The organism is Mesorhizobium sp. M0119 (genome assembly GCF_040322615.1).
Lineage (GTDB): Bacteria > Pseudomonadota > Alphaproteobacteria > Rhizobiales > Rhizobiaceae > Mesorhizobium.
Genome location: NZ_JAMYTU010000011.1, coordinates 112,475 through 167,529, shown reverse-complemented (window position 1 = coordinate 167,529; position 55,055 = coordinate 112,475). Strand labels below are relative to the sequence as shown.

Below are 55,055 nucleotides of genomic sequence, written 5' to 3'. Positions count from 1 at the left end.
CGGAAGATCGCGATATTGCTGTTGGTGTATTCAGTGCCGCCGATCAGCACCGCGCGGTTCTTGTACTCAACGACGATCGCGTCCGAATCCGCTGCCGGATAGATGGCTGTCAGCTGCGAATCGAAGGATTCGAAACTGCCGAAGAGGCCTCTGAAGGCCGCCAGGATCGCGGCCTTGCCATCGATGCTGTTTCCAAATCCTGCCGGCGGGTAGAAGACAAGGATACGGCCATCTTCAGCCCAAAGGTCGCCCCATGCCTCAATGTCCTTTGCGGTGCATCAGATCAAAGAATTTACGCACGGTCTCGAGAATACGGGTTCGTTCGGAATCGAGGTCGGCCATCGGACGTCTCCTTGGCTGCTCGGCGATTGCCGTGTGATGCAGCCAAAGATACGCCCTCCTTTTCCCACCGATAAGATTGCATTATCCGAATGGACTATGCGATATCATGCATGAATGGACCGCGATCTGCTCAGCCACCTACCTATAATCGTTGCCGTCGCGCGGCGTGGCGGCTTCGCGTCGGCGGCCGCCGAGCTCGGCATGAGCCCGTCAGCGGTCAGCCATGCGGTGCGGCTGGTAGAGGAGCGAATCGGCCAGCCGTTGTTTGCCCGCACCACGCGCAGCGTCTCGCTGACCGAGGCTGGCACCGCGCTTGTCGCTGCGGCGGAGCCGGCGCTGGAAGACATTGCCGAACGGATCGAACGCATCCGCTCGGTCAAAGGCCGGGCAAGCGGACTGCTCAGGATCAACGCGCCGCGTTTGTCGCTGCCTCTGGCGCTGATGCCCATCCTGACGGCGATGGCGGAGCGTTACCCTGATGTGACGGTGGAGATCGTCACCGACGAACGTCTGAGCGATATCGTCGGCGAGGGTTTCGACGCCGGCATCCGGCTGGGCGAGATGATCGCCGAGGATATGGTGACGGTGCGACTGACTCAGCCGTTCCGGACGACCATTGTCGCCTCTCCGGCCTATGTCGGCCGCCACGGAAAGCCGCGAACAATTGCTGATCTCTCCACCCGCAACTGCATCGGATATCGGCTGTTGCGATCACGTGCGCTCTATCGCTGGGATCTGTCAGACCAGGGCAAGGATATCAGCGTCGAGACAGGCGGCAGCGTGGTCGTCAGCGATCCGCTGTCGGCAAGGGACATGGCGCTTGCCGGCATAGGCCTCGCCTATCTGTTCGAGCCGCTTGTCAAGCCCGACATCGAAGCAGGCCGGCTGGTCGAAGTCCTTGGCGAGGCATCGATCGAGGAACCGGGACTGTTCCTCTATTTCCCGCGCCGCGCCGCGATGGCCCCGAAGCTCCGCGCCTTCATCGACACCGCGCAAGAAATCGGCCGGGCATCCTCGCGGACACCCGGCCGAAAAAGCCTTTCGAGCGGATAGTTTACTTCTTGACCGCTGCCGCGACTTCCGCCGCAAAATCGGTCTCTTCCTTCTCGATGCCCTCACCGAGCGCGAAGCGCAGATAGGCAGCGATTTTGGCTGGCGCGCCGATCTCGCTTTCGGCATCCTTCAGCGCCTTCTCGACGGTGATGTCGGGGTTGAGCACGAAAGCCTGCTTGAGCAGCACGACCTCTTCGTAGAACTTGCGCAAACGGCCCTCGACCATCTTCTCGATGATCGCTTCCGGCTTGCCGGACTGGCGCGCCTGGTCGGCGAAGATCGCCTTCTCGCGCTCCACCGCGACCGGATCGAGCTCTTCGGTGGTCAAGGCCATCGGATTGGTGGCAGCGACATGCATGGCAACCTGGCGTGCGAAGGCGTTCGCGGCATGCGCGTTGCCTGTCGTCTCGATGGCCACCAGCACGCCGAGCTTGCCAAGGCCGTCGGCGACCGCATTGTGAACGTAGGTTGCGACAGCGCCGTGCTTGACGGTGAGCTTGGCCGAGCGGCGGAAGCCCAGATTCTCGCCGATGGTGCCGACGGCGTCCTTGATGGTCTCAGTGACCGACTTGCCCGAGCCCGGATAGGGAGCAGCGGCAACGGCCTCGGTCTTGCCGCCATAGGCGAGCGCAACCTTCGCGACATTGGCGACGATCTCCTGGAACGCAGCATTGCGCGCAACGAAATCCGTCTCGGAATTGACCTCGACGATCGCTGCCTCGCGGACGCCGGAATCGACACCGATCAGGCCTTCGGCAGCGGTACGGCCAGCCTTCTTGTCGGCCTTGGAAATGCCCTTCTTGCGCAGCCAGTCGATGGCTTCTTCCATGTTGCCGTTGGTCTCGTTCAACGCCGCCTTGCAGTCCATCATGCCCGCGCCGGTCAAGTCGCGGAGTTCTTTGACCTGTGCAGCCGAAATGCTCATTGTCGCCTCTTTGTCTAAATGCACTGACGCACCATCGATTTTCGATGATGCGCCTGGTGCCGGTAGCGCTTACCGCGCCAACATATTGGAAAGATGAAGGCCGCAGCCGGCCTTCGCTACTATGCTTCCGGGGTCTGGGCAGCCGGGCTCTCGGCGGCCGGGGTCTGATCGAGCGCCGGCTCGACTGGAGCCTCGACCGATGCGCCGATATCGACACCGAGCGCGCCCTGCTGACGGGCGATGCCGTCGATAGCTGCCTTGGCGATCAGATCGCAATAGAGCTGGATGGCGCGGGCCGCGTCGTCGTTGCCAGGGATCGGGAAGTCGATCTTGTCCGGGTCGCAGTTGGAATCGATGATGGCAACGACCGGGATGCCGAGACGCTTGGCCTCGAGAATGGCGATCGCTTCCTTGTTGGTGTCGATCACGAACATCAAATCGGGCGTCGAACCCATATCCTTGATGCCGCCCAGCGCCTTGTCGAGCTTCTCACGCTCGCGATCGAGGTTGAGGCGCTCCTTCTTGGTCAGGCCCTGAGCCTCGCCGGCCAGCATTTCGTCGAGCTTGCGCAGGCGCTGGATGGAATTCGAGATCGTCTTCCAGTTGGTCAGCATGCCGCCGAGCCAGCGCGAGTTGACATAGTACTGGGCCGAACGCTGCGCGGCATCGGCGACGATGTCGGAGGCCTGGCGCTTGGTGCCGACGAACAGCACGCGGCCGCCCTTGGCAACAGTGTCGGAAACCTGCTTCAGCGCCTGGTGCAGCAAGGGCACCGTCTGCGAGAGGTCGATGATGTGGATGTTGTTGCGGGCGCCGTAGATATAGGGCGCCATTTTCGGGTTCCAGCGGTGGGTCTGGTGGCCGAAGTGAATGCCAGCTTCCAATAGCTGGCGCATGCTGAAATCAGGCAGAGCCATTTCTTATTTCCTTTCCGGTTAGCCTCCACGGACACAGGCATTTTTGGACTTTGTCCTCGAACGCCACCGGAGGTTTCAGCCGGATTTCTCCCGGGCAGACACCAAAGTCCGTGTGTGGAATGAGCGCGCATATAGAGGGGAAGCGCGACAAACGCAAGCGGTGTGGCGTCTTGTGGTTCAGCGTGCGGCGATCAGCGCACCGGTGTCATCGTCGCATCTTGCCCTTCGGCACCCGCACACGCCGAAAAACAGCGACGATCTCCTCGCGGCTGCATTCTATGGCGCCTAACCGCACTGCGCGGTCGCGCTCGAACCCGGTTATGTCATAGTGCGGTGCCGATGTCTTCGGCGGCCCTTGGTAGGAGGAGCGCTTGATGCCGAGCTGCCCGGCAAAGCGATGCAGCTCGTCGGTATCGTCTGCCAGCAGATGACACCAGCGGTGGCCGACCCATTTCCAGATCGCCGCATCGACATAGACCGCCATGAGGCTTGCCGCACTCCTTCATCTTGCGCCGACCAACACGCCGCTAACGATGATAGAAGGGATTGGCATAGAAAATGAAGCCGCCGCCGGCCTCGAGTTGCGCCATGGTGTTGGTGATGGTCGCCTGCATGCGGTCGTGCAGTTCGGCGAGTGCCTCCTCGACGGTGCCTTGATAGGCGTGCAAGCCTAGCGGCTCCGGTACCCGGATATGGGCGCGGCGTGGGCCTGCCGGCTGCGGCACGAAACGGTTGATCGTATCGCGCAGCGTACCCTTGCAATAATCGTTGCGGATCCGCTTCAAATGTTCGGCGATCTCCTCCTGCGTGATGCGCGGATTGGCCGAAGCCCACGGCCCGACACGCTGCAGGCGCTGGATCGTATCTGCCAGCGTTCGGACCTGCTTTTGGCTTCCGGTGCCGTCCGTGTTTTCCCGCAGCCAGCGCCGCGACCGGCGCAAAAGCTCGGCATTGTCGAGCGTGCCGGCTTCGAGCGAAACAAGTTCAGCAAGGCGACGGAGGAGTTCGGTCAGCAGATCCTTCTGACGTGTGTCATATGAAGCCCGCTCATCGGGCCGCAGGCCATTTGCAGCCTCGTCGCGCGATAGTAGCGTCGCGTAGATATGATGGACGCGCTCCGGCAGCGTATCGGCGGCACGGCGTTCGATCTTCAGGCTGTGCTCGACATAGGCGCATTCCTTTGCCAGCGCTGCCTCGACATTCCCCGTGAAAGCGAGCTTCCAGATCACGGGCGCGATCCAAACCTTGAAATCCGGATCCGTCAGGCGACCGCGCTTCAGCGCCTCGAACCCCATCTCGACCGCGCCTGGCAGCAGCGGGGCAACGATGTTGGCATGCCAGCCGACACCGCCTTCGGGATGCAGGAGCACGCCGTGCCCTTTCAGCGCCCAGGCCACCGAATGTTCCTTGGCCGCCGCGCTATTGCCCGGGATTTGCGCGATCAGATTGTTGGCCAGCCAGAATTTCTGCATCAGCCGGCCAAGCCCATTGACGACGCCATGCGTGGCCCAGGATGCCGCCAGCGGGCTTACCCGCGACACGACCTCCTTGTCGATCATCCAGTCGGTAAAGAATTCGGGATGGTTGGGTGTGATGAACGTCGCCTTGCCCGCACCGCAACAAGCCTTCAGCCTTTGCCGGTCATCCTCCGGAAAATCGATGTGGCGGACATTGGCGACGCCGCGCAAACCGGCCAGACGGTTGAATGGCAACAGGTCGCGAAGCCCCGGAATGCCGTGCAGCATGACAATCCGGTTGACGAATGTCATGGCCTTGATCAGCGTCGCATTGGGCCGCGGCGCCACAAAAACGTCGATCCTGCTCAACCTGCTCCCCCCACGGCGCTTACCGTCGTAAGACGTTGATAGGCAATTGCGGCATGCTCAAGTCGATGCGACATGCCCCGCAAGATCAAGCGCTACTATCCCGGATAGCGCCGGCGGCTTGTCGTTGGTTCGAGCCTATTTCGACGGGCAGGTCTTTGGCTGATCGAACAGCGACAGATTGACCAGTTTGCCGGTCATCGAGAACTCGCCATAGTCCATGACGAGATCGCGCGTGATGCCGTTCTCGTGCAGCTTGAAGCTGATCCGGTATTCCGGCACCTCCTCGCCGCCCTTGTCGGCATCGTCGAAATAGGCGATGTCGACCGGCCAGTATTTGTCGGTGGCGAGCTTGGCCAGCGCCGGCGCTTCCGGATCGGTGTTGTCGGCATCGGCTTGCTTGCCGACGACGACGGTGGTGGTCACCACCTTGTTGGCGTCCTCAGAGCCGTCGAACAGGTTGGTTTCGTAGAACCGCTCGCCCTTTTCCGCCTTGCCGATCATTTCGACCATTTGCTGGGTCGGGAACTGGGTCGGCGCGAGTTCCAGGCTGCTCTTTTCGGGCTTGTCGATATCGACCTTGAGACCATTGGCCTCCTTCGTTGCGGTACCCTTGACCTCCTTGTCGAGGTTCTGGTCGACAAAGGATTTGTTCACGAAGGAGAAGGTCTTGCCCTCGGCATCCTCGAAGGTGGTCATCTGCTGGTCGGTCAGCCTAGTGTTGTCGTTGGTTACGATCTGGGTCACCAAACGGAACTTTACCGTATAGCCCTCGCAAGGCGAGCCGTTGAACTCGTAGACCATGCGGCCGGTGATGCCAGTAATGCCGGAGCGATCGGAGGCCTTGTCGAGTGAAATGTCGTAAACAGCACGATGCGCCTGCAGCGCAGGCACCGCAAAAGCGGGAGCCGCCCAGGAAGCCGCTGTCAGGAGGACGGCGTTGAATGCGAGGCGCGTTGCGCGCATGGGGTGCTCCGATCATCGCGGCTAATGGCAGGCCGCATGGAAAGATGGTCCAGCTTAAAAAAAGTCGTGGCGGAAGCGAGGCAAAAATAGCAATTTCGGCCCGGCCTGCGCGGCGCCTTCAAGCAATAGGGAAATAGCATGAGCGAAACAATCGAAAAGCGGCTAAGCGAACTCGGCGTGACGCTGCCGGCCGCCGCCGCGCCCGCCGCCAATTACGTGCCATATTGCAGGACCGGCAATCTGCTGTTCACCGCCGGGCAGTTGCCGCTCAAGGAGGGCAAGCTCCAGGCGAGCGGACTGCTTGGCCGCGATGTCGACACCGCGACTGGCAAGGAAGCCGCAAAATACTGTGCGATCAACATATTGGCGCAGGCCCAGGCGGCACTTGGCGATCTCAAGAAAATCCGTCGCTTGGTGAAGATCACCGTCTTCGTCGCCTCGGCACCGGATTTTGTCGAACAGCATCTGGTTGCCAACGGCGCCTCGGATTTTCTCGTCGCCGTGCTCGGCGATTGCGGCAAGCACGCCCGCTCTGCCGTCGGGACCGCTTCCCTGCCGCTTAATGCCGCAGTGGAAATCGAAGCGATCTTCGAAGTCGAATGACCGGGACTGCGACCATGACCGATCTTTCCTGGCTGACTGCCCGGCCCGTCGCCCATCGCGGCCTCCACGACATGAACAAGACGCGCTGGGAGAACACGCTTTCCGCTTTCGCCACGGCAGCCGAGCGCGGCTACGCGATCGAATGCGATGTGCACCTGTCATCCGACGGCGTCCCCGTCATCATCCACGATGGCGATCTGCGGCGGCTGACCGGCAAGGACGGCTTCGTTTGGCAGCGTACGGCTGCCGAGATCACGGCGCTGAAGGTCGGCGGCACCGCCGACCATTTGCCGACGCTGCAGCAGGCGCTTGATCTGGTCGACGGCCGTGTGCCGATGGTTGTCGAACTGAAAGGAGCTGCCGGGCACGACGAAGGCCTGGTCGAAAGCGTCGGCAAGATGCTCAAGCAATACAAGGGCAAGACCGCGATCATGTCGTTCGACCATTGGCTGATCCGCGAATTCGCGAAATATGCACCCGGCATACCCGGCGGGTTGACCGCCTACGGCAACGACAACCACCTGATCGAGGGGCATTTCGCAATGCTGGCGCATGACATCGCCTTCACCTCCTACGCCGCCGGCGACCTGCCGAACCGGTTCGTCTCCTTCGTGCGAGAGAGACTCGGCATGCCGGTGATCACCTGGACCGTGCATGACCAGCCTGCCGTCGATCTGACCTTCAAATATGCCGACCAGATGACGTTCGAAGGATTCGAGCCCGATCTTGTACGGCTTGCCTGAGCGGGCTTGTATGGGTCCGCAGCGAGCTTAAGTAAGCCTCATGGATCAAGGGGACGATTGCGAAAGACAAACGGCGAATGCGGAGCTGTCGATCCGCATCGCCGCGGGCATCGGCGCCTTTACCAGCGCTGAATGGGACAGCCTCGGCGGCACCACACGCGGCGATGCAGAAAACGGATACAACCCGCTTGTTTCATTCGCTTTTTTGAGCGCGCTGGAAGATTCCGGCTGCGCTGTTCGGCGCACCGGCTGGCAAGGCCATCACCTCAGGCTGGAAACCGCGCGAGGCAAGCTGCTCGGGGCGGTCCCCTGCTATCTGAAGTCGCACAGCCAGGGCGAATATGTCTTCGACCATGGCTGGTCGGACGCATTCGAACGCGCCGGCGGGCGCTACTATCCGAAGCTGCAATGCGCGGTGCCGTTCACGCCCGTCACCGGCCCTCGCCTGCTGGTCGGCAAGGGCGAGGACAGCCCCACCGTCAAGGCCGGTCTTGCGGCCGGCCTGAAGGCGGTGACGGATAAGCTCGGCGTGTCTTCCGCGCATGTTACTTTCTCGCCGGAGGACGACGTCCAGACATTGGCGGCGGCCGGCTTCCTGCATCGCACCGACCAGCAGTTTCACTTCTTCAACGAAGGCTTTTCGAGCTACGACGATTTTCTCGCAACGTTAGCCTCGCGCAAGCGCAAGGCAATGAAGAAAGAGCGGCGCGAGGCGCTCGCCGACGGCATCTCGATCGACTGGCTGACCGGCAAGGATCTGACCGAAAAGGCCTGGGACGACTTTTTCGCGTTCTATATGGATACCGGCAGCAGGAAATGGGGCCGGCCCTACCTCAACCGCGATTTCTTCTCGCTGATCGGCGAGCGCATGGCCGACGACATCCTGCTGGTTATGGCCAAACGCAACGGGCGCTACATTGCCGGTGCCATCAACTTCATCGGTTCCGACGCGCTCTACGGCCGCAATTGGGGCTGCATCGAGGACCACCCATTCCTGCATTTCGAGGTCTGCTACCATCAGGCGATCGATTTCGCCATCTCGCGCAAGCTGAAGGTGGTTGAAGCCGGTGCGCAGGGCGAGCACAAGCTGGCGCGCGGCTACCGGCCCGTGACGATGCATTCGGCGCACTACATCGCCCATCCAGGTCTGCGCAATGCAGTGGCCGACTACCTCCAACGCGAGCGGCGCGAAGTCGAGCGGATGAGCGAATATCTGGAAGAGCACACCCCGTTCCGCAAGGACCTGGCGGAGTAGGGTAGCGAGACCCAATCGCTCAGCCGCGCGGGCCGGCATGGCCGATGTCGATCGATCGTCTTGCCCGCCCGGAACAGCTTCGCTACACGAGACAGCGAGCCAAGAACCGGAGCGCGCGCCATGGCCGAAGCAACCTACGACAGCAGCAACATCTTCGCGAAAATCCTGCGCGGAGAAATCCCTTCGCACCGCGTCTACGAGGATGACGCGGTCATCGTCTTCATGGATGTGATGCCGCAAGGACAAGGTCACACGCTGGTGGTGCCGAAAGCGCCGTCGCGCAACCTGCTCGACGCGGATCCGGCGGTGCTTGGCCCGCTCTTCGCTCACGTCCAGAAAGTTGCGCGGGCCGTAAAGAAGGCCTTCGATGCTGATGGCGTCACGGTCTTGCAGTTCAACGAACCAGCTTCGGGCCAGACCGTCTTCCACCTTCATGTCCATGTCATTCCGCGCTTCGACGGCATTCCCTTGAAGCCGCACAGCGGACAGATGGAAAAGCCTGAAGTCCTAGCCGAGAACGCCGGCAAGATACGGATAGCGCTGGCAAGCTGAACCGGCGCAAACCGCTCCGGCGGGCGCCGGGTGCTTAACGGAAGGTGTCATAAAAAAAGCCCCGTTTCCGGGGCTTTTTTACTGGCTGGTTCGTCAGTTCTTGCGCGGCAGTTGCGGCACAAGGCTGCGCTTGCCGCCATCCTTGCCCTTCGGCTCCGGCTTCTGCGCCACCGCCTTTTTCGCGGCGGACTTCTTCGCCACCGCCTTCTTGGCTTTCGGCACGTCGTCCGGCTCTTCCTTCTTCGGCTTCACCGGCGCCTCGTCGGCGAGCGATTCGAGCTTCAGGCCGGTCTCGCCGGTTTCCTTCTTCTCGACGGTGACACGCACAGTGCCGCCCTTCTTGAGCTTGCCGAACAGCACCTCGTCGGCCAGCGGCTTCTTGATGTGCTCCTGGATGACACGGCCAAGCGGCCGGGCGCCCATGCGCTCGTCATAGCCCTTGTCGGCCAGCCATGCGATTGCATCCTGCGACAAGTCGAAGGTCACGCCACGCTCGGAAAGCTGCGCTTCCAGCTGCATGACGAACTTCTGCACCACCTGATGGATGACCGGCACCGGCAGCGAGCCGAACGGAATAATCGCATCGAGGCGGTTGCGGAACTCCGGCGTGAACAGCCGATTGATCGCTTCGACATCGTCGCCTTCGCGCTTGGTCGAACCGAAACCGATGGCCGCGCGCTGCGCATCGGATGCGCCCGCATTGGTGGTCATGATCAGGATGACATTGCGGAAGTCTATCTGCTTGCCGTTGTGGTCGGTCAGCTTGCCGTGATCCATGACCTGCAACAGGATGTTGAACAGGTCCGGATGCGCCTTCTCGACTTCGTCCAGCAACAGCACGCAATGCGGATGCTGGTCGACCCCGTCGGTCAGAAGCCCGCCCTGGTCGAAGCCGACATAGCCGGGAGGCGCGCCGATCAGCCGCGAAACGGTGTGGCGTTCCATATATTCCGACATGTCGAAGCGGATCAGTTCCACGCCGAGCGAGGCGGCGAGCTGCTTGGCCACTTCCGTCTTGCCGACGCCGGTCGGGCCCGAGAACAGGTACGAGCCGATCGGCTTTTCCGGTTCGCGCAGGCCGGCCCGCGCCAGCTTGATGGCCGAGGTCAGCGCTGTGATCGCGGTGTCCTGGCCGTAAACGACGCGCTTCAACTCGATGTCGAGGCCTTGCAGCACCTTCTCGTCGTCGGCGGAAACCGTCTTCGGCGGGATGCGCGCCATGGTGGCGATCGTCGCTTCGATCTCCTTGATGCCGATGGTCTTCTTGCGCTTGGCTTCCGGCACCAGCATCTGAGAGGCGCCGGTCTCGTCGATCACGTCGATCGCCTTGTCCGGCAGCTTGCGGTCGTTGATGTAACGCGCCGAGAGTTCGACCGAAGCCTTGATCGCCTCACTCGTGTAGCGGACCTTGTGGAACTCTTCGAAATAAGGCTTGAGGCCCTTCATGATCTCGATGGCGTCCTCGACCGTCGGCTCGTTGACGTCGATCTTCTGGAAGCGCCGCACCAGCGCGCGGTCCTTCTCGAAGAACTGACGGAACTCCTTGTAGGTGGTCGAGCCGATACAGCGGATGGCGCCGGACGACAGCGCCGGCTTCAACAGGTTCGACGCATCCATGGCGCCGCCGGAGGTGGCCCCTGCCCCGATCACGGTGTGGATTTCATCGATGAACAGCACGGCGCCGGGATAGTCTTCGAGCTCCTTGACGACCTGCTTCAGCCGCTCCTCGAAATCGCCGCGATAGCGGGTGCCGGCCAGCAGCGTGCCCATGTCGAGCGCGAAGATGGTGGCATTGTGCAGCACTTCGGGAACGTCGCCCTCGACGATGCGCTTGGCGAGGCCCTCGGCGATCGCCGTCTTGCCGACGCCGGGATCACCGACATAGAGCGGGTTGTTCTTGGAGCGGCGGCACAGCACCTGGATGGTCCGGTTGATCTCGCTCTCGCGACCGATCAGCGGATCGATCTTGCCGGCCTTGGCCTTGTTGTTCAGGTTGACGCAATAGGCAGTCAGCGCGTCCTGCTGCTGCTTCTTCTTGCCGCCTTCCTCTTGCGGCTCGGCCCCGCTCTGGCTGCCTTGCTCGTCGTCGGCGCCGCGCGGCGTCCGCGTCTCGGAAGCGCCGGGGCGCTTGGCGATGCCATGCGAGATGTAGTTGACCGCGTCGTAGCGGGTCATCTGCTGTTCCTGCAGGAAGTAAGCGGCGTGGCTCTCGCGCTCAGCGAAGATGGCGACGAGCACGTTGGCGCCGGACACCTCCTCGCGGCCTGACGACTGCACATGGATCACCGCGCGCTGGATGACGCGCTGGAAACCGGCAGTCGGCTTGGAATCTTCATCGTAGCCGGTGACGAGATTGTCGAGCTCGGTGTCGATATAGGTGAGGACCGTATGCTTCAACTCGTCGAGATCGACGTTGCAGGCACGCATGACGGCGGCCGCCTCGGTGTCGTCGATCAGGGCGAGCAGCAAATGTTCAAGGGTTGCATATTCATGGTGCCGCTCATTGGCGAGCGTCAGCGCTTGGTGAAGCGCCTTTTCCAGGCCTTGGGAGAAAGCCGGCATGTTACCTCACTTCTTCTCCATCACGCATTGCAGCGGATGCTGATTCTGTCGGGCGAAATCCATGACCTGGGACACTTTGGTCTCGGCCACCTCGAATGTATAGACCCCGCACTCGCCCACCCCATGATTGTGAACATGAAGCATTATGCGTGTGGCGGCTTCGCGGTCCTTCTGGAAAAAGCGCTCCAGCACGTGGACCACGAATTCCATGGGTGTGTAGTCGTCGTTAAGAATGAGGACCCGATACAGACTGGGCTTCTTGGTCTTGGTTTTTGTGCGCGTGATGACGGCCGTGCCGCGACCGGCCTCATTGCCGTTGCTGCCGTTCTGCATTCGCACCACGTAGCTCGTGGCAGTCAAACCTGTAGTCACGTAGTCCTGCCTCTTTCGAATCCTCATGCATGCTCGACATGTAGGTGTTCGATGGACGATTTTAAGCCCTTCTGTTTAGCTGACAATATGGCTAGGTGGCCAAACTTGACCGATTTTTCAAATCGTGAAGACCGCAGGCCCCGATTTCGAGCTGGCATGAAAAAACCCGGCCGCGCGTTTGCGACCGGGTCTGTCCTTGCGAGCCCAGGGCCGGCTCGGAACGTTCGTCGAATTTACTTCGCCTTGGCGACGATCGATTCGAACGGCTTGTAGGCTTCCTTGGCGAGTTCGGCATAGAGATCGCCAAGCTTGGTGGCCTCGGTGACGAAGCTCTCATAGGACTGCTTGGCATAGTCGGACTGGATCTCGATCGCCTTGTCCAGCGACTTGGCGGAAAAGAGCTTCTCGACAACGGCGCTACCGGCTTCGAAGCTTTTCTTGGTGTACTCGCCCGCCTCGGCGGCGATAGCCTGCGCACCCTTGGACAGCGAGGCGAAGCTCTTCAATCCGGTGTCGGCAAATTCCTTGCCGTATTTGCTGAAATCTTCATAGGTCTGGGTCATTTCACACATTCCCTTGAACGGTTGCCTTGGACGATAGACGCGCCTTGTCCGGGCCGCGTTGTGCAATGCGTGTAAACATATTGTGCAGTGCACAAAAAGTCAAGATTCCCGCGGCAATGCGCATCGTGAGCTGCCGGCAATCGCTAAGATTCGAATAAAGAGAAGCTCAATCCCGCAGAAAATGGTGAACGCGGCGGTTACCATAAACGGATTGGTAACGCTGCCCGCGTTAGCGTGGCCGAAGGTGAGGCAGGACCCTTTGCCGCCTCCAAGGCAACGGAAATTCAAAGGAACTATCAGTGCGTAAGGCGTTGTCGGGCTTCGTTTCCAAATCCGCGTCCTCCCTCCAAACGATCATGATCCTCGCTATGGCGATGAGCTTCGTCGTCGCGGACGCGGCTTCATCCATGGCGGCCAAGTCGGCGGCCATCGTCATCGATGCCAAGACCGGCAAGGTGCTTTATTCGTCGGACGCCGATGGCCGGCGCTATCCGGCGTCGCTTACCAAGATGATGACGCTCTATCTGACGTTCGAGGCATTGGCGAAGGGCAGGATCAGCAAGAATTCCCCGGTCGTGTTCTCGGCCAATGCCGCTGCCGAACCGCCGACGAAGCTCGGCGTCAAGCGGGGCGGCTCGGTCACGGTCGAGACCGCGATCCTGTCGATGGTGACCAAATCGGCAAACGATTCCGCAACGGCGCTTGGCGAGATGCTCGGCGGCAATGAAGCCAATTTCGCCCGCATGATGACCGCCAAGGCGCGGGCGCTGGGCATGAGGGGAACCGTTTTCCGCAACGCCAACGGCTTGCCTGATCCCGGCCAGTTCACGACCGCGCGCGACATGGCGATGCTCGGCATCGCCCTGAGAGAGCATTTTCCGCAATATTACGGCTATTTCTCGCAGCGCTCCTTTCTTTATGGGCGGCAGCGTATCAACGGCCACAATCGTCTGCTCGGACGCATCAAGGGCGTCGACGGCATCAAGACCGGTTACACCCGCGCCTCCGGTTACAATCTGGTCTCCTCGGTCTCGGATGGCGATCGGCGCATCGTAGCGGTGGTCATGGGCGGCAGGTCCGGCGGCAGCCGCGACAGCCAGATGGCCGGGTTGATCAATGCCTACATGCCGAAGGCGTCGTCGCGCGGCGGCGGCGTGCTGATTGCCAAGGCTGGTGGCGGCAATCCGATTTCAGCCTTGGCCAAGGTGCTTCTACCGAAGCATGACGCGCCGACACCGGACAGTAAGCCGGACGACGATGCCGTTGCCTCCCTTGTCGAGGAAAATGCGCCCGTCGTTGAAGAAACCACTCCGGTCGTTCAGGCCAAGAGGGTCAAGACGACGGCTGTGTCGACGGTGGACGACGTGGCGACAGCCCGGGTCGCCGCAGCCTATGCCGAACCGGCGGCAGAGGTCGATCCGGTCAGCACGGCGTCAGTGCCATCCGGCTGGGCAATACAGGTCGCCTCTTCGCCAAAACAGGCCGAAGCGAAGGCTTTCCTCGACAAGGCGACGAAGCAGGCGCCCTCCGTTCTGGCCGATGCCTCCGGTTTCACCGTCGCCTTCGACAAGGACGGTGTCACCTACTACCGCGCCCGGTTCGGTGGTTTCGGTTCGAAGACCGCTGCCTGGAAGGCCTGCAACGCTTTGAAAAAGAAGAAGATCGAGTGCTACGCCGTCCAGCAGTAAGCGGCGCGCGAAACGATATCTTTCCCGAAAGTTCTGCGTCGAAGGAGACTAGTTGTGATTGGAGAGCAAGACGTCCTTGGCTTCATTGATCCGCGCCGCCAGGAAAGACGTGCCACCGATATCGGGGTGCAGGCGCTGCATCAGGCGGCGGTGCGCCTTGCGGACATCCGCCGCGGCAGCCCCCGCTTCAAGACCAAGGATCTTGTAGGCCTCCTCCTTAGTCATGGCGCCAGAACCTGGCGCAACACCCAGCCCTTCGCCACCATTCGCATCAGCGTCTTTGCGCCAGATGGGAAATCTGCCGTCAAGATACGTCTCTAGCAATTGGCGGCTCTCCGGATCGCCGGAGAGTTCGCGATAGAGTTGCTGCAATTCGGCAAGCCCCATCGAGCCAAGCATCTTGCCTTCATGGCGCCCAGCCAGCACGAGGCCTTCGAGGCCACCGGTATCGTGATCGAGTTCCATCTCAAGCGCCGCTGTACGAACTGTCGAACGCTTGCCTGGTGCCAGTTTTGATGCCGGCCGATTCATGCGCATGGAGCCGTACCAGGCGAGCGCAGCCGACAGGATCAAGCCGCCGATACCCTCGCGCCCGACCAGCAGCACGGCTACGCCGATCAGCCCGAGCAGCACAGGTCCAAGCGTCCTCATGCCGCCTGCAAGCTTGGCCGGATCGGCGCGCAGGAAGACAGTGACCGTGCCGAGAAACACCAGAAGCAATGCTACAAAAGCGATAATTGCGCCCATCAGTTTCCGCCGCCCCGCATATGCTCGATCATCAGCCGGTCCTCCGGCCTGCCCCGGGCCTCCAGTGCTTTCAGCCCGCCGGTCGCAAACACGGCGACGGACGAAAGCAGGCCGGCCAAGGTTGCGGCAGCCCGCCGATCGAACCGGAACCAGGCCCCTTTCGACAGCCGAGCAATTTCCTTGAACGCCTTTTCCGCGGCGGCATCATGGCCCTCCTGAAAGACGAAGACAGGAACGCCGTGCAGACCGAGGCTGCCGGCCTTTTCGGCCAGATCATCTATGTTTTCTTCCATCGCGTCGCCGATATAGACCAGCGCGTTGACCTTGGCCGCCGCCGTCTGTTTCAGCGCATGGGCAAGCACCTTGCCGATTTGGGTATGGCCGCTGCGGCATTCGATCCGCGTCATCAGCTGTTTCAGAGCTTCGGTATCGGTGACGAATGCGGAGGAGCGGCACTCGCCAAGATCGCGAAAATAGACCAGCTGTACCTTGAGCGCCCCAGCCCTGCCGACGGCGTCGAACATCTCGGCCTGCAGCGCACAGGCGAGATCCCAGGTCGGCTGGCGGCTCATCGTCGCGTCGAGGGACAGAATCAGCCTGCCTGAACCGGTGGCGGATGCAGCGAGCGTTCTTGCCTGACGGAGAAACGCGTCGATCTCGCCGGTGCTCGATTGAGACTCGACCGGCGCAGGATTGGCCCTTGCAGGCACGGGCTGCTTCTTGTCGCTCATGACATTCAAGATGTGGCGTTGTTCCCCGGCTTGCAAGCCCAGATGAGGCGACCTGGAGGACCGGTGATGATGGCAACTGCGGACAAGCACTTCGGCTGGTGGTCTTGGCGTTGCGTTTCTTGGCGTCAGAGCAGGCCGAGATCGGCAAGCTCACGCCTGAGCTTCGGCGGCATCTCGATCAGCCCGGCTTTGCCTTTGCCGAGATCGGCCGGCGCGTCCGCCGGCTTCAGGTAGCGCCACCCCTGGAATGCACGGCGCGGTTGCCAGTCGGTTCGCACGACCTCAGGATCGAGGATCAGATGGCAACGGCCGATGCCCTCGTCATCGGTGAAGGGCCGGATTTCGGTGATCAGCTGGCGGCATTGGACATTACCCTTGATCACCCAGTAGAGCGAGCCGCCGTCGGTAATCTCGGCGCCGCGCGTCGGCACCATGCGGGTGGTGTGGTAGTGCTCGGCCGGTTCGCCAGCGCGGCGCCGCTCGTCGAGACGGAAGGCAATCCACTCTTCCAGATCCTCGACGCTGTCACAGCCGACGCAAAGCTTTATGAGATTGAGAGACATCGTTTAAGGTTTAGTCCAGCACGCGAACGCGTCAACAGCCTGATCGACTTCTCCACAATGGTGGTCCAGGCCCCAGATTGGCGCTCAGCACTCCACGACATTGACGGCCAATCCGCCAAGGCTGGTCTCCTTGTACTTTTCGTTCATGTCGAGGCCGGTCTGGCGCATCGTCTCGATCGCGGCATCGAGCGGCACGAAATGAACGCCGTCGCCCTTGATGGCCAGCGAAGCGGCGGTCACCGCCTTGACGGCGCCAAGCGCGTTGCGCTCGATGCACGGCACCTGCACCAGGCCGCCGACCGGATCGCAGGTCATGCCGAGATGATGTTCCAGCGCGATTTCGGCGGCGTTCTCGACCTGCTCGGGTGTGCCGCCCATAACGGCGCACAGTCCCGCCGCAGCCATTGCCGAAGCCGAACCGACCTCGCCCTGGCAGCCGACTTCGGCGCCCGAGATCGAAGCATTGGTTTTGATGATGCCGCCAACGGCGGCCGCCGTCAGCAGGAAATCGCGAATGCCGGGCTGGTCGGCTTCGGGATGGAAATGCAGCCAGTAACGCAGCACCGCGGGCAGAGTGCCGGCCGCCCCATTGGTTGGCGCGGTGACGACACGGCCGCCGGCGGCGTTCTCCTCATTGACCGCCATCGCATAGATCGACAGCCAGTCATTGGCGAGCAGCGGGTTGGGCCGGTTCTGCTGCCATTGCTCTTGCAGCTTGTCGTGCAGCATCCGGGCACGGCGGCGCACTTTCAGTCCGCCCGGCATGATGCCGTCTTGTGACAGGCCACGCTCGATGCAGCCCTTCATGGCGCTCCAGATGCCGTCGAGGCCGGCGTCGAGCTCCTCGCGCGACATCTGCGTCTCCTCGTTGACGCGCTTCATCTCGGCAATGGAAAGCCCGCTTTTCGCTGCCATTGAGAGCATTTCGACGGCGTTTTTGAACGGATACGGAACCTTCTTGCCCTCTGTTGTCGCCGAGCCTCTTGCCTTCAGCCGCTGCAGTTCTTCCTCGGACACTACGAAGCCGCCGCCGATCGAATAGTAGACGCGCCGCAGCAGCAACCGGTCGCCGGCATCATAGGCAGAGAAGGCCATGCCATTGGCGTGACCCGGCAGCGGCGTCTTGCGATCCAGCACAAGATCCGTTGCCGGGTCGAAACGATAGGACAGATGGCCAGGCGGCGAAATCCGGTTCTCGGCGGCGATGCGAGCGACGATGCCGTCCGCCTGGTCGGGATCCACCGTCTGCGGCGTCTGGCCGGCGAGGCCGAGCACCACGGCACGATCGGAGCCATGGCCGATGCCGGTATAGGCGAGCGAGCCATGCAGGCTGGCCGCGATCCGGTTGACCTTGGCGCCGGCCGGGCGCGGCCAGTCGTCTCCCGCAATCTCGTCGAGAAACCGCCGCGCAGCCGTCATTGGCCCCATCGTGTGCGAACTCGATGGGCCGATGCCGATCTTGAACAAGTCGAAAACCGAAAGGAACACGTGGGCGTTTTCTCCGGGGACCCTGTTGAGGTCTACATATAGGAATTCCCATGATGTTTTCCGCTGTTTTAAGGACCGCGGCGCTGCGCCTGCCGACCTTGTTTGCTCCGGCAGCGACATTCCAGCTTCGGCCATCGAAGCGTTACCGCCGCCTGTGGTAAAAGCAATGCATGAGCGATTCCTTTCATCTATCGACGGCCGACCTTGCGGCGCTGGGGTTCTTCCTTGCCGCGTGGGTGCTGCATACGCTCGCCGCCGACGGAATGCTGGTCAGCCGCATGTCGCTGACGAGGGCGATGAACGCGCAGCGCGAGGCCTGGATGCGGACCATGGCCGAACGCGAGATCCGCATCGTCGACACCGCCATCATGAGCGGCCTGCAACAGGGAACCGCCTTCTTTGCCTCCAGTTCGCTGATTGCCATCGGCGGCTGTTTTGCCCTGCTCGGCGCCTCCGATCAGGTTCTGACCGTGCTGAGCGACCTGCCGTTTGGCGCCACGTCCTCACGCGCGGCCTTCCAGACGAAGGTGTTCGGGCTGGTGCTGATCCTGGCCTTTTCCTTCTTCAAGTTCGGCTGGGCTTACCGGCTGTTCAATTATTGCTCGATCCTGATCGGCGCCGTGCCGATTCCGCATGGCGAGGCGTCGCGCAATCCGGTCACCGAAACGGCAGTCTGGCGTGCCGCGCGCATGAACATGCTGGCCGGGAAGCATTTCAATTCGGGCCTGCGCGGCGTGTTCTTCTCGATTGGTTATCTTGGCTGGTTCGTCGATCCCGCCGTTTTCGTGCTATCGACGCTGCTGCTGCTGGCGGTACTGGTGCGCCGCCAATTTTTCTCGGCGGCGCGGCAGGCGGTGCTCGGTCAGCCGCCCGGCCCGGGAAAAGGCCGATCGATGCGGCCCGACAGCCAATAGGCGATGAGCCCTATCCATTCGCGGATCGCAACAGTGCTGACCTCCAGCCAGTCGCCGGGATAGGGGAACGTGGTGATGCCTTCCCTACCGGAGGTGCGATAGTCGACTGGCCACGGAACGGTCGAAAAGCCGGCTTTGTCGAACAGCGCCTTGGCGCGTGGCATGTGGAAGGCCGAGGTCACCAGCAACCAGGTCTCGCCCGGTTTCGGCGTCACCAGTTCCTTGGTAAAGACAGCATTCTCGTAGGTGTTGCGGGATTTGTTCTCGAGGATCAGCCGATCGGCCGCCACGCCGAAAGCGGCGAAAAGACGCGGCGCGGTATCTGCATCGCCTTCGCCGCCGCGGAACGTTTCGATGCTGCCACCGGAGATAACGACTTTCGCTGTCGGAAACCGCCGCGCCAGCACGGCCGCCTCGACCATCCGGTCGCCGCTGGAGTTCATTTCATAGCCACCACGCACCAGATTGACGGCGCCATCCAGACTGCCGCCAAGCACCACGATACCGTCAACCTTTTCCGGCAGCGGCGGCCTGGGGAAGCGTTCCTCCAGCCGATTGAGCATCATGGGGCCGAGCGGGCTCCATGTCGAAACCGCCAGAATGAGGAAGGCAAGAGCGCTGCCGGCGGTCGCCAACCGTCGCCGGCCGAACATCGCCGCGACCAGCCCCGCCAGCAGCAGGAAGATCGTGAGATTCAACGGCTGGACGAAGAACCAGAGAATCTTGGAGACATAGAAGAACATCCCTCACCCCCTCAGATGAGAAACGATCCTACCACCATTTTTCCGGCTGAAATGTGCCGGCCGCCTGTTCGATGACGTGGGCGGTCTGGAACAGCGTTTCCTCGTCGAAGGGCCGGCCGATTAGCTGCAGGCCGAGCGGCAGCCCCTTGGCGTCGAGCCCAGCCGGAACCGCTATGCCGGGCAGGCCGGCCATGTTCACCGTCACCGTAAAGATGTCGTTGAGATACATTTTGACCGGGTCGGCTGCCATGTCCTCGTCGGCGATGCCAAAGGCGGCGGACGGCGTTGCCGGCGTCAGAATGACGTCGACGCCTGCGGCAAACACATTTTCGAAGTCGCGCTTGATCAAGGTTCGAACCTTCTGCGCCTGTAGATAGTAGGCATCGTAGTAGCCGGCGGAAAGCACATAGGTGCCGATCATGATGCGGCGCTTGACCTCGCGCCCGAAGCCGGCGGCGCGGGTCTTTTCATACATGTCGACAATGTCCTTGCCGGGCACGCGCAAGCCATAGCGGACGCCGTCGTAACGGGCGAGGTTGGACGAAGCTTCGGCCGGCGCCACAATGTAATAGGCCGGCAGCGCGTATTTCGTGTGCGGCAGCGAGATATCGACGATCTCGGCGCCGGCATCCCTCAGCCAGGCAATGCCTTTCTGCCACAGCGCCTCGATCTCCGCGGGCATGCCGTCGACACGGTATTCCTTGGGGATGCCGACCTTCATGCCCCTGATCGGGCGGCCGATCGCCGCCTCGTAATCCGGCACCGGCAGGTCGACGGAGGTCGTGTCCTTCGGGTCGACCGAAGCCATCGACTTCAGCAGGATCGCGGCGTCGCGGACGTCGCGCGCGATCGGCCCGGCCTGGTCGAGCGACGAGGCGAAGGCGACGATGCCCCAGCGCGAGCAGCGGCCATAGGTCGGCTTGATGCCGACCGTGCCGGTGAGGGCAGCGGGCTGGCGGATCGAGCCGCCGGTATCGGTGGCGGTGGCGCCGGCGCACAGGAAGGCCGAGACGGCTGATGCCGAGCCACCAGATGAACCGCCCGGCACCAATTGGGCATTGTCCAACGTGCGCGCGGTCCTGGTGCCGCCGGCCGAAACGAAGCCGCCCTCGCCCTGATGCGTTGTCGGCATCACCACCGTGTCGAAGCGCGAACGCCGCCACGGGTTGATGACGGGCCCGTAATACGAGGTCTCGTTGGACGAGCCCATGGCGAACTCGTCCATGTTGAGCTTGCCGAGCATGACGGCGCCATCCGCCCACAGATTGGCGGTGACCGTCGATTCGTAGCGCGGCTTGAAGCCGTCTAGCACATGGCTGCAGGCCTGGGTGTGGACGCCTTCGGTGCCGAACAGATCCTTGATGCCGAGCGGGATACCCTCGAGCGACCCGCCCTCGCCCTTGGCCAGTTTCGCGTCGGAGGCCTTGGCCATGTCGCGCGCCCTGTCGTCGGTGACCACGACATAGGCGTTGAGCGCCGGATTGGCTCGCTCGATCGCCGATAGATAAGCCTCGGTGATTTCGGTGGCAGTGATCTCCCTGGAGCGCAATTTGGCGCGGGCCTGCGAAATCGTCAGCTGGGTCAGGTCGCTCATCAGGCAAGGCTCTTTTCGTAAAACACCGACCACTCGGAATCGGGATAATTCAGCACCGGACGGCAGCGCGAAAAACCGGCGCGCTCGTAGACGGTCCAGGCGGCGGGATGACGGTCCCCCGTCTCCAGCACCAGACGCTTAAGCCCTTCTTGGCGCGCCAGCGCCTCGATTCGCTCGACAATCTTCGCGCCGATCTTGCGGCCGCGATGCGAAGGTCGCGTATACATGCGCTTGACCTCGCCGACGACAGTATCGTGGCGCTTCAGTGCGCCGCAACCGATGGCAAGACCGTTATCGCGGGCGATGAAGACGGTCGTGTCGCCGTCCGCCATCTGCTCGACCGTCAAATGGTAGCAATGCTCCGGCGGCGTCAGCTCCAGCAATGTGGCGTTGAGCTCCTCGACCAGCCCACGCACATCGTCCTGCAGCGGCGTCTCCGCGGCGATCTCGATTGCCATCGGCCAGCTACTCCACGACCTTCGGCACAAGGAAGAAATTCTCTTCGGTCGCCGGCGCGTTGGCGACGATGTCGGCTGCCTTGCCGCCGTCGGTGACGCCGTCCTGGCGCTTTTTCATTGCCATCGGCGTGACCGAGGTCATCGGCTCGACGCCGGAAACATCGACCTCGTTCAATTGCTCGACAAAGCCCAAAATGGCGTTCAATTCGCCGGTCATGCGCTCTGCATCCTCCTCGCTCACCGCAATACGGGCAAGATGCGCGACGCGCTTCACGGTTTTTATATCAACGGACATGTTTGTGCCTCGGGGAAAACCAGCGCTATAGCGGCGCGGCGCGTGCCGCGCAACATGCATCGTGCCAACAACTGCCCTATGGCATCGCGACGCCGTCGCAGAGGAAATAACTGCCGCCGTTGCCGCTCTGCTCGCCTTCGTCGGCGGCAGGCCGAACCGATACCAGGTCGATCTGCTTCGGGCTCATCTGTGTCAGTGAGAGAACATCGGGAAAGACGTAGCCCGGTTCCTGGCATATGGCGGTCACCGCCCAGCTTGGCGAGCGAGTCGCTTTGGTGATCTGCAGGAATTCACAATTATATTCGATGCTTTCTAAGCCATTTGCCGACAGCACGATATTGCAGCCCTCGATCACCGTCTGCAGCGTATCCTTTTTGGCCTGCGCGCAGAGTTCCTCCGATTGCAGATAGACGCCCTCGATGAAATTCTCCGCGGCCAGCGCCGGCGACGCGGCAACCAGCATGGAAATGCAAAGAGAATTTCTCAAGCGCATCGTATCGTTCCGGACCGGCTTTCTTTACAGCGTAATCGTCTCGCCGATCTTCGGCAACGCCACTTTCACACCAGATCCATCCAGCCCGGCCACGAATTTGTCGGCGGTCTGGTCGATCATCGGAAACGTGCCGAAGTGGGCGGGAACGACGGTCTCGAACTTGAAGAAACGCTGGCAGGCAAGGGCTGCCACCGCGCCACCCATGGTGAAGCGGTCGCCGATCGGCACGATGCCGATCTTCGGTTCATGCAATTCGTTGATCAGCGCCATGTCGGAAAAAATGTCAGTGTCGCCCATATGATAAAGCGTCTTGTCCTCGGGGAAGTGCAGGACGAGCCCGCCCGGATTGCCGAGATAGGTATTCTGGCCACCCTCGCCCGGAAAGGACGATGAATGCAGAGCCTGAACGAAGGTGGTGGTGAAGCCGCCGCAATCGACGGTGCCGCCGATATTGCCGGGGTTGATCTGCTTGTCACCGACGCCCTTGCCGACCAGGTACATGCAAATCTCGAAATTGGCGACCAGCATCGCGCCGCTCTTCTTGAGCACTTCGATGGCGCCGCTGATGTGGTCGCTGTGGCCATGGGTGAGCAACACGTGCGTGACCCCTTCGGCCGGCCCTTCCCAGCCGCCTGTCCATGACGGATTGCCGACCAGATAGGGGTCGATGAGGATTTTCGCGCCTTCGATTTCGATTCGGAATGCCGAATGTCCGTGCCAAGTCAGTTTCATCAATGCTTTCCTCGATTTTTGCTTCGGTAGAGGATAGAACGCCGACGGCGAAATTAAAGTGCCGCGCACGCTTTGCGCGTATAGGACGTGCGGCGTCGCGGTCAAAGGAAAAGCCGTTGGGCATCATCACCATAGAGGAGTTGCCGGCCCGGCTCGGCGGCGGCAAGACCCTGGCCGGTCTCGACCTCGGCGACAAAACGATCGGCGTGGCGGTTTCCGACCGCGGCTTGTCCTTCGCGCACCCGCGCCCTGTCATCATGCGCAGGAAATTCTCGCTCGATGCCGCGGTGCTGCTCGCACTGCTACAGAAGGAACATGCCGGCGCCGTGGTGATCGGCCTCCCCATCAACATGGACGGCTCGGAAGGCCCGCGCGCCCAAAAATCCCACGCTTTCGTCCGCAACATGGCTGGATTGACCGATCTGCCGTTCGTCTTTTGGGACGAACGACTCTCGACGGTGGCGGCCGAGCGGACGCTGATCGAGATGGATTTTTCCCGCAAGAAACGCGCCGGCAAGATCGATTCGGCGGCGGCCGCTTTTATCCTGCAGGGCGTTCTCGACCGCCTTCAGGCGCTCGGCGTCGATGCCTGGTCGAAATAGCGGTTGCGCATCGCCGTGATCCAGCTGCCGATCGCCTTGCGGCGGCGAAATGCCCAGAACGCCATCAGCAGCAGCCCGTCGAATACGCAAGCTTTCGCCACCATGCCCGGAATGAGCGCCGGATCGACGCCCAGCATCTGTCCATAGAGCTGGAAGACGAGATCGTGCAATTGGCGGCTCAGCATGACATAGCCGAAATTGATGTCGTTGAGCGACAGAAAGAACCAGCCCCAAAATAAGAGGAGCGGAGCCGCCCACAGCGCGAACAAGGTGCGCATTAGCGGTCATCCCTCGAATCCAGCCGGCCGGAAATGCGGGCAAGCGAGGAATTATGCGCCGCTGCCTTGGCCATGACATGCGCGGCCGCTCGGATTTCGCCGGTCCCTGGAACTGCCGCGGCAACGGCCGACCGCCGCTCGGCGAGCATCGCGACATAGGACGCCAGAAGTGCCGCCAATTGCACCGCGACAACCATGAACAGCCCATTAATGCCTTGCGCGGCTCCGCCGACGACTATCAGCGACAGCACGCCCAGGGCGGAGATGAAGGCGATCCGCACGACGCTGTCGGCGGGGTCCGGGTTGGTCGCGTCGCTGGTCAGTGCTTCAACAAAGGCCCAGCAGAACAGCACCGCGACGACAAGCAGTGCCACGGCGAGCGGCGCCACGACGACGGCGTTTTCGAGATCGGCAAATCGAGTGTTCTGGACGGGAACGCCGAGCACGCCAAGGGCCATCGCGACGCCTCGATTTCCGTCGATGCAGATGAACGCCAGCAGGGCGAAAACGGCCGCCCAATGCAATGCCAGAAAAGAGCTCAGAATATGCCGCATGACGCTCCTGCTTCGCAGGGCAAAGCTGCTCAAGCTGAACAATCCTTGCCTTAACCATAACACTGGGCTTTGCCACCGGTCGCCGCAATGGAAACCATTCGTTAAGGTTAACGGCCATCCACATGGGGCGAGAGAGCGGCAGCGAATTGGGCGACGGCACTTAGTTGATCGGCGGGTAGAGCGTATCGATGATCATGCGCGCATCATGGCGCGAATCGATCATGCCATAGGTATTGCGCCACTGGCCGGCGAGGCGCGTTTCGACGAAGGCGTCGGCGATCCGCCCTGCCCCCAGCCTGCGAAGCTCTGCCGCCGCCGCCGACAATGCCAATTGTTCTGTCAACAGCCGCGCCGAGCCCTCGTCGGTAGCCGCGACCTGCATTGCCGCCTTGAGCACGCCGACGGTGCCGCGTCCGCCTGCACCGAGATCGCGGTCGATGCCGGACAGCACGTCATCGAACAGGCCGGGTGCACGCCCCAGCACACGTAGCACGTCGAGCGCCATGACGTTGCCTGAACCTTCCCAGATCGCGTTGACCGGAGCTTCGCGATAGTAGCGGGCGAGCGGCCCCTCTTCGACATAGCCGTTGCCGCCGAGGCACTCCATTGCTTCATAGAGCAGCGGCGGCGCGATCTTGCAGACCCAGTATTTGACGACCGGCGTCATGGCGCGGGCGAAGGCCGCCTCGCCGCGGTCGCCGGCCGCCTCGTCGAAGGAGCGCGCCAGCCGGAACGACAGCGCGGTAGCGGCGGCAACGTCCAGCGCCATATCGGCCAGCACACGCTGCATCAGCGGCTGCTCGATCAGATTGGTTCCAAACACCTTGCGGTGGCGCGTGTGGTGGACAGCCTCGGCCAGTCCGGCCCGCATGATCGCCGACGAGGCGACGGCACAGTCGAGCCGCGTCAGGGTCACCATGTCCATGATCGTCTTCACGCCGGCGCCGGGCTCGCCGACCATCTCGCCGATGGCATTGACGAATTCCACCTCCGACGAGGCATTGGATCGATTGCCGAGCTTGTCCTTCAGCCGTTGAAAACGGAAGCCGTTGCCGGATCCGTCGCCGAGCAAGCGGGGCACGAGAAAGCACGACAGTCCCTCCGGCACCTGTCCGAGCACCAGGAAGGCATCCGACATCGGCGCCGACATGAACCATTTGTGGCCGGTCAGGCGATAAAACCCACTGCCGGCCCGCTCGGCCCTGGTGACGTTGGCACGGACATCGGTGCCGCCTTGCTTCTCGGTCATGCCCATGCCGAGTGTTAGCCCGGCCTTTTCGACCGGCGGCTTTTGGCTTTGATCGTATTTCCGCGTCGTCACCCGAGGCGCCCATTCGCGAAACAGCTTCGGGCTGGCCATCAGCGCTGCCAGCGAAGCGCTGGTCATGGTGATCGGGCAGAGATGCCCGGTCTCGAGCTCAGCCGTGAGATAAAAGCGCGCGGCACGCACCTGGTGGCGACGGCCGATCTCGGCATCGCCATTCTCCCAGACCGACGAATGCAGCCCGTTGGCAACAGAGCGGCGCATCAGCGCGTGATAGGCGGGATGGAACTCGACCTGGTCGATGCGCCGGCCCTGGCGATCATGGGTCCTGAGCTTCGGCGTCTCGACATTGGCAAGACGGGCCAACTCCTGCGCCTCATGGGTCAGAACGAAACGACCAAGCCCGTCGAGGTCCTTGCGGACCGGATCGGAAAAGCGCTCGGCAAGCTGGATCAGCAACGGATCGCCCCGCCAGGCGTTGCCGCCGGCCAGCGGCGGCGGCTGGTTGGTCACGTCGTCAGTCACGCTTCGTCCTTATCACCTGAAGGCTGCGAATCCAAAGCCAAGGCGGTTTATAGCCTATGGCCAGCGGGGCGCGACGAAAATACCGGGGAGAACCAATCCAATCCCAAGCCGGTGCTTGCAGCCGCGAGGCCTCCCCCCTATAGCAGCGACTTGAGATGACCGACGCATCGTCCCTGCCACTTTATCCCCACCGCCATCTTCTGGGCATCCGCGATCTTTCCCCCGCCGATATCGAGCTACTGCTCGACCGGGCGGACCGGGCCGTTGCCATCTCGCGGCAGTCGGACAAGAAGACATCGACGCTGCGCGGCCGCACTCAGATCAATCTCTTCTACGAAGCCTCGACCCGGACGCAATCGTCGTTCGAGCTGGCCGGCAAACGGCTCGGCGCCGACGTCATGAACATGTCCGTAGCGAGCTCTTCGGTGAAAAAGGGCGAAACGCTGATCGATACGGCGATGACGCTGAACGCCATGCGTCCCGACATATTGATCATCCGCCATCAATCGGCCGGTGCGGCAGCACTTCTTGCCCAAAAAGTCGGCTGCTCGGTGGTCAATGCCGGCGACGGCGCCCATGAGCACCCTACCCAGGCGCTGCTCGACGCACTGACCATCCGCCGCGCCAAGGGTCCGCTGTCAAAGCTGATCGTGGCGATCTGCGGCGACATCCTGCATTCGCGCGTGGCGCGCTCCAACATCATCCTGCTCAACGCGCTTGGTACCCAGGTCAGGGTCGTCGCCCCTTCGACGCTTTTGCCCGCCGGCATCGAGAAGATGGGCGTCATCGTCACCCGCTCGATGGCCGAGGGTCTGAAGGACGCCGACGTGGTGATGATGCTGCGCCTGCAGCGCGAACGCATGGAAGGCGCTTTCGTACCGTCAGTGCGCGAATATTTCCACTATTTCGGCCTCGACGCCGAGAAGCTGAAAGCAGCCAAGGACGGCGCGCTGGTCATGCATCCCGGCCCGATGAACCGCGGCGTCGAGATCGCCTCCGAGATCGCCGACGGCCCGCAAAGCGTCATCCAGGAACAGGTTGAGATGGGCGTCGCCGTACGTATGGCGGTGATGGAAGCACTGCTCGATCCCCGTCGAAACCACGAGGGCCGCGGCGCATGAGCATAGCGGTCTTCAGCCGAGCCCGCATCGTCGACCCGTCGCGCGGCATTGATGAGGTCGGTACCGTCATAGTCGAAGGCCGCAAAATCCTTGCGGCCGGCAAGGCGGCCTTGAACCAGGGCGCGCCCGAAGGCGCCACGATCATCGACTGCGCCGGCAAGACTATCATCCCCGGATTGATCGATGCGCGTGTCTTCATCGGCGAACCGGGCGGCGAACACCGCGAGACCATTGCTTCGGCGAGCATCGCTGCGGCGGCCGGCGGCGTCACCTCAGTCGTCATGATGCCCGATACCGACCCGGTGATCGACAATGTCGCATTGGTCGAGTTCGTGCTGCGCACCGCCAAGGACACTGCAATCGTCAACATCTTTCCGGCGGCAGCGATCACCAAGGGGCTGGAAGGCCGCGAGATGACCGAATTCGGCCTGCTGCGCGAGGCCGGCGCGGTCGCCTTCACCGACGGCCGCCATTCTATTGCCAGCGCGCTGGTGATGCGCCGCGCGCTGACCTATGCGCGCGATTTCGGCGGCGTCATCGCGCATGAAACCCAGGACGCCAATCTCGCCTCGGCCGGCGTCATGAACGAAGGCCTTTACGCAAGCTGGCTTGGCCTTGCCGGCATTCCGCGCGAAGCCGAATCGATTCCCCTGGACCGCGATCTCGCGTTGGCTCGGCTGACCGGCGGCGCCTATCACGCTGCCAAGATTTCGACGGCTATGGCGGCAAACGCGGTAGCACGCGCGAAAGCCGATGGCGCCAACGTCACATCAGGCGTGTCGATCCACAATTTGTCGCTCAACGAGAACGATGTCGGCGAGTACCGCACCTTCTTCCGGCTGACGCCGCCGCTGCGCGCTGAAGAAGATCGGCTGGCGATGATCGAAGCGATCAAGGACGGCACTATCGACCTCATCGTCTCCTCCCACGACCCGCAAGACGTCGACACCAAGCGCCTGCCCTTTGCCGATGCCGCGGCCGGCGCCATCGGGCTGGAAACGCTGCTGGGCGCAGCGCTGCGGCTCTATCACAATGGCGACGCGACGCTGCTCCGGCTGGTCGAGACACTGTCGACCGCGCCGGCAAGATTGTTCGGCCTGCCCGGCGGCACGCTGAAACCGGGGGCATCGGCCGATCTTGCGCTTGTCGATCTGGACGAGCCATGGGTCGTCAGCGAGAGCGGCATCCGCTCGCGCTCGAAAAACACCTGTTTCGAAGGCGCGCGGCTGCAAGGCAAGGTCTTGCAAACGATGGTGGCGGGCCGCAGAGTGTTTTCGGCGTAGGACGGAGCGGCCGTTACGTCTTCAAATCCGCTCGGCCAAGGAAAGTTCGGGGGAACAATGGTTTACAGTCCCGTCTTGGCATTGGTGTTCGGCTATCTTCTCGGCTCGATCCCGTTTGGCCTGCTGATCACCCGTGCAGCCGGCCTCGGCGACGTGCGCAACATCGGCTCCGGCAACATCGGCGCCACCAATGTGCTGCGCACCGGCAACAAGGGCTTGGCCGCAGCCACGCTGCTGCTCGATGCGCTGAAGGGCACCGCGGCGGTGTTGATCGCAGGCCGCTTTGCGCCCGAGCTCGGACTTTGGGCCGGCTTCGGCGCGTTTTTAGGCCATCTCTTTCCGGTCTGGCTCGGCTTCAAGGGCGGCAAGGGTGTCGCCACTTACCTTGGCGTGCTGATCGGCCTTGCCTGGCAGGTGGCACTGATCTTCGCCGTCGTCTGGCTGGCGGTGGCCTTCCTGTTCCGCTTCTCCTCGCTTGCGGCACTGACGGCAGCGGTGGTCGTGCCCGTGGCCCTGTATTTCCTGAGCACGCAGCAGATTGCCGGGCTTTTCGCGGCGATGAGCCTCATCGTCATCGTAAAGCACCGCGCCAACATTGCGCGGCTGCTTGCCGGCACCGAGGGTAAGATCGGGGCCAAGGAGTGAGCGAGCCCAATGCCGGGCCGCGCCTCAGCGACCGGCAGCGGCTGAGCTGGCTTCGTCTGATCCGTACGCCGAATGTCGGCCCGGCTTCCTTTCGCGACCTGATCAACCGGTTCGGTTCGGCCGAAGCAGCGTTATCGATGCTGCCGGAGCTGATGATTTCGGGTGGCGCCAAAAAAATCGCCCGCATCCCGTCCATTGCCGAGACCGAGGCGGAGCTGGAGACCGCCCGGCGGGCTGGCGCCCGCTTCGTCGGCATCGGCGAGGCGGATTATCCGCCGCTGATGAAAAGCATGGATCATCCGCCGCCGCTGCTCGCAGTCAGGGGCAATAGCGCGGTGTTCCGCTTGCCAGCGGTCGCCATCGTCGGCGCTCGCAACGCATCGCTGGCCGGCATCAAGATGGCGCGGATGCTGGCGGCAGATCTCGGCCGCGACGGCTATGGCATTGTCTCCGGCCTGGCGCGCGGCATCGATACGGCCGCGCACCAGGGCAGCCTTTCGACCGGCACGATCGGCGTGCTCGCTGGCGGCCTGGATTTGCCTTACCCGCCCGAAAATGCCGGCCTGTGCGATGAGATCGCCGAGCGCGGCGGCGCCATCATTTCCGAAATGCCGTTTGGCTGGCAGCCGCGCGCACAGGATTTTCCCCGCCGCAACCGGCTCGTCGCCGGTGCTGCATTGGGATTGGTGGTGGTCGAGGCCGCACAGCGCTCCGGCTCGCTGATCAGCGCCCGGCTTGCCGGCGAGATGGGCCGGCTGGTTTTCGCCGTTCCCGGTTCGCCGCTCGATCCGCGCGCCGCCGGCACCAATGGCCTGCTCAAGGACGGCGCCACTCTTGTCACCGAGGCCGCCGATATCACCAGTGCGATCGCGCCGCTGGTCGGCGCCTGGACGCCAAGGACATCGCCGCTCGAAGAGCCGCCCGACTTTTCGGCAACGCCCCCGCCGCGCGAGGACGACCGCGACCGCGTCGTCGAGGCGCTCGGCCCGACGCCGGTAGCAGTCGACGAGATCATCCGCCACACCGGCCTGCATCCCGCTCAAGTGTTCATGGTGCTGCTGGAGCTCGACCTCGCCGGACGGCTCGAACGCCATGCCGGCGGCAACGTCTCACTGATCTGACCGAGAGCTTGCGCATGTCCCGGCAAGCAATTCCGACGTGATCCCGATGGCCGATCCGAGCAATAAACCAAAGCAGACGCTGTTCACTCGTACGACGGCCCTCGTCTGGTCAGCGCTGAGCGTCATGCTGGCGCTGCAATGGTCCGCCGATCTCGGCATGCTGGGTTTTCCTGACGGCTACATAACGCCCTTCGCAAGAGCGACCAGCACGCTTCTGGGCATTCTGACGGCAGCCTGCATGGCCCAGGGTCTCTACTTTTTCCTGGCCGGCATGTTCGACAGCAAGGTAAGCGCCGTCGGTCTTTGCCTGCAAATCCTTGCCGCAGCGGTTCTCACCGTGGTGCCAGTGCTTATCGTGAAGGATTGTCCGCATTCACAGCTGTGCACCAGAGCCTATGAGGCGCTCACCGGCACGATGATGGACGATGGCGCGGGCGGCTAAGGCCACTGCATGCGTTCGGCACGAGGTTGTCACCCATGTCTTAGGTGCAAACTGTTACCCATGTCTCCGGCCGTACAATTTTATTGATGGTGAGCGCGATGGGATTCGAACCCATGACCTACTGATTAAAAGTCAGTTGCTCTACCGGCTGAGCTACGCGCTCCCGCGGGCTCAGAAAGGCCGCCCTCGAAATTGCGCGGAACATAGGGAGAGTGCCTCTGCCGGTCAACCGGAAAAAGACGGCTCCCAAACCGGACTTTCCTGCCGTGTCATGCATGCCGTGCGGTGCGCTTCGGCGTTGACGGAACTGCCTCCCTCTCGCGCAAGGCCGAAGCTCGCGCTTTGCGGGACAAGCGCAAGCAGCGAATCGAGAGAACCTTTGCAGATCAGCAACTTGGGATTTTTAGCGGAACAATTTGCGCAGCCTGCCCGTTTTCCCGCCACAAGGGACACGCCTTTCAAGGAGAAGACCATGAACAGGATTGTATCGGGCCTGCTGGCCACCGCCCTGTCAGCATCGTTCGCCGTTGCTGAGATCGTGCCAGTCAATGCTCAGCCCGTCTATGTACCGCTAGGCCAGAGCGTCTCGTCGGATGTCCAGACCGTCGACCACAGGATATGGAGAAAACGCAACTTCAACCGCGATTTCTCCCGTCGCGATTTCTCGCGTGACGACGGCATGTACTGGCGTGGCCATCGCGGCTATCGCTACTACCGTCCCGGCTACCGCCGCCACGGCGACTTCTGGTTCCCGCTGGCCGCGTTTGCTGCCGGAGCGCTGATTACGGGCGCGATTGTCAACCAGAATCGTGTCTATCGTGGCGATGCACACGTGCAGTGGTGCTATGATCGTTATCGGAGCTATCGCGCTTCTGACAACACTTACCAGCCCAACTACGGTCCGCGCCGGCAGTGCCGGTCGCCTTACTGAGTCCTAAAGCGCGTCGCGTTCGATCGGCCTCATGCGACGCGCTTGTCTTGTGACATTCATTGCGAAGAGGCGAGAATGAACCGCTGCACACTTTTGCGCGACATGCATTAGATTAGAGGCTGCAGGCCCGCGCCCGAAACGGCGCGGGTTTTTCATTAGTGTGAATCCGGGGACATCCCTGCTTATTGCATGCTTAGCGTCCTGCGCACAGCGTGGCGCCAACCTGCCAGCTTGGCGGCACGTGTCGAAGCATCCATGTCCGGCTTGAATCGGCGCTCGAGCGCCCAACTCCTGGCGAATTCCCGCGCCTTCGGCCAAACACCGGCCTTCGAGCCGGCCAGCCATGCCGCACCAAGCGCGGTCGTCTCGAGAATTGTCGGCCGGTCGACCGGCGCATCGAGAATGTCGGCCAGCCGCTGCATGGTCCAGTCCGACGCCACCATGCCGCCATCGACCCTGAGCACAGTCTTGGCCGAGGCACCCTTCCAGTCCTTGCGCATGGCGTCAAGCAGATCGCGCGTTTGGAACGCAACGGATTCCAGTGCCGCGCGGGCAAATTCCGCCGGCCCCGAATTGCGGGTCAGCCCGAAGATGGCGCCGCGCGCCTCGGCATCCCAGTGCGGTGCGCCGAGCCCGACGAAAGCCGGCACCAGATAGACGTTCTGTGTCGGATCGGCTTCCGCCGCCAATTTGCCGCTCTGCTCGGCCTTGCCGATCACCTTGATGCCGTCGCGCAGCCATTGTACGGCGGCGCCGGCGATAAAGATCGAGCCCTCCAGCGCATAGGTGGTCTTGCCGTTCAGCCTATAGGCGATGGTGGTCAAAAGCCGGTTTTTCGAACGCACTAGATCGCTGCCGGTGTTGAGCAGCGCGAAGCAACCGGTGCCGTAGGTGGATTTCATCATGCCTGGCTCGAAACAGGCCTGGCCGATCGCCGCCGCATGCTGGTCGCCGGCCACACCGAGGATTCTGATCTGTGCACCAAACAGGCTTTTGTCGGTGATTCCAAAATCATCGGCACAATCTTTCACCTGCGGCAGCATTCTTGCAGTTATGCCAAGAATGGCCAGCAGCTCGTCGTCCCAGGCGTTTTGTTCGATGTTGTAGACCAGTGTGCGCGAGGCGTTGGTGGCGTCAGTGGCGTGGACCTTGCCGCCAGTCAGGCGCCAAATCAGAAAACTGTCGATGGTGCCGGCCAGCAATTCGCCCTTCTCGGCGCGTTTTCTGGCGCCCTTCACCTTGTCCAGCATCCAGGCGATCTTGGTGCCGGAGAAATAGGGATCGAGCAGCAGGCCGGTCTTTTTCGTGAATTTCTTCTCCAGCCCCAACTTCTTCAGTTTCTGGCATAGCGGCGCGGTGCGGCGGTCCTGCCAGACAATCGCGTTGTGAATCGGCTTGCCGGTCTCTTTGTCCCAGATGACGACCGTTTCGCGCTGGTTGGTAATGCCGATCGCGGCGACGTCCGCCGCGTTGCGGTCGGCTGTCTTCAGCGCGGCCTTCACCGTTTCCACGACGCTTGCCCATATCTCCTCGGGATCGTGCTCGACCCAGCCGGAGGCCGGATAATATTGGGTGAATTCTTTTTGCCCGCTGCCGACGACCTTCATTTTGTCGTCGAACAGGATCGCCCGGCTCGATGTCGTTCCCTGGTCGATTGCAAGGATGTATCCGGTCATTCTCTCTCCCGTCGAAGCGAATTCAAAGGTGCTACGGTGTCTCGACGCCAGACGGCGCGGAGCCGTTCACGCAAACAGGGGAGACGGCAACATGCCGCCTCCCCTGAGCATGGCGATGCGGGCGCGGACGCCCGCATCAAACGGTCCTATTGCTGCCAGCTCTTCACCAGTTCGTCGTAGTTGATGGTGACCGGCTTTTCCTTCTCGTTCTCGATCTTGAGCTGAGGAGCGAGATTGCCCTTCTTGACCGCGTCGGCGTTCCAGTAGGCGAGGTCATGCTCTTCGGCCATCTTCGGGCCAATATCGCCCTGGACGCCCGACTTCTCGATGCGGCTCATCACCTTTTCCTGCTCGGCGCAGAGCGAGTCCATCGCTTCCTGCGGGCTCTTGGCGCCCGACGAAGCATCGCCGATCGCCTGCCACCAGAGCTGTGCCAGCTTCGGATAGTCCGGCACGTTGGTGCCGGTCGGCGACCACTGGACGCGCGCCGGCGAGCGGTAGAACTCGATCAAGCCGCCGAGCTTTGGCGCACGTTCGGTGAAGCTCTTGTCGTGGATCGTGCTCTCGCGGATGAAGGTCAGGCCGACATGGCTCTTCTTCACGTCGACCGTCTTCGAGGTGACGAACTGGGCGTAGAGCCAGGCGGCCTTGGCGCGGTCGGTCGGCGTCGACTTCATCAGCGTCCAGGAACCGACGTCCTGATAGCCGAGCTTCATGCCGTCCTTCCAGTAGACGCCATGTGGCGACGGCGCCATGCGCCACTTCGGCGTGCCGTCGTCGTTCAGCACCGCCTTGGCGCTGGCGTCGACCATGCTGGCGGTGAAGGCGGTGTACCAGAAGATCTGCTGGGCAACCGCGCCCTGCGCCGGAACTGGCCCCGATTCGGAGAAGGTCATGCCCTGGGCTTCCGCCGGTGCATAGGCCTTCAGCCAATCGAGATACTTCTGGATGGCGTAGACGGAAGCCGGACCATTGGTGTCACCGCCGCGCGCCGTGCAGGAACCGACCGGACGCGAATTCTCGTCGACCTTGATGCCCCATTCGTCGACGGGCAGACCGTTCGGAATGCCCTTGTCGCCATTGCCGGCCATCGACAGCCAGGCGTCGGTGAACCGCCAGCCGAGCGACGGGTCCTTCTTGCCATAGTCCATATGGCCGTAGACCTTCTTGCCGTCGATCTCACGCCCGGTGAAGAACGCTGCAATGTCCTCATAGGCCGACCAATTCACCGGCACGCCGAGGTCGTAACCGTATTTGGCCTTGAAGTCCGCCTTGTTCTTCTCGTCGTTGAACCAGTCGTAACGGAACCAGTAGAGGTTCGCGAACTGCTGGTCGGGAAGCTGGTAGAGTTTCTTGTCGGGCGCGGTGGTGAACGAGGTGCCGATGAAATCCTTCAGGTCGAGATTCGGGTTGGTGACATCCTTGCCGTCGCCTGCCATCCAGTCGGTCAGGTTGCGCACCTGCTGGTAGCGCCAGTGCGTGCCGATCAGATCGGAATCGTTGACCCAGCCGTCATAGAGGTTCTGGCCGGTCTGCATCTGGGTCTGGATCTTCTCGACAACGTCGCCTTCCTGGGTGACGTCGTGCGTAACCTTGATGCCGGTGATGGCCGTAAAGGCCGGCGCGAGCACCTGCGATTCATACTGATGCGTGGCGATGGTTTCGGAAACCACCTTGATATCCATGCCGGCGAAAGGTTTCGCGGCATCGATGAACCATTGCATTTCGGCTTCCTGGCCGGCGCGGTCGAGTGTCGACAGGTCGCCGATTTCCTTGTCCAGGAAGGCCTTGGCCTCGTCCATTCCGGCATAGGCATTGCTTGCCCCGAGCAACAGGACAAGCGCAGTTGTTGATGTCAAGAATTGCCGTCGCATGTATTTCCTCCACTGTTAAAGTTCAAAGTGCGATCTGGATCGGCGGCCGGCACGCCGCCGTTCCAACAGTTTCCCCCTCTATACGTAGCGGAACACGCCGACGGCGTAGACCACGGAGAGAGCGAGAGCCCACCACAGATTGGGTCCGACTAGACCCAGCCAAGCGAGATGGATAAAGGCGCTGCCAAGCAGCGACAGGAACAGGCGGTCGCCGCGCGTCGTTTCGAAGCGCAGCACGCCGACGCGCGGATTGCCGCCCGGCGAGACGTATTCCCACGCCGCCATGCCGCAAAGCAGCAGAAAGATGGTTCCAAAGAAGGCCGCGGTCGGCCACGTCCAGGCCATCCACGAAAAATCGAGGTTGGACGAGAGGTTAAATCCCCACAGGCGGATATTGGCCGGATCGCTGAAGCCTACCGTTATTGCCACGAAATCGATTTGAAATGCCACCCAGGCCACTACGACCAGGGCGAGAAACAGCACGGCCCACCACCAGGGGCTTCTGTCGACCTGCTCCATCATACCCTCCCCAGGGCAAAGCCCTTGGCGATGTAGTTGCGCACAAACCAGATGACGAGCGCGCCGGGAATCAGCGTCAGCACGCCGGCTGCGGCGAGCAGCCCCCAATCCATGCCGGCGGCCGAAACGGTGCGGGTCATGGTCGCGGCGATCGGCTTGGCGTCCGTGGTCGTCAGCGTGCGGGCGATCAGCAGCTCGACCCACGAGAACATGAAGCAGAAGAAGCACGCCACGCCGATGCCGCTCGCAATCAGCGGCATGAAGATCTTGATGAAGAAGCGCGGGAACGAATAGCCGTCGATATAGGCGGTCTCATCGATCTCCTTCGGCACGCCCGACATGAAGCCTTCGAGGATCCACACCGCCAGCGGCACGTTGAACAGGCAATGCGCCAGAGCCACGGCGATATGGGTGTCGATAAGGCCGAAGGCCGAATAAAGCTGGAAGAATGGCAGCGCGAACACCGCCGGCGGCGCCATGCGGTTGGTCAGCAGCCAGAAGAACAGATGTTTGTCGCCGAGGAAGCGATAGCGCGAAAAGGCGTAGGCAGCAGGCAGCGCTGCGGCCACCGAAATCACCATGTTCATAACCACATAGGTGATCGAGTTGATGTAGCCCGAATACCAGGACGCGTCGGTGAAGATGGTGCGGTAATTCGCTAATGTCGGTGCGTGCGGGTAGAGCGTCAGCGACGAGACGATCTCGCCATTGGTCTTGAAGCTCATATTGATGAGCCAGTAGATCGGCAAAAGCAGAACGATGATGTAGAGCGTCGGCACGATCCACCACCAACGCGACTCCTCGCCGCGACGGCGCATGAGCCGTGCGATCTCGTCCTGCCGCAGCGTGCTGGCCAATCCTTGCGAAGCTGTCGTCTCGCTCACTCTGTCGGCTCTTTCGTCAGCGCGGCTCATCTCAGCGCTCCGCGTCGTAATTGGTCATCACGGTGTAGAACACCCATGACAACAACAGGACGATAAGGAAGTAGACCAGCGACATCGCCGCCGCCGGGCCGAGGTCGAACTGGCCGAGCGCCGTCTTGACGAGATCGATCGAAAGAAAGGTCGTCGAGTTGCCGGGTCCGCCGCCGGTCACCACGAACGGTTCCGTGTAGATCATGAAGCTATCCATAAAGCGCAGCAGCACGGCAATCAGCAGCACGCGGTTCATCTTCGGCAGCTGGATGTAACGGAACACCGCCCAGCGCGAGGCGCCGTCGATCTTGGCCGCCTGATAAAAGGCATCCGGGATCGAGACCAGGCCGGCATAGCAGAGCAGAACGACGAGGCTGGTCCAATGCCAGACGTCCATGATGATGACCGTGACCCAGGCGTCATAAGGGTCTTGCACATAATTATAGTCGATGCCGAGCGCGTTGACGTAATAGCCGAGCAGGCCGATGTCGTTGCGCCCGAACACCTGCCAGATGGTGCCGACGACGTTCCACGGGATCAGCAGCGGCAACGCCATCAAAACAAGGCAAACAGGCACGCCCCAACCCTTCTTCGGCATATTGAGCGCAATGAAGATGCCGAGCGGCACTTCGATCGCCAGGATGATGAAGGAGAAGACAAGGTTGCGGATCATCGCCTGCCAGAAGCGGCTGGAGGAAAGCAGTTCCTCGAACCACTCGGTGCCGGCCCAGAAGAAGACGTTGTTGCCGAAAGTGTCCTGCACCGAATAATTGACAACCGTCATCAGCGGTATGACCGCCGAGAACGCCACCAGCAGCAGCACCGGCAGCACCAGGAACCAGGCTCTGTTGTTCCAGGTCTTTTCCACTTCAGGCTCCCATCTCGACGCGCCAGGAATTGGCATAGATGTTGATGCCGGCCGGGTCGAACCGCACCTTCGGATCAGCCGGAACTGTCTCGTCCTCGCCGATGATGGCGGCGATCTCGCGCCCTTCGAGATTGGCACGGACCACCTTGTGGCGGCCGACGTCCTCGATCTTGCTGACCCGGACGGCCATGCCCTGGCTGCCCAGGCGCACATATTCGGGACGGATGCCGAGCTCGATGGCGCCGCCGCCCGCCTTGGGCACGCCCGGCAGTTCGATCTGCTGCGAGCCCAGCTTCGCGGTCTTGCCGTCGATCGCCACCGGCATGACATTCATGCCGGGCGAGCCGATGAAATAGCCGACAAAGGTGTGGCGCGGGCGCTCGAACAGCTCCGCCGGTGTGCCGATCTGCACGATTTCGCCGTCATACATGACGACCACCCTGTCGGCGAAGGTCAACGCCTCGGTCTGGTCGTGCGTGACATAGACCATGGTGTAGCCGAAGCGGCGGTGAAGCTGCTTCAACTGCGAGCGCAGCACCCATTTCATATGCGGGTCGATGACGGTCAAAGGCTCGTCGAACAGGATGGCATTGACGTCGGAGCGCACCAGCCCGCGTCCGAGCGAGATTTTCTGCTTCTGGTCGGCGGTCAGTCCGCGCGCCTTTCGTTTGGCCATATCGGCCAGCCCGGTCATCTCCAGCGTCTCGCGCACCTTGCGGTCGACGTCGGCCTCCGGCACGCCGCGATTGCGCAGCGGGAACGCCAGATTGTCGTAGACGGTCATCGTGTCGTAGATCACCGGGAACTGGAAGACCTGGGCGATGTTGCGCTCTTGGGTCGACAGATTGGTCACGTCCCTTCCGTTGAACAGCAGCTGGCCGTGCGAGGGATGCAGCAATCCCGAAATGATGTTGAGCAGCGTAGTCTTGCCGCAGCCGGACGGGCCGAGCAGCGCATAAGCGCCGCCATCCTCGAACGTGTGGTGCACTTCCTTCAGGGCGAAATCGGCATCCGTGCGCGGGTTCTGCAGATAGGTGTGGCGGATATGATTGACATCGATGCGCGCCATCGCTTCCTCCTAAGCCGCCAGCTTCGGCGCGGCCACGGCGCGGCCGTGCTCGTCGAAGACCATGATGTGGCGAGGGTCGATGAACACCTCGACCTCCTCGTCCGGCTCGAAGTCGCGAATGCCGTGGGTCAGCATGACCCAGCGCGCATCGGCAAAATCGAGATGGATGAAGCTTTCCGATCCAGTGATCTCAGTGATCGTCACCTTTGCGCGCACCGGCACTGCGGCGGCGTTGGGCCGATCGAGGGAAAGATGATGAGGCTGGAAGCCGATCGTATAGATCGCATCGGCAATGCCGAAGAGTTCGGCCGGCACCGGCAATTTCACGCCGCCCTCGAGCAGGAAATCCAGGCCCTTCTTGGCAAGCACGATGGTGTTGAGCGGCGGATCGGCGAAGGTTCTCGCCGTCACCAGATCGACCGGCTTGCGGAACACTTCGATGGTCGGCCCGAACTGGGTGATGCTGCCTTCGGAAAGCGTCGCCGTGTTGCCGCCGAGCAGCAAGGCCTCGTGCGGCTCGGTCGTGGCATAAACGAAGATTGTGCCGGCGGCCGCGAAGACTTTCGGCAGTTCCGCGCGTAATTCTTCGCGCAGCTTGTAGTCGAGATTGGCGAGTGGCTCGGCGAGCAGCACGAGGCTGGCATTCTTGACGATCGCGCGGGCCAGCGCGGTGCGCTGCTGCTGGCCGCCCGACAGACTGAGAGGCGTCCGGTCGAGATAGGGCGTGAGTTTGAGAAGGGCGGCGGCATTGCGCACCTCCCTGTCGATCGTTGCCTGATCCGTGCCGGCCACCCGCAGCGGTGAGGCGATGTTTTCGTAGACCGTCATCGCCGGATAATTGATGAATTGCTGGTAGACCATGGCGACGTTGCGCTTTTGCACCGGCATGCCGGTGACATCCTTGCCATCGAACCAGACCGAGCCGGAGGTCGGCACGTCGAGGCCCGCCATCAGCCGCATCAGGCTGGTCTTGCCGGAGAGCGTCGGCCCGAGCAGGACGTTGAGCGAGCCGTGCTGAAGCGTCAGCGACACGTCGCGGATATGTTCCGCCGCACCCACCGTCTTCGTCACGTTTCTCAGTTCAAGCATGATGCCTCCTCCCAGGCTTTCTGCATCAGTCGGCGGCCCCTATTCGGCAGCCGCTACGTGCTGCCGGCTTATTCCGCGCATGAACTCGTCGAGCACTGCCGCCTGCTCACGGCTGAGACGCAGGCCGCGCTTGGTCCGGCGCCACAATACATCCTCGGCAGTCATCGCCCATTCGTTTTCGACGAGGTAACGTACCTCGGCTTCGTAGAGATCGGCGCCGAAGTTGCGGCCAAGATCGGCGTTCGATTTGGCGAGGCCCAGCAGCTTCCTTGCGCGAGTGCCGTAGAGCCGGGTCAACCGGCGGGCCAGCCGCGCGTCGAGGAACGGGTACGCCGTTTTCAGTTTCGCCACCTCGGCATCGAAGCCGGTGACGGGAAAGTCACCGCCGGGCAGCGGCGCGTTTGCCGTCCATGGTTTGCCGCGCTTGCCGAGAAAACCCTCGATCTTCTCGAGCATCGATTCCGACAATCGGCGGTAGGTCGTGATCTTGCCGCCAAAGGCGTTGACGATCGGGGCGGCACCCTCGCCTCCATCGGCCTTCAGCACATAGTCGCGGGTGGCTTCCTGCGCCTTTGAGGCGCCATCGTCGTAGAGCGGGCGCACCGCGGAATAGGTCCAGACGATATCCGACGGACTGACCGGCTGCGCGAAATATTCGCTTGCCGCAGCGCAGAGATAGTCGATCTCGGCATCACTGATCCTGACGTCGTGCGGATCGCCGGGGTAGTCCCGGTCGGTGGTGCCGATGAGCGTGAACTCGTCTTCGTAGGGGATGGCGAAAATTATGCGCCCGTCCTTGTTCTGAAAGAAATAGGCGCGTGGGTCGTCGAATTTCTTGCCAACGACGATGTGGCTGCCTTGCACGAGGCGGACATTGTGCACGTCGTTCAAGCCGACGGTGGCTGAAAGCACCTGATCGACCCACGGGCCGGCGGCATTGACCAGCAGCCGCGCCTTGACCTCCTCGGTATCGCCGGTCCGCACGTTTTCAAGCCTGACCGTCCAGAGATTGCCTTCGCGGCGTGCGCTGACGACCCTTGTACGGGTTCGAATGATAGCGCCGCGCTCAGTGGCGTCACGGGCGTTCAACACAACCAGCCGGGCATCGTTGACCCAACCGTCGGAATATTCGAACGCCTTTCGAAACAGCGGCTTCAGCGGCTTACCGGCCGGATCCTTGGCCATGTCCAGCGTTTTCGTCGGCGGCAGCAATTTGCGCCCGCCAATATGGTCGTAGAGGAAAAGCCCGAGCCGGATCAGCCAGGCCGGACGCAGCCCCTTGGCGTATGGCAGTACGAAGCGCATCGGCCAGATGATATGCGGCGCGTTCCTCCACAGGACCTCGCGTTCCATCAGCGCTTCGCGCACCAGGCGGAATTCGTAGAATTCGAGATAGCGCAAGCCGCCATGGATCAGTTTGGTCGAACCCGAAGAAGTTCCGCTGGCCAGATCGTTCATCTCGGCAAGAAAGACCGAAAAGCCACGCCCAACGGCATCGCGGGCAATGCCGCAGCCATTGATGCCGCCACCGATGACGAAAATGTCATGGATCGGTGATGCGCCCAAAGAAATCCTCCCTCGATTTCGCATTGCAGCATTTTTGAGTTTTGCGAAACCGTGGCGGGATTATTTCGAAATGATAACGAATGTCAAACGAAATATGGACGGCGGCAGATGCCGCAACGGCACCTCTAGGAGAGCGACGTTTCGATCAGCTGAACTTCTGCCTCCTGGCAGATCTTGCGCACCGACGGAATGTCGCAACGATCGGTGATAAAGGTGTTGACCTGCGACAGATGGCCAATGCGGACGGGCGCGGTGCGCTCGAATTTGGTCTGGTCCGACACCAGGATCACATGCCGGGCGTTGGCGATGATCGCCTGGGCCACTTTCACCTCGCGAAAATCGAAGTCGAGCAGTGCGCCGTCATGGTCGATGGCCGAGGCGCCGATCACCGCAAAATCGACTTTGAACTGCCTGATGAAATCGACCGCTGCCTCGCCGACCACACCGCCGTCGGAACCGCGCACGACACCGCCGGCGATCACCACCTCGATCGAAGGATATATGCGCATCCTGTTGGCAACATTGATGTTATTGGTGATGACCATCAGGCCGCTGTGATCGAGCAGCGACTTGCTGACCGCTTCCGTCGTTGTCCCGATATTGATGAACAGAGAGGCGTTGTCGGGGATCAGCCGGGCCGCTGCGCGGCCGATCGCCTCCTTCTCCTCGGCGGCGATCTTGCGCCGAGCCTCATATTCCATGTTCTCGATGCCGGACGGGAACAATGCCCCGCCATGAATGCGGGACAAAAGCCGCTGGTCGCAGAGATCGTTGAGATCCTTGCGGATCGTCTGCGGCGTCACGTTGAAATGCGTCGCCAACTCCTCGACCAGTACGCGGCCATGATCTTTGGCCATCTGGATGATTTCGGAATGACGCGGCGACAGATACATCTAGCAACCTCTCATTTTCGTTTTTCTCGTCTATAGCTGAAAACGAAAGCCATGAACAGGTATGAGCCGGCTAATGAAAATCGGGCGACTGCAGAGAGAAAAGCTCCGGCGCAATCTCGACGAGGCTATCAACTCAGGCCCCGCGCGATCTCAGTGATGACCTCGAAAGCAGTATCGACGTCCGCCGCAGTCGTTTCGAACTGCCCGACCTGAAAGCGGATCGCCACCTGCCCGTCCACCCGGGTCTGCGTCAGGTAAATGCGGCCGTCATCGTTGATCGCGTTGACCAGCCGCAAATTGTGCTCGTCAAGGTCGATTCCCGCAGCCGCGAGATGGCGGAATGAGAACAGCGACAGCATCGGTTCCGTGACGATCTCGAAATCCGGTTCCCGAGCCAGCCAGGCGGCGAGGCCCTCGCTCCAGGCGACATGGTTGCGGATCATGTTCCGCAGATTTTCCAAGCCATGCGCACGCAGCAGGAACCAAAGTTTCAGCGCGCGGAACCTTCGGCCGAGCGGCACCGACCATTCGGAGTAGTTGATGACCCCGTCGCGGCCATGCGTCTTGAGGAATTCGGGCTTGATCGCCAGCGTGCGCACGAGGTCTTCCGGCTGGCGGATGAATTGCATCGAGCAATCGAACTGTGCGCCCAGCCATTTGTGCGGGTTGAAGACGATGGAATCGGCATGTTCGACGCCGGCCCAGAAATGCCGGAACTCGGGGCAGATCATGGCGGAGCCGGCCCATGCGGCATCGACGTGCAGGTAGAGCCCGTGCCGCTTCGCCACCGCGGCAACAGCCGCGACATCGTCGGTGCCGCCGGTACTTGTGCCGCCGACGCTGGCAATAATGCCGGCCGGCAGCATGCCGTTTTCGCGGTCGGCGACGATCGCCGCTTCCAGAGCCGCCGTCTGCATGGCGCGAAAGCGTCCGGCGACCGGAATGCGCACGAGGTTCGCCTCGCCGACGCCCGACACCCAGATCGCCCGGTCGATGGAAGTATGGACTTGGTCGGAAGAATAGACCCGCACGATAGGCTGGCCTTGCAGGCCGTTCTTGTTTCCTTGCCAGTCGAGCGCGCACTCGCGCATGGTCAGCACGGCGGCAAGCGTCGCCGATGAAGCCGAATCCTGCATGACGCCGGAGAATCCCGCCGGCAGACCAAGCGCCTGCCGCATCCAGTCGACGACCCGCATCTCGAGCTCGGTCGCCGCCGGCGAGGTCTGCCAGAGCATGCATTGCGCAGCCATCGCGGAAACCAGATACTCGGCCACGACGGAGGCCGGTGCCGCGTTAGCCGGGAAATAGGCAAAGAAACGCGGATGCTGCCAGTGCGTCATGCCTGGCAGGATCTTTTGCTCGAAATCGGCGAAGATTGCCTGCATCGTTTCGCCGTCTTCCGGCGGCGCGGCATCGATGCTTTTGAAGATTTCGCCCGGCTCGACAAGCGGCCGCACCGGTCTTTCGCGAAGGCTGTTTCTGTAGTCGGCGCCCCATTCAGCCGCTCGCAGCGACCATTCGCGGAATTCGTTGCTATTCATCTTCGCCTCCGTAGCGCCTCATCGAGCCGCGATCAAAGAGCACGAAAAGCGAAGGTTTTCATTCGGGAAAATCAGGCAAGCTGGCAAAGGCGGTCTTCAGCGCGTTCGACCAGCTATCCGAGATCGTGCGATAATATTGGTCGTCCTGGGTTATTCGCTTTTTGAGGCCGACCTTGAAAGTGTCCTCTTCATAGAACAGCAGGTCGAGCGGCAGGCCGACCGACAGGTTCGACTTCAGCGTCGAGTCGAACGACACCAGCAGCAACTTCACCGTCTCGGCGAAACTCATCGTCCTTTCATAAGCGCGGATGATGATCGGCTTGCCGTATTTGGTCTCACCGATCTGGAAGAACGGCGTGTCGTCGGTCGATTCGATGAAATTGCCCTCCGGATAGATCATGAACAGGCGCGGGGCGCTGCCCTTGATCTGACCGCCGAGGATGAAGGAGGCGTTGAAGTAGGAATCCGCCTTTTCGCCCGCCGGCGACGAACTGGCGATGACCTCCTTGACGGTGTCTCCGACCAACCGGACTGTCTGGTACATGGAGGGCGTTTCGAGCAGCGTGGCACGGCGCTCCGCCACTGCCTTGGTGCGTTCGTCGAGCAGGCTGACTACGGCCTGCGTCGTCGCCAGATTGCCGGCCGACATCAAAACGATGACGCGCTCGCCCGGCTCTTCCCAGACATGCATCTTCCTGAAGGTCGAGATCGAATCCATACCGGCATTGGTGCGCGTGTCCGACATGAACACGAGCCCGTGATTGATTTTCAGGCCGACGCAATAGGTCATCGAATCTCTTTGGCAACAATCTTGCCGGGGATTACTGCTCCACGGTGACGGTGACCGCAAGCTGTTCTTCCGCCTGTCCCAGCCGAATTCCCGATACCGGGGTTGCGTCGCGATAATCGCGGCCGGTCGCTACCTTTACATAGCGTTCGTCGGGAGAAATGCCGTTGGCGACATCGAAGGCGACCCAGCCGAGGCCCGAGACATGCGCCTCGGCCCACGCGTGGCTTGCTGCCTGCTCGATCGCTGTATCCATCATCAGATAGCCGCTGACGTAGCGCGCCGGGAAATCCATGGCGCGCGCCGCGGCAACGAAGATGTGGCTGTGGTCCTGGCAAACGCCGGTCTTGAGCGCCAGGGCCTCTTCGGCCGGCGTCGTCGCGTTGGTGGTGTCTGGCGTATAAGCGACACGCTCACCGATCACCGCCATCAACCGGTGCAGCCTTTCGATGTCGGTACCCTTGCCGACCGAGGCAGCAAGTTCGCGAATGCCGCTGCCGATCGTCGTCAGCGGCGTTTCATGGCCGAACAGCCAGAGCGGCGCGAAACCTTGGTGCGGCCCGCAGACGCCGGCGGTGTCGCGCGTCACCACTTCGCCGGCTGCTTCGACGGTGATGAAGTCGCGCTCGCCCTCGACGCTCAACAGCCGGGTATCATTGCCGAAATGGTCGGTGAAGCGCACTTCCTCGCGTGCGCCTTCGATCTTCAGCGCCCAGGACAGTACCGTCTGGGTGCGCCCGTTCACCGGGAGCAGCCGCAAACGCTGCAACAGATAATGCACCGGCGCATCGTAGCGGTATTCCGTCCGGTGGGTGATCTTCAGCCGCATCGCACTCGTCCCTGGAGCATGAGCTTTTCCGAAAACCGGTCTCCGCTTTTTGGGGTCATGCTCAATAGAACCTGTAATCCTGCGCGATCTCGTCGCCGAGCCTCGTGTTGTCGCGGATGAAATTGGCCAGGAATTCATGCAGGCCGGCGTCGAAAATATCCTTGATCGAGCCGGCCGTCAGCATGGCCTGGGTCTTGGCAGCCGTCGCATGACAGGCGTGGCGCTCCCCATAGTCGTCACCCAGGAATTTGAGATGCTCCGTCAGGAAGCGGTAGCAAAAGGTCAGCGAGCGCGGCATGCGGACGTTGAGGATCAGATAATCGGCGATGTTGCTCGGCTTGTAGTCGGCGTCATAAACCCAGCGATAGGAACGGTGCGCCGACACCGAGCGCAGGATCGATTCCCACTGGTAGTTGTCGAGCGTCGAGCCGACCCAGGAGATCGACGGCAGCAGCACGTAGTATTTCACATCCAGGATGCGCGCGGTGTTGTCGGCGCGTTCGACATAAGTGCCGAGCTGCGAAAAATCGAAAATCTCGTTGCGCAGCATCGTGCCGTAGAACGAGCCGCGGATCAGCGCCGTCTCGCGTTTGATCGCGTCGAGCGCGTTGGGCAGGTCGCGCTCGTCGATCGGCTTGACCAGCATCCGCTTCAGCGACATCCAGGCTTCGTTGATGCTTTCCCAGGTTTCACGCGTCAGTGCGGTACGCACCATGCGGGCATTGTTACGGGCCGTTTCGATAGACGACATCGTGCTCGACGGGTTCGACGTATCGCGCAGCAGATAGTCGGCGACATTGGCGGCGGTGTAGTCGGAATATTTCTGCGTGAAGGCGGCGTCCGAACCGGCGCTGAGCAGCACCGAATTCCACTCCTCCGAAGCGTTCTGAGTACGAGTTAGCGCCATGCGCAAGCCGGCGTCCACCAGCCGCGCCATGTTTTCCGCCCGCTCGATATAGCGGTTCATCCAGTAGAGCCCGTTGGCGGTGCGGCCGAGAAGCATGTCAGGCGGTCCTGCGGTGAATAGTGAATGGAGAATAGCGAATAGTGACTGTCCAGATTCCAGGGCACGATGCCGCGTGCTTCACTTCAGGGTATTTCACCAACATCAACGACACATATCCTTATCTATTCACTATTCACTATTCACTATTCACTCTCTAATCATCCAACACCCACGTATCCTTCGTGCCGCCGCCTTGCGAGGAATTTACGACCAGTGAGCCTTCCTTGAGCGCTACTCTGGTCAGCCCGCCGGGCACGATCTGTATACGGTCGGAAACCAGCACATAGGGGCGCAGATCGACGTGGCGCGGTGCCAGCCCCTTGTCCGTCAGGATCGGGCAGGTCGACAGTGCCAGCGTCGGCTGGGCGATGTAGTTCGACGGTTTTGCCGCGAGCTTTTTGGAAAAATCCTCGCATTCCTTCTTGGTCGCCGCCGGACCGACCAGCATGCCGTAACCGCCGGACCCGTGGACTTCCTTGATCACCAATTCGTCGATGTGTTCGAGCACATATTTCAGGCTGTCGGGCTCCGAGCAGCGCCAGGTCGGGATGTTGCCGAGCATCGCCTTGCGGCCGGTGTAGAATTCGACGATCTCGGGCATGTAGGAATAGATCGCCTTGTCGTCGGCAATGCCCGTCCCCGGCGCATTGGCGATCGTGATATTGCCGGCGCGGTAGACGTCCATGATGCCCGGCACGCCAAGTGCTGAGTCGGGGCGGAAGGTCAGCGGATCGAGAAACGAATCGTCGACACGCCGGTAGAGCACATCGATCTGCTTATAGCCCTCGGTAGTGCGCATCGCGACATGGCCATCGACGACGCGCAGATCCTGTCCTTCGACAAGTTGCACCCCCATCTGGTCGGCAAGGAAGGCATGTTCGAAATAGGCTGAGTTGAAGCTGCCCGGCGTCAGCACGGCAATGGTCGGCGCGCCCTTGGTGCTTTGCGGCCGCACTGCCGCCAGCGACTGGCGCAAGAGCTGCGGATAATTCTCCACCGGCCGCACCTTGATCTGCTGGAACAGTTCGGGAAAGAGCTGCATCATCGTCTCGCGGTTCTCCAGCATGTAGGAGACGCCGGACGGCGTGCGCGCATTGTCCTCCAGCACGTAGAACTCGTTCTCGCTGATGCGTACGATGTCGACGCCGATGATGTGGGTATAGACGCCGGCCGGCGGCCGCACCCCGATCATCTCGGGCAGGAACGCCTCGTTCTTGGCGATCAACTCCTTCGGCACCCGGCCGGCGCGCAAGATCTCCTGGCGATGGTAGATGTCGTCGAGAAAGGCGTTCAGCGCCTGGACGCGCTGCTCGATGCCTTGCGTTAGCCGTCGCCATTCATTGCCCGAAATGATGCGCGGAACGATGTCGAAGGGTATCAGCCGCTCCGATGCTTCCTGCTCGCCGTAGACGGCGAAAGTGATGCCGGTCTTGCGAAAGACGCGTTCGGCGTCTTGCATCTTCTCGGTAAGCCTGGCCGGGTCCTGTTCCTTCAGCCAGCGATCGTAAGCCGAATACGGTTTTCTCAGCCCGGAAACTTCCGGAAGCATTTCGTCGAACACTGCCAATCGCATACTCCCCTGTGACGCCATTTCACTGGCCTCTCTGGAGAAAATCAAGCGCAATCGGTGATTTGGCGGGCGCCGGCGATCAGTATATCGCGGTTGCCTAAAATTAAGGCAGCACCAATAGGGCGTTGATCAGGCTTTGCCTCCTGTCCGGGCAATGCCGAACGAGGTCAAAAGGCGCGAAAGGTGACGACCGTGAACGTGTCCTTTATGCCCGGGAGAATCTGCACTTTCTCGTTGACGAAATGGCCGATGTCTTCCTCGTCGTCGACATAGAATTTAGCGAGCAGGTCGTAGTTTCCGGCTGTCGAGTAGATCTCCGAAGCGATCTCGGCATCGGCCAAAGCGCTGGCAACGTCATAGGCCTTGCCCAGATCGCACTTTATCTGCACGAAAAATGCCTTCATTGCCTGGTCCTGCCCAAGATCGCACACTCTAGGTATAATCGAGCGGCCCTTGTGGCAGACTGACGCCCGCCTTTCAAGCATCGGCCATCGCTCAGGCAGTTCTCGCCTCGGCAACGCTTTCTCGGTCTGGACACGGACTGCCGCGCCGAATGTTTGCGCTCGGCTGAAACCCTGAAGCACTGCAAAACGTATGGTATCATGTACCTTCGGACAGCGATTTCTCAGGGACAACGGAGACAGGCCATGCGCCGCGCGTTTTTCGCATTCGCAGTCGTTCCATTCATTTTCGCCTCCCCGGCCTTTGCCGGCGACGCCGAAGTCACGGCGGCGCAGACGGTCATCGATGGTCAATTGAAGGCCTTCATCGCCAATGATGGAGCGACGGCCTACAGCTTTGCCGCACCGAATGTGAAACGCATCTTTCCGACCGTCGATACCTTCATGAACATGGTGACCAACGGCTATCCGCCGGTGCGCCAACCGCAGACCTACTCCTTCGGCAAGGTTCGCGAGACGAGCCCGACCTCGATCGTCCAGCAGGTGCTGATCGTCGGCCCGGATGGCAAGGACTACGAGGCGGTCTACACGCTCGAATTACAGCCTGACGGCAGCTTTCGGATCACCGGCTGCAGCTTGCGCGCGTCCACGTCGCTCAGCACCTGAGGGGCGCTTGAGGAGGGGCAAAGCTGTCTCACTCCTGTCGCCGGTAGAGCGTCCAGCTCAGGCCTGAAAACCCCCAGTGTCTCGACGCGTCGGCCCGTTCATAGGCCAGAGCGCATGCGGCCGCCGGTTCGACATGTTCGGCTTGTTTGTCCACGTCCCCCTCGAGGATCAGCCAGGCGGGCCGTTCGGTGCACAACCTGTCGTCTGGAACCAGCAATGCCCGACGATCCATTCGCGCCGCAAAATAGTCGACGACCATGGCGGTGCGGAAATCACTGTTGCTGGCATAGGTGGCAGCGCCACTTCTGGTCATCTCGTCGACCATAGCAGCGTACGAGCCGCGTCCGTACTGATAGAACTGGAGCAGCGACGAAATGCTTCCACTCACCACGATCGCCAGCGCCCCCATCGCAAGTAGCCTGGCAGTCCCGCGCGCATCCAGGCCGCGGCCAATCATCTCGCCGGCCCAGAGCAGCAGCAATGTTCCGCTGATGATGAAATAGCGCGGGAACTCGAGGTTGGGCAGATGTGCCGCCGCCATGAGCAAAGGCAGTCCGATAATCCCGATGGCATAAAGGCTGGCCCGGCGACCGCGCCAGACACCGGCGGAGAGGCCGACAAGACCACAGGCGGCAACGATATAGGGCCCGTCGCCGAACCAGGGTGGCAGCCCGAACAGAGAGCGGATCATCCCGCCATAGCCCTGCGCGAAGGCGGCAATCGAGAACGGCGAAACACCACCGACACTGAAGCCGAACAGCCTGCCGCCGACAAACACGCAGACAGCCAGCGGCAGCACGGCAAGCAGGGCCGGCAGGAAGATCGACGCCAGGTCCGCAACGACACGGCCGGCCCGCGCCGTACGCTGCCAGGCGAGCCACGCGGTCCAGGTTGCGAGGACTGCCACCATTCCGATCATGGTGAGGTGGCATAGGAACCCGAAAAGGATCGCCGCTGCCAAGGCCATTCCAGACCACCGTTTATTGTCGAGCCGGCGCTCTAGAAAAACCACCGAAAGCAGCGTGAACAGCACAAGGCCGGCATAGCCGCGCGCCTCCGAGCCGTAATGGACCATTGGATAGCTCACGGCAAACAACAGGCTTGTGGCAATCATCGCCTGTCGTCCGCGCGATGCGGCGCTCGCTGCCGCCGCACCGATCGTGGCAACACCTAATGCTATCGACAGGCCTCGCTGGATCAGCGGCGAAGCGTCGGGGCCGATGAGATAGAGATAGACCGAGTTGAGGAAATGATTGTTGTCGTGATTGACGCGCCAGAATATCTGATCGATCGAGGTCAGCGGCTCGATCAGTGCAAAGCTCCAGATCTCGTCCAGCCAAAGGTCGCCGCGCGCGCCAAGCAAGCGCAAGACCAGACCGGTCACGGCGATCACCAGAGCGGCAAGCAACGACCCCGCCGTCCATTGCTGGACCGCCACGGAAGACGAAGGCGAAGCGATGCCATTCGTCCGCACCGTCGTGCCAGGAACTGAAACTTGCCCCGAGACGAACAGGTTCTTGATCCTCGCCCAACGTTGTCCGGCAATGCTTATTAGGCAGACGTTTCAAAACAGTTCATGGCAGGTGCAGCTCCTCGTTGGAGCCGGATTCCTGGCGAGCATGCCTACCGGACGGCGAGGTCACCGTTTGCCCATTGCTGCGTGATGATCTCGGCTTGTTCGGCGAACCTGCCAGCCTCGATCGCTTCACGAATGTCGCGCATCAACTGCTGGTAATAGGACAGATTGTTCCAGGTCAGGAGCATCGCCCCAAGCGCCTCTTGCGAGCGCACCAGATGGTGCAAATAGGCCCGCGAATAGTCGCGTGCGGCCGGGCAGTCGCTTTCCTCATCGAGCGGACGCGGATCGTCGGCATGGCGGGCGTTGCGTAGATTGACCTTGCCGCGCCGTGTGTAGGCAAGGCCATGGCGCCCTGCCCGCGTCGGCATCACGCAGTCGAACATGTCGATGCCGCGCGCCACCGACTTCAAGATATCGTCCGGCGTGCCGACACCCATCAGGTAGCGCGGCCGGTCAGCCGGCAGCTCCGGGCAAGTGATGTCGAGCATCTCCAGCATCACCGCTTGCGGCTCGCCGACAGCCAGCCCGCCGATCGCATAGCCCTTCAGCTCCATTGCCTTCAGCGCCTGCGCCGAGCGCAGCCGCAGATCCGGCACGTCGCCGCCTTGCACAATGCCGAACATCGCCTTGCCGGGCTGCTCGCCGAATGCCGCCTTGCAGCGCTCGGCCCAGCGCAGCGACAGTTCCATGGCGCGCTCGATCTCTTTTTCCTTGGCCGGCAGCGCCGTGCACTCGTCGAGCTGCATCTGGATGTCTGAATCGAGCAGCCCCTGGATCTCGATGGAACGCTCCGGCGACATCTCGTAGGCGCCGCCGTCGATATGCGAACGGAAGGTCACGCCATTCTCGGTCAGTTTCCGCAGCTTCGACAGCGACATCACTTGGAAGCCGCCGCTGTCGGTGAGGATCGGATACGGCCAGCAGGCGAATTCATGCAAGCCGCCGAGCCGAGCCACGCGCTCGGCGCCGGGTCTCAGCATCAGGTGATAGGTATTGCCAAGGATGATGTCCGAGCCGACGCCGCGCACCTGATCCATATACATGGCCTTCACCGTGCCGCCGGTGCCGACCGGCATGAAGGCAGGCGTGCGGATTTCGCCGCGCGGCATGGTGATTACACCACGCCGCGCCCTGCCGTCGGTCGCCAGCACCGTGAAGGTGAATGCGTTAGTCATTGAATTCCCTAGCCATCGAACTCCTTGTCGAATACCGGCGCGTCCGGAGCCTGCTTATCGAGCGACTGGCGGTAGCGGATGCAGCCGCGCATGAATTTCGGCCACGGCGGCACGGCAATCGCCGGCTCGGTCTCTTCGGGCAAAAGCGACCACAGGTCGGGATGATGCCAGCACAGATCGTGGCCGGTGGCGTCGCGGTGTTGGCGGATGCCGGCGCGCAGTTTCCTGACCTCGGCGATCAAGGCTTCGCGGTCGAAGGTTTCAAGGTCATCGTCCATCGGTATCCTTCCTGAACAGAAGACTTGCGTCTCCATAGGAATAAAACCTGTAGCGGTTCTCGATCGCATGCGCATAGGCCGCGCGCATCGTCTGCAAACCGCAGAAGGCCGAAACCAGCATGAACAGCGTCGAACGCGGCAGATGGAAATTGGTCATCAGCATGTCTGCGGTCTTGAAGCGATAGCCGGGCGTGATGAAGATGTCGGTCGGGCCTGACCATGCTGCCAGCCTGCCGTCCTCGCCAGCCGCGCTCTCCAACAAGCGCAGCGATGTCGTGCCGACAGCGATAATGCGCCCTCCTTTTGCTTTCGCCGCATTCAGCGCCTCGGCGGTTTCCGGGCTGACCGAACCGGTTTCGGCGTGCATCTTGTGGTCGGCGGTGTCGTCCGCCTTCACCGGCAAAAACGTGCCGGCGCCGACATGCAGCGTGACGAAACGGCGCTCTATGCCCTTGGCGTCGAGCGTCGCAAACAGCTCCGGCGTGAAATGCAGCCCTGCCGTCGGCGCGGCGACGGCACCCTCCTCCCTAGCATAAATGGTCTGATAATCACTGCGGTCGCGTTCGTCGTCGTCGCGCCTGGAGGCGATGTAGGGCGGCAGCGGGATGTGGCCGACGGCATGCAGCGCCTCGTCGAGGAACGGACCTGACAGGTCGAAGCCGAGCAGCACCTCGCCGCCTTCCCCCTTCTCGATCACGGTCGCATCGAGTTGGCCGAGAAAGCAGGAATTGGCGTCATGACCGAAATGGATGCGATCGCCGGCGGCGACGCGCTTGCCCGGACGCATGAAGGCGAGCCAGCGGTCGGGCGCCGTCCGCATATGCAGCGTGGCTTCGACCTGCGCCGCCGCCTCGCCGCGCCGCCTGATGCCCTTCAGCTGCGCCGGAATGACCTTGGTGTCGTTGAAGACCAGCACATCACCGGCCTTGAGCAGGGACGGCAGGTCGCGCACCGTCCGGTCCTCGAGCCCCTCACCCGGCCTGACCACCAGCATTCTGGCGCTGTCGCGCGGTTCGGCTGGGCGAAGCGCGATGCGCTCTTCCGGCAGATCGAAGTCGAAAAGATCGACGCGCAAGAAATCCCCGCCTCAAGGTTCCGGGCAGGTCACCGCCCAGGCGCCGACACCGTCTATGCTCAGCGTGCCGCCCATCGCGAAACTGGACTGCTCGCTGGCTTTGACCAGCCGCAATTTGGCGACGATCGAGCTGAGGCCCTCATCAGTGAGATCGATCAGCATACGCTCGTCGTCTTCGAATGCCTGTCCGACGATCACTTTCGTTGAACCCGGCTGACCGTCCGTCGTCCATGTCTTACCGCCGGCATCCAGCCACGCGCGCGCCACCGCAATGACGGCTGTGTGTCCCATCAAAACGTCGATCGATGCCGCGCCGCCGTCGGCGCTGCAAACGATCGATTCCGTCGCCAGCGCCGGAGTGGCCGCCGCGACGAGCACAAATGCGATGGCCGCGACAGCCCGGCTGGTCATTTCACGTCGGCCGCGACCTTGAGCGACACGATCTTGTCGGGGTCCTGCACCGGTTCGCCGCGCTTGATCTTGTCGACATTGTCCATGCCTTCGATGACCTGGCCCCATACCGTGTACTGGCGGTTGAGGAAGGCGGCATCGTCGAAGCAGATGAAGAACTGCGAATTGGCCGAGTTCGGGTTCTGCGAGCGCGCCATCGAGCAGGTGCCGCGGCCGTGGTTGGCGTTGGAGAACTCGGCCTTCAAGTCGGGCTTGTCGGAACCGCCCGTACCGGCGCGGGTCGGTGCGAAAGACGGCTTGTTGGAGTTGCCGAACTTGACGTCGCCGGTCTGCGCCATGAAGCCGTCGATGACGCGGTGGAAGACCACACCGTCATAGGCGCCTTCGCGCGCCAGCTCCTTGATGCGGCCGACATGGCCGGGCGCCAGGTCTGGAAACAATTCGATGACGACCTTGCCCTTGGTCGTGTCCATGATGAGCGCGTTCTCGCGGTCCTTGATCTCGGCCATGTCAGAAATATCCTTTTGAAACTTGGGTTTATTTGCCGTCGGCGGCGATGCGCACCTTGATCATGCGATCGGGGTCGGTCACCGTCCCGTTCTGCGCCTCTTCGCCTTTCTTGATGTGGTCCACCAGCTCCATGCCGCTGACGACATTGCCAACGATGGTGTACTGGCCATCGAGCGGCGGTGCCGGCGCGAACATGATGAAGAATTGCGAATTGGCGGAATTCGGATCGTCGGAGCGGGCCATGCCGACCACGCCGCGCTGGTAGTGCTCGGTGCTGGAGAATTCGGCCGGCAGGTCAGGAAGATCGGAGCCGCCGGTGCCGACCGCGTCGGCATTGAAGCCGCTCTTCATGTTGCCGAACTTGACGTCGCCGGTCTGTGCCATGAAGCCGTCGATGACGCGGTGGAAGGCGACGTTGTCGTAGGCGCCCTGGCGCACCAGCTTTTTGATCTGCGCGACATGCTTCGGCGCAAGGTCGGGCCTCAGCGCGATGGTCACGTCGCCGTCCTTCAGCGTTACGATCATGGTGTTTTCCGGATCGGCGGCAAACGCCGACACGGATGCGGTCACAAGACCGGCAAGCACGGCAAGCAAGAAGGCAAGCTTTTTCAGCTGCATGGGATCTTTCTCCGAATATCTTCGTTCATGCAAGTCGTTACCCAAAGCCGGGTTCCACTTTTGGGCGACATGCATTTATTTCGCGAATTTGGCGGTGAGCGCGCCGGCCACGGCCGCCGGCACGAAGGGGCGGATGTCGCCTCCCATCGAAGCTATCTGGCGCACAAGTGTGGCGGTAATGGTGCGCACCGAGGGGCTGGCGGGCAGGAAAACCGTCTGCAGCTCCGGTGCCATGGTCTCGTTCATGCCGGCC

60 protein-coding genes and 1 tRNA gene (2 of these 61 running past the window's edge) are annotated in these 55,055 nt (G+C 61.9%); 15 read left to right on the top strand and 46 right to left on the bottom strand.

Annotated features, from left to right (window positions below):
- Positions 1-263, bottom strand: the 5' portion of a protein-coding gene (locus NKJ40_RS13765) for a nuclear transport factor 2 family protein (RefSeq protein WP_352466481.1). 88 nt of this gene lie to the left of the window's left edge; 263 of the gene's 351 nt are visible here — the first part of the coding sequence; its start codon is at positions 261-263; its stop codon lies off the left edge, out of view.
- A gap of 193 nt (positions 264-456) precedes the next feature.
- On the opposite strand from NKJ40_RS13765, the gene NKJ40_RS13760 reads away from it, so the two are divergent.
- On the top strand, positions 457-1,395 hold the full coding sequence (locus NKJ40_RS13760; protein ID WP_352466475.1) for a LysR family transcriptional regulator: 939 nt from the start codon (positions 457-459) through the stop codon (positions 1,393-1,395).
- A gap of 1 nt (position 1,396) precedes the next feature.
- On the opposite strand, the gene tsf is transcribed toward NKJ40_RS13760, so the two are convergent.
- From tsf to NKJ40_RS13735, 5 genes are all read right to left on the bottom strand, one after another.
- Positions 1,397-2,320, bottom strand: a complete 924-nt coding sequence (tsf, locus tag NKJ40_RS13755) for a translation elongation factor Ts (protein WP_352466474.1) — start codon at positions 2,318-2,320, stop codon at positions 1,397-1,399.
- Between the two features lie 119 nt (positions 2,321-2,439).
- Positions 2,440-3,237: a 30S ribosomal protein S2 gene (rpsB, locus tag NKJ40_RS13750; RefSeq protein ID WP_031211288.1), complete on the bottom strand. Its 798-nt coding sequence runs from the start codon at positions 3,235-3,237 to the stop codon at positions 2,440-2,442.
- 205 nt (positions 3,238-3,442) lie between these two features.
- Positions 3,443-3,721: a DUF4031 domain-containing protein gene (locus tag NKJ40_RS13745; RefSeq protein ID WP_292653505.1), complete on the bottom strand. Its 279-nt coding sequence runs from the start codon at positions 3,719-3,721 to the stop codon at positions 3,443-3,445.
- Between the two features lie 43 nt (positions 3,722-3,764).
- Positions 3,765-5,063 carry a lysophospholipid acyltransferase family protein gene (locus tag NKJ40_RS13740; protein WP_352466473.1) on the bottom strand — a complete coding sequence of 433 codons (1,299 nt, stop codon included), beginning with the start codon at positions 5,061-5,063 and terminating at the stop codon, positions 3,765-3,767.
- 135 nt (positions 5,064-5,198) lie between these two features.
- Positions 5,199-6,026 carry a cell envelope integrity EipB family protein gene (locus NKJ40_RS13735; protein ID WP_292653503.1) on the bottom strand — a complete coding sequence of 276 codons (828 nt, stop codon included), beginning with the start codon at positions 6,024-6,026 and terminating at the stop codon, positions 5,199-5,201.
- A 138-nt stretch (positions 6,027-6,164) separates the two neighbouring features.
- Here NKJ40_RS13735 and NKJ40_RS13730 point away from each other — a divergent pair, with 138 nt between their 5' ends.
- The 4 genes from NKJ40_RS13730 to NKJ40_RS13715 all read left to right on the top strand — a co-directional run bounded on the left by NKJ40_RS13730 (position 6,165) and on the right by NKJ40_RS13715 (position 9,179).
- Positions 6,165-6,629, top strand: a complete 465-nt coding sequence (locus NKJ40_RS13730) for a RidA family protein (protein ID WP_352466472.1) — start codon at positions 6,165-6,167, stop codon at positions 6,627-6,629.
- A gap of 14 nt (positions 6,630-6,643) precedes the next feature.
- Positions 6,644-7,372, top strand: a complete 729-nt coding sequence (locus NKJ40_RS13725; protein ID WP_352466471.1) for a glycerophosphodiester phosphodiesterase — start codon at positions 6,644-6,646, stop codon at positions 7,370-7,372.
- Between the two features lie 40 nt (positions 7,373-7,412).
- Entirely contained in the window at positions 7,413-8,627 is a 1,215-nt protein-coding gene (locus NKJ40_RS13720) for a GNAT family N-acetyltransferase (RefSeq protein ID WP_352466470.1), read from the top strand.
- Positions 8,628-8,747: 120 nt separating this feature from the next.
- Positions 8,748-9,179, top strand: a complete 432-nt coding sequence (locus NKJ40_RS13715) for an HIT family protein (RefSeq protein ID WP_352466469.1) — start codon at positions 8,748-8,750, stop codon at positions 9,177-9,179.
- A 93-nt stretch (positions 9,180-9,272) separates the two neighbouring features.
- Here the strand turns inward: NKJ40_RS13715 and clpA are convergent, their stop codons facing one another.
- The 3 genes from clpA to NKJ40_RS13700 all read right to left on the bottom strand — a co-directional run bounded on the left by clpA (position 9,273) and on the right by NKJ40_RS13700 (position 12,676).
- A complete protein-coding gene (gene clpA, locus NKJ40_RS13710) occupies positions 9,273-11,741 on the bottom strand; it encodes an ATP-dependent Clp protease ATP-binding subunit ClpA (RefSeq protein WP_352466468.1) in 2,469 nt (822 codons plus the stop codon).
- A gap of 6 nt (positions 11,742-11,747) precedes the next feature.
- Positions 11,748-12,074, bottom strand: a complete 327-nt coding sequence (clpS, locus tag NKJ40_RS13705; protein ID WP_023717744.1) for an ATP-dependent Clp protease adapter ClpS — start codon at positions 12,072-12,074, stop codon at positions 11,748-11,750.
- 272 nt (positions 12,075-12,346) lie between these two features.
- Complete coding sequence (locus NKJ40_RS13700) at positions 12,347-12,676, bottom strand: phasin family protein (protein WP_352466467.1); 330 nt, start codon at positions 12,674-12,676, stop codon at positions 12,347-12,349.
- 299 nt (positions 12,677-12,975) lie between these two features.
- On the opposite strand from NKJ40_RS13700, the gene NKJ40_RS13695 reads away from it, so the two are divergent.
- A complete protein-coding gene (locus tag NKJ40_RS13695; protein WP_352466466.1) occupies positions 12,976-14,364 on the top strand; it encodes an SPOR domain-containing protein in 1,389 nt (462 codons plus the stop codon).
- Between the two features lie 48 nt (positions 14,365-14,412).
- Here the strand turns inward: NKJ40_RS13695 and NKJ40_RS13690 are convergent, their stop codons facing one another.
- From NKJ40_RS13690 to NKJ40_RS13675, 4 genes are all read right to left on the bottom strand, one after another.
- Entirely contained in the window at positions 14,413-15,111 is a 699-nt protein-coding gene (locus NKJ40_RS13690) for a DnaJ domain-containing protein (protein WP_352466465.1), read from the bottom strand.
- Complete coding sequence (locus tag NKJ40_RS13685) at positions 15,111-15,842, bottom strand: vWA domain-containing protein (protein ID WP_352466464.1); 732 nt, start codon at positions 15,840-15,842, stop codon at positions 15,111-15,113. The genes NKJ40_RS13690 and NKJ40_RS13685 overlap by 1 nt, the downstream gene beginning before the upstream one ends.
- Positions 15,843-15,967: 125 nt before the next feature.
- Positions 15,968-16,405 (bottom strand): DUF1489 family protein, encoded by a 438-nt coding sequence (locus NKJ40_RS13680; protein WP_352466463.1) that lies wholly within the window; start codon positions 16,403-16,405, stop codon positions 15,968-15,970.
- An 84-nt stretch (positions 16,406-16,489) separates the two neighbouring features.
- Positions 16,490-17,893 carry an L-serine ammonia-lyase gene (locus NKJ40_RS13675; protein WP_352466462.1) on the bottom strand — a complete coding sequence of 468 codons (1,404 nt, stop codon included), beginning with the start codon at positions 17,891-17,893 and terminating at the stop codon, positions 16,490-16,492.
- Positions 17,894-18,063: 170 nt separating this feature from the next.
- On the opposite strand from NKJ40_RS13675, the gene NKJ40_RS13670 reads away from it, so the two are divergent.
- Positions 18,064-18,807 carry a DUF599 domain-containing protein gene (locus NKJ40_RS13670; RefSeq protein WP_352466461.1) on the top strand — a complete coding sequence of 248 codons (744 nt, stop codon included), beginning with the start codon at positions 18,064-18,066 and terminating at the stop codon, positions 18,805-18,807.
- Here the strand turns inward: NKJ40_RS13670 and NKJ40_RS13665 are convergent.
- From NKJ40_RS13665 to NKJ40_RS13640, 6 genes are all read right to left on the bottom strand, one after another.
- Complete coding sequence (locus NKJ40_RS13665) at positions 18,756-19,550, bottom strand: YdcF family protein (protein WP_352466460.1); 795 nt, start codon at positions 19,548-19,550, stop codon at positions 18,756-18,758. The genes NKJ40_RS13670 and NKJ40_RS13665 overlap by 52 nt on opposite strands.
- A gap of 28 nt (positions 19,551-19,578) precedes the next feature.
- Positions 19,579-21,144, bottom strand: a complete 1,566-nt coding sequence (locus NKJ40_RS13660) for an amidase (RefSeq protein ID WP_352466459.1) — start codon at positions 21,142-21,144, stop codon at positions 19,579-19,581.
- Entirely contained in the window at positions 21,144-21,602 is a 459-nt protein-coding gene (locus NKJ40_RS13655) for a GNAT family N-acetyltransferase (RefSeq protein WP_352466458.1), read from the bottom strand. The genes NKJ40_RS13660 and NKJ40_RS13655 overlap by 1 nt, the downstream gene beginning before the upstream one ends.
- Before the next feature lie 7 nt (positions 21,603-21,609).
- Positions 21,610-21,897 carry an Asp-tRNA(Asn)/Glu-tRNA(Gln) amidotransferase subunit GatC gene (gatC, locus tag NKJ40_RS13650; RefSeq protein WP_292653488.1) on the bottom strand — a complete coding sequence of 96 codons (288 nt, stop codon included), beginning with the start codon at positions 21,895-21,897 and terminating at the stop codon, positions 21,610-21,612.
- Positions 21,898-21,973: 76 nt separating this feature from the next.
- Positions 21,974-22,390 (bottom strand): hypothetical protein, encoded by a 417-nt coding sequence (locus NKJ40_RS13645; protein WP_352466457.1) that lies wholly within the window; start codon positions 22,388-22,390, stop codon positions 21,974-21,976.
- Between the two features lie 24 nt (positions 22,391-22,414).
- On the bottom strand, positions 22,415-23,122 hold the full coding sequence (locus tag NKJ40_RS13640) for a metal-dependent hydrolase (RefSeq protein ID WP_352466456.1): 708 nt from the start codon (positions 23,120-23,122) through the stop codon (positions 22,415-22,417).
- 116 nt (positions 23,123-23,238) lie between these two features.
- On the opposite strand from NKJ40_RS13640, the gene ruvX reads away from it, so the two are divergent.
- Complete coding sequence (gene ruvX, locus NKJ40_RS13635; RefSeq protein WP_352466455.1) at positions 23,239-23,724, top strand: Holliday junction resolvase RuvX; 486 nt, start codon at positions 23,239-23,241, stop codon at positions 23,722-23,724.
- Here the strand turns inward: ruvX and NKJ40_RS13630 are convergent.
- The 3 genes from NKJ40_RS13630 to NKJ40_RS13620 form a co-directional block, all read right to left on the bottom strand.
- Complete coding sequence (locus NKJ40_RS13630; protein ID WP_352466454.1) at positions 23,691-24,002, bottom strand: DUF6105 family protein; 312 nt, start codon at positions 24,000-24,002, stop codon at positions 23,691-23,693. The genes ruvX and NKJ40_RS13630 overlap by 34 nt on opposite strands.
- Positions 24,002-24,556, bottom strand: a complete 555-nt coding sequence (locus NKJ40_RS13625) for a hypothetical protein (protein ID WP_352466453.1) — start codon at positions 24,554-24,556, stop codon at positions 24,002-24,004. The genes NKJ40_RS13630 and NKJ40_RS13625 overlap by 1 nt, the downstream gene beginning before the upstream one ends.
- Before the next feature lie 160 nt (positions 24,557-24,716).
- The gene (locus tag NKJ40_RS13620; RefSeq protein WP_292653482.1) at positions 24,717-26,345 is read right to left on the bottom strand and encodes a DNA alkylation response protein; all 1,629 of its coding nucleotides are present in this window, start codon (positions 26,343-26,345) and stop codon (positions 24,717-24,719) included.
- A 155-nt stretch (positions 26,346-26,500) separates the two neighbouring features.
- Here NKJ40_RS13620 and NKJ40_RS13615 point away from each other — a divergent pair, with 155 nt between their 5' ends.
- The 5 genes from NKJ40_RS13615 to NKJ40_RS13595 are packed head-to-tail and all read left to right on the top strand — an operon-like array spanning position 26,501 to position 30,957.
- Entirely contained in the window at positions 26,501-27,466 is a 966-nt protein-coding gene (locus NKJ40_RS13615; protein WP_352466452.1) for an aspartate carbamoyltransferase catalytic subunit, read from the top strand.
- The gene (locus tag NKJ40_RS13610) at positions 27,463-28,749 is read left to right on the top strand and encodes a dihydroorotase (protein WP_352466451.1); all 1,287 of its coding nucleotides are present in this window, start codon (positions 27,463-27,465) and stop codon (positions 28,747-28,749) included. Before NKJ40_RS13615 ends, NKJ40_RS13610 begins: the two co-directional genes overlap by 4 nt.
- Before the next feature lie 57 nt (positions 28,750-28,806).
- Positions 28,807-29,394: a glycerol-3-phosphate 1-O-acyltransferase PlsY gene (plsY, locus tag NKJ40_RS13605; RefSeq protein ID WP_352466450.1), complete on the top strand. Its 588-nt coding sequence runs from the start codon at positions 28,807-28,809 to the stop codon at positions 29,392-29,394.
- On the top strand, positions 29,391-30,515 hold the full coding sequence (gene dprA / locus NKJ40_RS13600; RefSeq protein WP_352466449.1) for a DNA-processing protein DprA: 1,125 nt from the start codon (positions 29,391-29,393) through the stop codon (positions 30,513-30,515). The genes plsY and dprA overlap by 4 nt, the downstream gene beginning before the upstream one ends.
- Before the next feature lie 46 nt (positions 30,516-30,561).
- A complete protein-coding gene (locus tag NKJ40_RS13595; RefSeq protein WP_352466448.1) occupies positions 30,562-30,957 on the top strand; it encodes a hypothetical protein in 396 nt (131 codons plus the stop codon).
- An 87-nt stretch (positions 30,958-31,044) separates the two neighbouring features.
- On the opposite strand, the gene NKJ40_RS13590 is transcribed toward NKJ40_RS13595, so the two are convergent.
- Positions 31,045-31,120: transfer RNA gene (locus NKJ40_RS13590), tRNA-Lys, on the bottom strand.
- Positions 31,121-31,336: 216 nt separating this feature from the next.
- Here NKJ40_RS13590 and NKJ40_RS13585 point away from each other — a divergent pair.
- On the top strand, positions 31,337-31,888 hold the full coding sequence (locus NKJ40_RS13585) for a BA14K family protein (protein WP_352466447.1): 552 nt from the start codon (positions 31,337-31,339) through the stop codon (positions 31,886-31,888).
- A 182-nt stretch (positions 31,889-32,070) separates the two neighbouring features.
- On the opposite strand, the gene glpK is transcribed toward NKJ40_RS13585, so the two are convergent.
- The 15 genes from glpK to NKJ40_RS13510 form a co-directional block, all read right to left on the bottom strand.
- Positions 32,071-33,564 carry a glycerol kinase GlpK gene (glpK, locus tag NKJ40_RS13580; protein WP_352466446.1) on the bottom strand — a complete coding sequence of 498 codons (1,494 nt, stop codon included), beginning with the start codon at positions 33,562-33,564 and terminating at the stop codon, positions 32,071-32,073.
- A gap of 146 nt (positions 33,565-33,710) precedes the next feature.
- Entirely contained in the window at positions 33,711-35,438 is a 1,728-nt protein-coding gene (locus tag NKJ40_RS13575; RefSeq protein ID WP_352466445.1) for an ABC transporter substrate-binding protein, read from the bottom strand.
- Positions 35,439-35,516: 78 nt separating this feature from the next.
- Entirely contained in the window at positions 35,517-35,783 is a 267-nt protein-coding gene (locus tag NKJ40_RS13570) for a DUF2160 domain-containing protein (protein WP_031211283.1), read from the bottom strand.
- A 173-nt stretch (positions 35,784-35,956) separates the two neighbouring features.
- The gene (locus NKJ40_RS13565) at positions 35,957-36,871 is read right to left on the bottom strand and encodes a carbohydrate ABC transporter permease (protein ID WP_023717772.1); all 915 of its coding nucleotides are present in this window, start codon (positions 36,869-36,871) and stop codon (positions 35,957-35,959) included.
- A gap of 1 nt (position 36,872) precedes the next feature.
- A complete protein-coding gene (locus NKJ40_RS13560; RefSeq protein ID WP_023674893.1) occupies positions 36,873-37,739 on the bottom strand; it encodes a carbohydrate ABC transporter permease in 867 nt (288 codons plus the stop codon).
- Position 37,740: 1 nt separating this feature from the next.
- Entirely contained in the window at positions 37,741-38,808 is a 1,068-nt protein-coding gene (locus NKJ40_RS13555; RefSeq protein WP_352466444.1) for an ABC transporter ATP-binding protein, read from the bottom strand.
- Between the two features lie 9 nt (positions 38,809-38,817).
- The gene (locus NKJ40_RS13550; protein WP_352466443.1) at positions 38,818-39,897 is read right to left on the bottom strand and encodes an ABC transporter ATP-binding protein; all 1,080 of its coding nucleotides are present in this window, start codon (positions 39,895-39,897) and stop codon (positions 38,818-38,820) included.
- Between the two features lie 39 nt (positions 39,898-39,936).
- Positions 39,937-41,463, bottom strand: a complete 1,527-nt coding sequence (gene glpD / locus NKJ40_RS13545; protein WP_352466442.1) for a glycerol-3-phosphate dehydrogenase — start codon at positions 41,461-41,463, stop codon at positions 39,937-39,939.
- A gap of 125 nt (positions 41,464-41,588) precedes the next feature.
- Positions 41,589-42,356: a DeoR/GlpR family DNA-binding transcription regulator gene (locus NKJ40_RS13540; RefSeq protein ID WP_023674889.1), complete on the bottom strand. Its 768-nt coding sequence runs from the start codon at positions 42,354-42,356 to the stop codon at positions 41,589-41,591.
- 128 nt (positions 42,357-42,484) lie between these two features.
- Positions 42,485-43,897 carry a pyridoxal phosphate-dependent decarboxylase family protein gene (locus NKJ40_RS13535; RefSeq protein ID WP_352466441.1) on the bottom strand — a complete coding sequence of 471 codons (1,413 nt, stop codon included), beginning with the start codon at positions 43,895-43,897 and terminating at the stop codon, positions 42,485-42,487.
- Between the two features lie 58 nt (positions 43,898-43,955).
- Positions 43,956-44,687 carry a proteasome-type protease gene (locus NKJ40_RS13530; RefSeq protein ID WP_352466440.1) on the bottom strand — a complete coding sequence of 244 codons (732 nt, stop codon included), beginning with the start codon at positions 44,685-44,687 and terminating at the stop codon, positions 43,956-43,958.
- 31 nt (positions 44,688-44,718) lie between these two features.
- A complete protein-coding gene (locus NKJ40_RS13525) occupies positions 44,719-45,513 on the bottom strand; it encodes a transglutaminase family protein (protein WP_352466439.1) in 795 nt (264 codons plus the stop codon).
- A gap of 61 nt (positions 45,514-45,574) precedes the next feature.
- A complete protein-coding gene (locus tag NKJ40_RS13520) occupies positions 45,575-46,516 on the bottom strand; it encodes an alpha-E domain-containing protein (protein ID WP_352466438.1) in 942 nt (313 codons plus the stop codon).
- Between the two features lie 157 nt (positions 46,517-46,673).
- Positions 46,674-48,086, bottom strand: coding sequence for a circularly permuted type 2 ATP-grasp protein (locus NKJ40_RS13515; protein WP_352466437.1), 1,413 nt, complete (start codon positions 48,084-48,086; stop codon positions 46,674-46,676).
- A gap of 170 nt (positions 48,087-48,256) precedes the next feature.
- Positions 48,257-48,493, bottom strand: a complete 237-nt coding sequence (locus NKJ40_RS13510; RefSeq protein WP_023674883.1) for an Lrp/AsnC ligand binding domain-containing protein — start codon at positions 48,491-48,493, stop codon at positions 48,257-48,259.
- Between the two features lie 243 nt (positions 48,494-48,736).
- On the opposite strand from NKJ40_RS13510, the gene NKJ40_RS13505 reads away from it, so the two are divergent.
- Positions 48,737-49,156, top strand: a complete 420-nt coding sequence (locus NKJ40_RS13505) for a DUF4864 domain-containing protein (RefSeq protein WP_352466436.1) — start codon at positions 48,737-48,739, stop codon at positions 49,154-49,156.
- Between the two features lie 28 nt (positions 49,157-49,184).
- Here NKJ40_RS13505 and NKJ40_RS13500 read toward each other — a convergent pair whose 3' ends face one another.
- The 8 genes from NKJ40_RS13500 to coaD form a co-directional block, all read right to left on the bottom strand.
- Complete coding sequence (locus tag NKJ40_RS13500) at positions 49,185-50,564, bottom strand: glycosyltransferase family protein (RefSeq protein WP_352466435.1); 1,380 nt, start codon at positions 50,562-50,564, stop codon at positions 49,185-49,187.
- A gap of 215 nt (positions 50,565-50,779) precedes the next feature.
- Positions 50,780-51,910: a tRNA guanosine(34) transglycosylase Tgt gene (gene tgt, locus NKJ40_RS13495; RefSeq protein WP_292653462.1), complete on the bottom strand. Its 1,131-nt coding sequence runs from the start codon at positions 51,908-51,910 to the stop codon at positions 50,780-50,782.
- Between the two features lie 8 nt (positions 51,911-51,918).
- Positions 51,919-52,188, bottom strand: a complete 270-nt coding sequence (locus NKJ40_RS13490) for a hypothetical protein (RefSeq protein ID WP_352466434.1) — start codon at positions 52,186-52,188, stop codon at positions 51,919-51,921.
- A complete protein-coding gene (queA, locus tag NKJ40_RS13485; RefSeq protein WP_352466433.1) occupies positions 52,178-53,263 on the bottom strand; it encodes a tRNA preQ1(34) S-adenosylmethionine ribosyltransferase-isomerase QueA in 1,086 nt (361 codons plus the stop codon). Before queA ends, NKJ40_RS13490 begins: the two co-directional genes overlap by 11 nt.
- Positions 53,264-53,275: 12 nt before the next feature.
- The gene (locus tag NKJ40_RS13480) at positions 53,276-53,674 is read right to left on the bottom strand and encodes a hypothetical protein (protein ID WP_352466432.1); all 399 of its coding nucleotides are present in this window, start codon (positions 53,672-53,674) and stop codon (positions 53,276-53,278) included.
- Positions 53,671-54,183 carry a peptidylprolyl isomerase gene (locus tag NKJ40_RS13475; protein WP_023717788.1) on the bottom strand — a complete coding sequence of 171 codons (513 nt, stop codon included), beginning with the start codon at positions 54,181-54,183 and terminating at the stop codon, positions 53,671-53,673. Before NKJ40_RS13475 ends, NKJ40_RS13480 begins: the two co-directional genes overlap by 4 nt.
- 28 nt (positions 54,184-54,211) lie before the next feature.
- Positions 54,212-54,802, bottom strand: a complete 591-nt coding sequence (locus NKJ40_RS13470) for a peptidylprolyl isomerase (protein WP_292653458.1) — start codon at positions 54,800-54,802, stop codon at positions 54,212-54,214.
- A gap of 75 nt (positions 54,803-54,877) precedes the next feature.
- Positions 54,878-55,055, bottom strand: the final stretch of a protein-coding gene (gene coaD / locus NKJ40_RS13465; protein WP_292653457.1) for a pantetheine-phosphate adenylyltransferase. Its footprint extends 323 nt past the window's final position; the window shows 178 of its 501 coding nt (coding positions 324-501); its start codon lies off the right edge, out of view — the gene reads right to left on this strand; its stop codon occupies positions 54,878-54,880.

Excerpts from the sequence above, each read along its gene's own strand:
- NKJ40_RS13760 (WP_352466475.1), top strand. The coding sequence starts at position 457 with ATGGACCGCGATCTGCTCAGCCACCTACCTATAATCGTTGCCGTCGCG.
- tsf (WP_352466474.1), bottom strand. The coding sequence starts at position 2,320 with ATGAGCATTTCGGCTGCACAGGTCAAAGAACTCCGCGACTTGACCGGC.
- rpsB (WP_031211288.1), bottom strand. The coding sequence starts at position 3,237 with ATGGCTCTGCCTGATTTCAGCATGCGCCAGCTATTGGAAGCTGGCATT.
- NKJ40_RS13745 (WP_292653505.1), bottom strand. The coding sequence starts at position 3,721 with ATGGCGGTCTATGTCGATGCGGCGATCTGGAAATGGGTCGGCCACCGC.
- NKJ40_RS13735 (WP_292653503.1), bottom strand. The coding sequence starts at position 6,026 with ATGCGCGCAACGCGCCTCGCATTCAACGCCGTCCTCCTGACAGCGGCT.
- NKJ40_RS13730 (WP_352466472.1), top strand. The coding sequence starts at position 6,165 with ATGAGCGAAACAATCGAAAAGCGGCTAAGCGAACTCGGCGTGACGCTG.
- NKJ40_RS13725 (WP_352466471.1), top strand. The coding sequence starts at position 6,644 with ATGACCGATCTTTCCTGGCTGACTGCCCGGCCCGTCGCCCATCGCGGC.
- NKJ40_RS13720 (WP_352466470.1), top strand. The coding sequence starts at position 7,413 with ATGGATCAAGGGGACGATTGCGAAAGACAAACGGCGAATGCGGAGCTG.
- NKJ40_RS13715 (WP_352466469.1), top strand. The coding sequence starts at position 8,748 with ATGGCCGAAGCAACCTACGACAGCAGCAACATCTTCGCGAAAATCCTG.
- clpA (WP_352466468.1), bottom strand. The coding sequence starts at position 11,741 with ATGCCGGCTTTCTCCCAAGGCCTGGAAAAGGCGCTTCACCAAGCGCTG.
- clpS (WP_023717744.1), bottom strand. The coding sequence starts at position 12,074 with ATGCAGAACGGCAGCAACGGCAATGAGGCCGGTCGCGGCACGGCCGTC.
- NKJ40_RS13700 (WP_352466467.1), bottom strand. The coding sequence starts at position 12,676 with ATGACCCAGACCTATGAAGATTTCAGCAAATACGGCAAGGAATTTGCC.
- NKJ40_RS13690 (WP_352466465.1), bottom strand. The coding sequence starts at position 15,111 with ATGGGCGCAATTATCGCTTTTGTAGCATTGCTTCTGGTGTTTCTCGGC.
- NKJ40_RS13685 (WP_352466464.1), bottom strand. The coding sequence starts at position 15,842 with ATGAGCGACAAGAAGCAGCCCGTGCCTGCAAGGGCCAATCCTGCGCCG.
- NKJ40_RS13680 (WP_352466463.1), bottom strand. The coding sequence starts at position 16,405 with ATGTCTCTCAATCTCATAAAGCTTTGCGTCGGCTGTGACAGCGTCGAG.
- NKJ40_RS13670 (WP_352466461.1), top strand. The coding sequence starts at position 18,064 with ATGAGCGATTCCTTTCATCTATCGACGGCCGACCTTGCGGCGCTGGGG.
- NKJ40_RS13665 (WP_352466460.1), bottom strand. The coding sequence starts at position 19,550 with ATGTTCTTCTATGTCTCCAAGATTCTCTGGTTCTTCGTCCAGCCGTTG.
- NKJ40_RS13660 (WP_352466459.1), bottom strand. The coding sequence starts at position 21,144 with ATGAGCGACCTGACCCAGCTGACGATTTCGCAGGCCCGCGCCAAATTG.
- NKJ40_RS13655 (WP_352466458.1), bottom strand. The coding sequence starts at position 21,602 with ATGGCAATCGAGATCGCCGCGGAGACGCCGCTGCAGGACGATGTGCGT.
- gatC (WP_292653488.1), bottom strand. The coding sequence starts at position 21,897 with ATGTCCGTTGATATAAAAACCGTGAAGCGCGTCGCGCATCTTGCCCGT.
- NKJ40_RS13645 (WP_352466457.1), bottom strand. The coding sequence starts at position 22,390 with ATGCGCTTGAGAAATTCTCTTTGCATTTCCATGCTGGTTGCCGCGTCG.
- NKJ40_RS13640 (WP_352466456.1), bottom strand. The coding sequence starts at position 23,122 with ATGAAACTGACTTGGCACGGACATTCGGCATTCCGAATCGAAATCGAA.
- NKJ40_RS13630 (WP_352466454.1), bottom strand. The coding sequence starts at position 24,002 with ATGCGCACCTTGTTCGCGCTGTGGGCGGCTCCGCTCCTCTTATTTTGG.
- NKJ40_RS13625 (WP_352466453.1), bottom strand. The coding sequence starts at position 24,556 with ATGCGGCATATTCTGAGCTCTTTTCTGGCATTGCATTGGGCGGCCGTT.
- NKJ40_RS13615 (WP_352466452.1), top strand. The coding sequence starts at position 26,501 with ATGACCGACGCATCGTCCCTGCCACTTTATCCCCACCGCCATCTTCTG.
- NKJ40_RS13610 (WP_352466451.1), top strand. The coding sequence starts at position 27,463 with ATGAGCATAGCGGTCTTCAGCCGAGCCCGCATCGTCGACCCGTCGCGC.
- plsY (WP_352466450.1), top strand. The coding sequence starts at position 28,807 with ATGGTTTACAGTCCCGTCTTGGCATTGGTGTTCGGCTATCTTCTCGGC.
- NKJ40_RS13595 (WP_352466448.1), top strand. The coding sequence starts at position 30,562 with ATGGCCGATCCGAGCAATAAACCAAAGCAGACGCTGTTCACTCGTACG.
- glpK (WP_352466446.1), bottom strand. The coding sequence starts at position 33,564 with ATGACCGGATACATCCTTGCAATCGACCAGGGAACGACATCGAGCCGG.
- NKJ40_RS13575 (WP_352466445.1), bottom strand. The coding sequence starts at position 35,438 with ATGCGACGGCAATTCTTGACATCAACAACTGCGCTTGTCCTGTTGCTC.
- NKJ40_RS13570 (WP_031211283.1), bottom strand. The coding sequence starts at position 35,783 with ATGGCCTGGACGTGGCCGACCGCGGCCTTCTTTGGAACCATCTTTCTG.
- NKJ40_RS13565 (WP_023717772.1), bottom strand. The coding sequence starts at position 36,871 with ATGAGCCGCGCTGACGAAAGAGCCGACAGAGTGAGCGAGACGACAGCT.
- NKJ40_RS13555 (WP_352466444.1), bottom strand. The coding sequence starts at position 38,808 with ATGGCGCGCATCGATGTCAATCATATCCGCCACACCTATCTGCAGAAC.
- NKJ40_RS13550 (WP_352466443.1), bottom strand. The coding sequence starts at position 39,897 with ATGCTTGAACTGAGAAACGTGACGAAGACGGTGGGTGCGGCGGAACAT.
- NKJ40_RS13540 (WP_023674889.1), bottom strand. The coding sequence starts at position 42,356 with ATGTATCTGTCGCCGCGTCATTCCGAAATCATCCAGATGGCCAAAGAT.
- NKJ40_RS13535 (WP_352466441.1), bottom strand. The coding sequence starts at position 43,897 with ATGAATAGCAACGAATTCCGCGAATGGTCGCTGCGAGCGGCTGAATGG.
- NKJ40_RS13530 (WP_352466440.1), bottom strand. The coding sequence starts at position 44,687 with ATGACCTATTGCGTCGGCCTGAAAATCAATCACGGGCTCGTGTTCATG.
- NKJ40_RS13525 (WP_352466439.1), bottom strand. The coding sequence starts at position 45,513 with ATGCGGCTGAAGATCACCCACCGGACGGAATACCGCTACGATGCGCCG.
- NKJ40_RS13520 (WP_352466438.1), bottom strand. The coding sequence starts at position 46,516 with ATGCTTCTCGGCCGCACCGCCAACGGGCTCTACTGGATGAACCGCTAT.
- NKJ40_RS13510 (WP_023674883.1), bottom strand. The coding sequence starts at position 48,493 with ATGAAGGCATTTTTCGTGCAGATAAAGTGCGATCTGGGCAAGGCCTAT.
- NKJ40_RS13505 (WP_352466436.1), top strand. The coding sequence starts at position 48,737 with ATGCGCCGCGCGTTTTTCGCATTCGCAGTCGTTCCATTCATTTTCGCC.
- tgt (WP_292653462.1), bottom strand. The coding sequence starts at position 51,910 with ATGACTAACGCATTCACCTTCACGGTGCTGGCGACCGACGGCAGGGCG.
- NKJ40_RS13490 (WP_352466434.1), bottom strand. The coding sequence starts at position 52,188 with ATGGACGATGACCTTGAAACCTTCGACCGCGAAGCCTTGATCGCCGAG.
- NKJ40_RS13480 (WP_352466432.1), bottom strand. The coding sequence starts at position 53,674 with ATGACCAGCCGGGCTGTCGCGGCCATCGCATTTGTGCTCGTCGCGGCG.
- NKJ40_RS13475 (WP_023717788.1), bottom strand. The coding sequence starts at position 54,183 with ATGGCCGAGATCAAGGACCGCGAGAACGCGCTCATCATGGACACGACC.
- NKJ40_RS13470 (WP_292653458.1), bottom strand. The coding sequence starts at position 54,802 with ATGCAGCTGAAAAAGCTTGCCTTCTTGCTTGCCGTGCTTGCCGGTCTT.